Genomic DNA, 57,671 nt, shown 5'->3' on the forward strand with positions numbered 1-57,671 from the left:
GTTAGAAAACTTTTTTTGCTGGAAAATCGGTGAATTTCTTGACTGCAAACATTTATGATATACTCATTGGATTGGAAACCTATTGAAATGTTAAATGGATGAATCATATGGAATGACAGGCAGAGGTGAAATGAACATGTTCGACCCGACGGTTTTTGATAATTTAAAAGTAGCTATGGAAAATGCAGTATATGATCTGGATAATCTGGATTCACGCATTGAAATCACGCAACGGATCGACCGATTGGAAATGTCTGTGATGTCGCGTGAATTCGCTATACAGTTCAGGCTGACGAAACGACCCAGTGTGACGGCGGAAATTCGCTTAAAGGCAGATTTAAACAACTTGGCTGCGGAAATTTTGGAGATTGAAGATCAAGTCCCCGGATGTGTACTTCTGCTCAGCTTCTATATGGAGGTTCGTAAGGTTGAAACACAATGCAGCCAGATTGAAGATATATTGATGCAGATTTGGAAGCCGGATCTTAGGCCGGTCCAAACGCTCAGCTTTGTTCACGGGGAGAAGGCAACTACGTACCAAAACAAGATTGAGCTTCAATTTTCCAGACAAATTAATGAAGATCAGATGGAGGATATCCCGGAGCTGTTGGAGCATATTTTGCTGACGCTTACGGAATTGTACAAGATCTAAAATGTCAGTTGAAAAGGGAAATCAGAATAAAAGGAGTTGAACATATAAAATGAACGAACTTGAATTTTCCCAAGTGTATGCGATTATGGAAGCTTCTTTTCCTGAAACGGAATGCAGAACTTTTGCGTCGCAGAAGGCTCTGCTTACTCATCCTTCTTATCGCATAATCACTGAAAAGAATGAGCAAGGGCATACAATCGCTTTTCTGGCAGGCTGGGAATTTACATATTTTCGGTTTGTAGAGCATATTGCGGTAAACCCGGCTATACGTGGTGGCGGGTTAGGCAAAAAGCTCATGAGCAGATTTATTTCGCAATCCGATAAACTGGTAGTACTGGAGGTTGAGCCACCAGTGGATGAATGGACTCGGAGAAGAATTGGTTTTTATGAACGCTTGGGATTCCATCTCAACGATTTTGAGTATGTACAGCCTCCTTTGAGGGAAGGGCAGGCCGATCTGAGGCTTCAAATTATGAGCTATCCGTATGCGCTAACAGAGCAGGATTTTGCGCCGTTTAGACAAATTTTATATACTGAGGTTTACGGGCTGTAATGAGAGAACATATATATTGGTGTAGGTAAAATATAAAAGGCTCTGCTTTTACCGAATTTTTAAGGGAGCAGAGCCTTTGGCCTCATTGAGATAATGTTACTTATGCTTTGTCCAAACCATTACAAATTCCTTTTCACGGGTTTCTGGATCAACGGATTCCTCTTGAATGATAAATCCATTTTTGGTATAAAAGTTAAATGCCTTCGTGTTGGACTGGTATACTTTCAATTGGATCTGATCATGTTGCTTCTTAATCCAATCTAATAGTAACTTGCCATACCCTTTTCGTTGGGAATCTACTCGTATAAACAAGGCCGCCAAATATTCATCTATCATAGAAACAAAGCCACCAATAGTGTGATCGTCCTGTATAATAACGTAGTGTTGAGCTAGTGGAAGGTATTTGTCTTCCATTTCGTCAACCTGTGATGTCCAATATTGTGGATCAATAAAATGATGGGCCTCTATGGAAGCTTCCAGCCATATAGATGCTAAATCTTTAAACTCTTCCACATTCCCCGGTCGAATAGACATAGAATGACCTCTTTTCCCAGTATGTAATTTGGTTACGATAGTGTGGTGTTTAACATAAAAAAGACCGTCCGTAGACGGTCTTTCTACCCGTAGCGCTTATTTAAAGCATTGATCCGTATCCCGCGCCTCCGTCATCTCTGAGAATTAGAGAATGGCGGACCGGGTAAGGGACACGTTCAACATCTGATTACTAATGTTGACGCACCTCCTTTCCTGATGCGCCTATATTACCATATATGGTAAGAGAAATCCAGTCGTTTTCACATGTTTTGTGGAATTATATATGGAAAATATAACGTAAAAATGGCTTGCTTTTATTCTCTATGGGCGATATAATCTTAATTACGGTGATTATATGTACTAGGCATTATTTATGGACCTGTTACATAGATAAACCATCGGCATGATTACATACTATGCGGTCGTGGCGGAATTGGCAGACGCGCACGGTTCAGGTCCGTGTGGGCTAACCCCCGTGGAGGTTCGAGTCCTCTCGACCGCATCATTAACATAAAAAAGGTTCATCATTGCTCATTGTAGCAATGATGAACCTTTTTTATGTTATCTACAGCGCTGGTAGCAATATCAAAGGGATGAGCGTAGCATTAGTCATTTACCTGAGCGTGTATTTCATCGTGATTCTCGGTGTTTCTTGACATGATAACGGGTGGAGCACCGTTTGCTACAAAACCGCTGTAGTCCGTTTTTAGAATGATCGGAAAATATTTGGATCTGAAACGCAGACTTTAAGTCTTGGTCTTCCGTACAGGGCCAGCTCTCTTCCGAGCGTATGTGAACAGACCGCTAGAATACGGTCGGCCAAGCTGCCTGTGTTTTTATCAGGTGGATTGTACACATAACGAAAGTTGCCGTCTCCCTGTGCATTTAATCGTGGGCGGAGGGGGGACCGTAATTCAAACTTCGTAAGAAATTCTCCCAGTTGCTCATCACTTCCATTCATAATCAAATCACGCAGGCTGTCGCGGTAAGCACGCACGGCTGTTAGCTCCTTCCGAGCTACCGTTTCATCGCATAACACTCCATAACTTTGCAATAGGTCACCAAAGAGATGTTGACTGCTGTATTACGCCCGTAAAAGGTTGAGCCTCAAGCTGATTTGCTATATAGTTATGACTTGGACAACCATTCCATCTATATTAAATGAATGCCAAAGTAGGGGGCCCTTGCAATGATTATTAAACCGAAAATCCGTGGCTTTATCTGTACTACTGCGCATCCAGGAGGATGTGCGGCTCATGTCAATCGTCAAATCGACTATATCAAAGAAAGTCCGTCAATACAAGGAGCCAAAAAGGTGCTTGTGATCGGTGCTTCCACCGGCTATGGACTGGCTTCCCGCATTGCTGCCAGCTTTGGTATGGGAGCTGATACCATAGGTGTATCCTATGAACGCCCCGCTTCAGAAGGACGCACAGCCTCGGCTGGATGGTACAACACTATAGCCTTTGAGAAATCGGCTAGAGCAGCGGGCTACATAGCAGAAAGCATTAATGGAGACGCTTTTTCCCATGAAATCAAGCAGGAGACGTTGAAGCTGGTTAAGGAAAAGCTGGGCAAGGTAGATCTGATTGTGTATAGTGTCGCCTCACCACGACGGACGCATCCCGATACGGGTGAAACCTTCAACTCCGTTCTCAAGCCCATCGGGCAGCCTTTTTCTGATAAAACGGTGAATACCAATACAGGTGTCGTATCGGAGATTACGCTGGAGCCGGCTACGGAAGAGGAAATTGAAAATACGATAACAGTAATGGGGGGCGAAGATTGGTCCTTATGGCTAAAAGCGCTGGAAGAAGCTGATCTGCTGGCGGAAGGGGTAACCACACTGGCTTACTCATATATTGGCCCAGAAATCACGGAGGCTATTTACCGTAAAGGAACCATTGGCAAAGCCAAAAATGATTTGGAGGCCACTGCTCATACCTTAACGAAGCAACTGGAGCGTTATGCTGGAAAAGCCTACGTTTCTGTAAATAAAGCTTTGGTTACACAGTCCAGCTCCGCTATTCCAGTCGTGCCTCTGTATATTTCTTTGCTGTTTAAGGTTATGAAGGAAAAGGGCTTGCATGAGGGCTGCATCGAGCAAGCACAGCGTCTGTTCGGGAAGCTATATAGTGAAGCGACAGTGGAAACCGATGAGGAAGGGCGCATTCGTCTGGACAACTGGGAAATGAGAGCCGATGTGCAGCAGGCTGTCCAAGAGGCTTGGTCCGGGATTACTACAGAAAACGTGTCTGAACGGGGCGACCTCGAACAATATCGTCTGGACTTCCTTCAATTATTTGGATTCGGGTTTGATGAAATTGATTATGATTTGGACGTAAATCCAGATATTCAGTAGCATCGTGGCGGATTGCGAATTGTACGGCAAACATAATAAAAACGGGCACTTACAAGCGAAATAAATGGCTTGTGGTGCCCGTTTTTTTATATCAGGATTTTGCAAAATTCCTCATATGTTAGGCAAATGTATATAAGCTGAACTAAAAAAGGTACATGGGAAACGGAGTAGGCGGAATGGTGCTGTACAAGCGAAGCACCATCCGTCTGCGAAGTGGCACTAAGGTAACTTTTAAGTTCGACTTATATAGTGTTCTTGTTTCAGCAGTTGAAACTATTGGGGATCTGACGTAGATACCGATTTGTAATGAAGCAGACGAAAAACAGCGATGGTAATCATGATCCCGGCAACGCCGAAGACAGATACGGAGGTCAAAGCCTGATAGGCTTGCCAGCCGAATAAAAAAGCAATACCACTGCCAAAGGTTGTGCCTGCCAGTAAACCGAGTGCGCAAGCGATGTCTGTTCTGAATTTCATAAGTATGTTTCCTTTCGGAATCAGGATTTGAAAAGCAACTTGTACTTTTTATCTGGACTTGGACAGGAACTTGTGCGTACAATTAAATAGAAATCGTTTTCAAAGGCAATCTTGTTATCATTATGGATCATTCTTGTGCAAATTATTCCTTTTCAGGAGGTAGATGAAATGAATATGAATGAGCAGATCAAGCAGTGGAACGAAGAGGCACAGGCAAACAACGCCGATCATCCTTACCGAAAGGTCGAATTGTTTATTGAGGTGCGTGATGGGGCGCTTAATGCCGTCGTCCCCTATCTGAAGCAACGGAATTACCGTCATGTGACGCTGGTAGAGGATGAACATACTTCTGCGGCGGCAGGGGAAAAGGTGGCACAACTCATACGTGACGCAGATTTGGTGGTCGATGTGGTCCGGCTGCCTCCCAATGCTGTGGGGGATGTGATTGCAGATGAGGGCTATATCGTAAAGGTGTTGTTGGGCGTGGCAGATGAGAGTCAGGCTGTACTGGCCGTAGGCTCCGGCACTATTCATGATCTGGTTCGCTTCGCATGCTATAAAATGAATCGTCCGTTCCTGTCGGTGCCGACGGCCGCTTCTGTGGATGGATTCACATCGGCAGGCGCGCCGTTGATTGTGGGCGGCAGCAAGCAGACATTCCAGGCAGTTCCACCTGAAGCGATCTTTGCTGACCTGTCCGTACTGGCGAATGCGCCACAAGCGATGACAGCCGCAGGCTTTGGCGATATGCTCGGCAAATTCACCTCATTAGCCGATTGGCATGTGTCCAGGGATTTGGGAGACGAACCCTATTCGCCCCTGGCTAATCGAATCACGGAGGAAGCGCTGCAAGCCTGTGTAGAGCATGTTGATGAGATTGCAGCGGGTAGTCAGGCAGGTGTCGAAGTGCTGATGAACGCGCTGATCGCATCCGGCATTTCCATGCTGATGATTGATCATTCCCGTCCGGCATCGGGTGGAGAGCACCACATTTCTCACCGAATTGAAATGGATTTTATTGCAGAGGGACGCAAGCAAATTTTGCATGGTGCCAAAGTGGGCGTAGCTTCTGCTTTACTGGCGGACTTGTACAGGGATCTGGCTGCTAGCCAAGATGTGGATGCATTTAAGGTATACCGAACCTTGCCAACGTCGGAGCAGATGCGTGCATGGCTGGCTCAGGTAGGTGGCCCGTCCGCGATTGCCGAGCTGGGCGTTACCGAGGAACAGCTTGCACGCGCACTCCGCACAGCTCATACCCTGCGTAATCGCTATACAGGGCTCAAGTATATGAACGATCATCAATTGATTCGTTCATAATATGTACATCTGCACAAGCGGTATTTAGACGGGATTAGCCAAGCACTTGTAACATGGAAGGGATTAGCGAATGGGTTTACGCCTCCGGTAGCTATACAACGATATCCTGCTCCTGTGAGATTTGTATGTACAAATGAACGATATGCTATAATCGTGAAATACAAAAGGGTACACGATATTGCAAGTGACGGAGGAAATTATGGCGCCCAAATATATACAAGTTAAACAGGAAATTTTATCATGGATTCATTCATCCAGGCTGGAGCCTCAAAGCCAGCTTCCATCTGAACATGAAATGTCTGAGCAATTTGCGGTTAGTCGGCAAACCGTGCGTCAGGCGTTAGGCGAGCTGGTACAGGAAGGTTGGCTTTTTCGCATGCAGGGCAAGGGAACCTTTGTTGCCACACGGGACAGCAAGCAGCCCGAGGACCCACGGACCATCGGGGTCGTTACGACCTATATATCCGATTATATTTTTCCCTCGATTGTGCAGGGAATTGAAACCAAATTAAGTCGTCAGGGCTATAAGCTGCTGCTCTCAAGTACAGGCAATGACCCCGAGCAGGAACGGCAGTGTTTGGAAATGCTGTTAAGTCAGCCCTTAAGCGGGATTATTATTGAGCCGACGAAAAGTGGGGAACGCAATCCCAATTTGAATTATTACCTGACCTTGGAAAATCGCCAAATTCCTTATTTAATGATCAATGCCCGGTATGAGGAAATGGATGCGCCATGTCTGCGTGTAGATGATGAGAAGGGTGGATTTTTAGCGGCTGAGCATCTGATTAAGTTGGGACATCGGCGGTTAGCCGGGTTTTTCAAAACAGATGATATGCAGGGAATTCTACGTATGAAGGGATTTGTAGCCGCCCACCGCAAATATGGGGTTACGTTGCATCCGAATGCAGTGACCACCTACCGGACAGAAGAAAAAAATGAGGTTCCGTTACAGCGTGCGTCTGTGCTGCTGAGTATGGAGCCGGGAGAGCGTCCTACCGGATGGGTAACCTATAATGATGAGCTGGCTGTGCGTTTGTTGGACATTGTGCGTTCGGCGGGTCTGAGCATTCCGGATGATTTGTCGCTGGTCGGGTTTGATGACTCTTTTTTGGCAACGGCAACGGAAATCAAGCTAACTACAATCCGACATCCGAAAGAGGAGCTGGGACTTCGTGCTGCTGATACGATACTGTCGATGATCGAAGAAAAGGGCTTTCGCGAAGAGGATCGTCAGTGGATTATTCCGCCTGAGCTGATTATCCGTGAATCTACGGGGCCTATTGCCAGTGATATATAGGAGCCTATAAGTATGGGCGAGTTTTATTAAGACACATGTAAGGACAAGTTGGAAAGAATGTAGTTCTAACACCTAATAGCATATTGGCGTGCTCACTCGCCGTACAGGACAGCCTGTTTTCTGGATTGCAGAAAATAGGCTGTTTTTGCTATGTTTTTTCTGAAAATATAAACAGCTACGTGACGAAAAAACGGATAAAAAAACACTGGCTAAGTTGTACGTACAAGTGTATAATGAAAGCGGAACCAAGGATATGGGGTCATGATGATCCGCTGTAGTTTTCCATTTGAAGCTGGGTTTAGCACTTCCATTGCAGATTTCAGAAATGATAGTAAAAGGAGTGTTTTATACATGTTAGAACAATTGAAACAGGAAGTATGGGAGGCTAATTTGGCTCTTCCCAAGCACGGTCTGGTTACTTTTACGTGGGGAAATGTAAGCGGTATCGACCGTGAGCAGGGGCTGGTTGTAATTAAGCCAAGTGGTGTGGCCTACGAGGAGCTGAAAGCAGAGCAATTGGTCGTACTCAATTTGCAAGGCGATATTGTTGAGGGGGACCTTCGTCCTTCATCGGATACACCTACACATCTGGCGCTGTACCGTGCTTTTCCACAAATCGGCGGTATTGTACACACGCATTCCTCTTGGGCCACAAGCTGGGCGCAGGCAGGACGCGCGATTCCGGCATTAGGGACAACACAGGGTGATTATTTTTATGGAACGATTCCGTGTACTCGTGCGATGACTTCAGAGGAAATTGCCGGAGAGTATGAGCTGGAGACGGGACATGTGATCATTGAGACGTTTCAAGATATTAGTCCGGCGGACATTCCAGGTGTACTCGTTAATCAGCATGCACCGTTCGCCTGGGGGAAAAATGCTGATGATGCTGTTCATAATGCGGTGGTGCTGGAGGAAGTAGCCAAGATGGCGTACCGTTCCTTCGCGTTGAACCCGGAATTAACCTCTATGGATCAGGCGCTTTTGGATAAGCATTTTCTGCGCAAGCATGGAGCGAACGCTTACTACGGTCAAACGAAAAAGGAGGAGACACACAAATGAGCAAGTATACCATTGGTGTCGATTATGGAACAGAGTCCGGGCGTGCGGTCATTGTTGACCTCTCTAACGGAGCTGAAATTGCTACACACGTAACACCTTATCGCCATGGGGTTATTGATGAAGTGCTGCCTGGCAGCGGACGCAAGCTGGAAATGGACTGGGCGCTGGAGCATCCGGCTGACTATATTGAAGTGCTGACGACTTCTGTACCTGCTGTCATGAAGGAGACGGGAATTTCTCCAGATGACATCATCGGGATCGGAATTGATTTTACGGCATGTACGATGCTGCCGATCGACGCGCAAGGACAACCATTGTGTTTTGATGAGAACCTGAAGGATAGCCCGCATAGCTGGGTAAAACTGTGGAAGCACCATGCAGCGCAGGATGAAGCGGATCGTCTGAACGAAATTGCATCACAGCGTGGAGAGGCATTTCAGCCCCGTTATGGTGGTAAAATTTCATCCGAATGGATGATCGCAAAAATTTGGCAAATTCTGAACGAGGCGCCGGATATTTATGATCAGACAGATCGCTTTGTAGAAGCGACCGACTGGGTTATTTCCCAGCTTAGTGGAGAACTGAAACGTAATCAATGTACAGCGGGTTACAAGTCCATTTACCATCATCGTGACGGTTATCCGGACCGCGAGTTTTTCAAAGCGCTCGATCCTCGTCTGGAAAATCTGACAGATACGAAGCTGCGTGGTGAAGTTTATGACTTGGGTAGCCGTGCAGGTGGATTAACAGAGGACATGGCTGCAAAGCTCGGGCTGAATCCGGGAACTGCGGTAGCAGTAGGTAACGTGGATGCACATGCGGCTGTTCCGGCGGTAGGTGTCGTCACACCAGGCAAGCTGGTCATGGCGATGGGAACTTCTATTTGTCATATGCTGCTCGGTGAGGAAGAAAAAGAAGTCGAAGGCATGTGCGGTGTTGTAGAAAACGGAATTATCCCGGGCTATTACGGCTATGAGGCTGGTCAGTCGGCGGTAGGAGATATTTTCGCATGGTTCGTTGAGCATGCGGTTCCCGGTGAGGTGAAGGAGCAGGCTGCGGCAGAAGGCGTGAACGTCCATGTGTGGCTGGAGCGCAAAGCGGCAGCGTACAAACCGGGCGAAACCGGATTGCTTGCGCTGGATTGGTGGAACGGCAACCGTTCTGTGCTGGTAGATACGAACCTGACGGGTCTTATGGTCGGCTATACGCTGCTGACGAAGCCGGAGGAAGTGTATCGTACATTGCTGGAAGCCACAGCGTTCGGTACACGTAAAATCGTCGATGCGTTCCATCACAACGGCGTGCCGGTAGATGTATTGTACGCATGCGGTGGATTGCCGCAGAAAAACCGTCTCTTGATGCAAATTTATGCCGATGTAACCGGACGGGAGATCAAAGTGGCGGCTTCTACTCAAACTCCTGCCCTGGGCGCAGCGATGTTCGCGGCAGTGGCTGCGGGAGCAGAGGCCGGAGGGTATGACGATATCGTCGAAGCAGCGCGCCATATGGCTCGTGTACGGGACGAGAGCTTCAAACCGATCCCAGAGAACGCGGCCGTCTATGATAAGCTGTACGAGGAATACAGCCGTCTTCACGACTACTTTGGACGTGGAGGCAATCCGGTGATGAAGAAGCTGAAGGCGATTAAGGAAGAAGCCGGACGTTCTACACAAGCGGCAAGTACTCATTCTTAAAGAGATAAGATATCTAAAAAAGCACAGTGTGCCGAGAAAACGGCAGACTGTGCTTTCTTTGTTCTTATATTCCGTGATTTGCAGCAAGCGAAAGTCTTATGAAATGAAAGATGGTAATGCGTTCCTTTCATAGACTTTCAGGTAAAGTACAAAAGTTTAGTTTTAACGGACATTCTCACTTTTTCAGCATGGCATCAGCAAACAAAATGGACTTCGGAATACGGAAAAACTGTTCCGCCTGATCCTGGAAGGTTTGAGAAGGAACGGTACCCTGGTGCAACCATTTTCGGAATGTGCCGGGATGAACGCCAATCCAATGACTGACATCGGTCACCGAAATATCATGGACCATACATAGACCCGCCAAAATCCGGTTTTTGACCGGGGAACGAGTCACAGTCCGTTTCATAAAACGGGACGGTGATGGCTGACAGATGAGCGGTGAACGCCGGACAACCTCTTCATTAAACAGAATATGGTGTGGATACCCAAGTGTGTTACACGTTTTTTCCAGATTAGTGTTGCCGGGAATACGGCCCTCATATACCCACGCGCTGACGCTACGTGAGGAAATGGAAAGCTCCTCGGCAAGCTGAGACAGTTTAATGTCATTAGCCATCAAAACGGCTAGCAGAACACGATTGCGCACTTGACAGCGTGTCGGCTTGCGAAAACGTTTGACGCGCACACCTTTTCCCAAATATTTGCGATTGATCAGAGACCACGCCTGAATGGAATGTTTATCTTGTTGTTTAGGCATATATCCTCCGATTTTTTTTAACCACATACTACTATACCCGAAGGGGGCTTTGCAAGTGACTCCCCTCCTGATTTTCTTTTAATCCCATGGGCTTAACCGGTTTATGGAAAATAAGGTCCATTTGACCTATGAAAATGGGGAGTTAAGGGGCCGATATATTGAATTGTGTCTACTTTTATGGAAGCGGAGGGAATATGTTCTTTTTTTATGATTGTAAGGTTTATAAGAGAGAGAAATGGATAGGGGACTCCAAGTGTACCCAACTATATCCTGAATGACAAGAGGAGGTTATCCAGTCAGATGTTTTGTAAAAAGATAATGATATGGTTTCTGACGGCACTTTTGGCAGCAAACACTTTGCTGTGCTTGCCTAGTGTGGCAGGAGCGGAGGAACAAGATTTAAGGGACGGAATGCAACTGGATCAAGCGGATACGGCACAGGAGGAATTTGAGGTTTCTGATGGAACCGTTTCTTTCACCCCGTCTGCTTCTGCGACAAACAGCGTCTATAACGCATTAATGATGAGCTTGGCTGCAACAGTGGAATATACGTCGATCCCTATTAATCCCGGGGAAACGTATGAATTTGAGAATACAGATACGATTAGTAAATCCATATACAGTAACGCGTCCGAATCCAAAGGCATTCTGTATGATAGTGTGAGTTACAAAGAGGACGGAGATATCAGCACTGTCCATATGGATTACGGCATAAGCCCCATTGGTGTTCCTGGGGGAGGTACAGCATTTATTACGAATGCAGGGACAACAACATTAACCGTAAAGATAACGGATGTCTTCACCTACAGCACATCTGAGAGCCCGGCATTGGAACGTGTTACGGTCTCTAAGAATGAGAGTTACCGGATCGTAAATGACGGATGGACTGCCCGCTCGATTCAGCATGATGGTTCAAGTAAGGACAATCGCCGTTTTGATTTTGCCAAATACAAGGCAGATGGAACTTTAGCCGCCTCTGGCCTTAACAGCATTGCTCATCCCTCTTTGGCTGAAGGAGAGGAACTGATCGTTACAGGCGGCACTTCAAATGCTGTGACCTTTGGTTTACCATACGGAAAATACAGTACAGAAAGTACCGGAGAACCTGCTTACGCACGGGTTTCCTTGAACCAAGGAGAAAGCTACCAGTTTATTAATGTTGGAACCAGATTAGATTCAATTGAAAGTGATGGTACACCCAAGGATAAATTGGACTATGTTGTGTATCTGTCCAATGGAACGGAATCCTCGCGTGGCACTGGCACTTCAGCCAAGCCGCAGGTCGGTGTAGACAAATACGCGGTTATTACCCAAGTTACGGCCAATCCGGTTACATACGGCGCACCTTACCGTAACTTTATCGCCCGTCCTGTGGGCGGGGATGCGATCAGCCGTGTCGAGTTTGAGGCAGGCAAGAGCTACATTTTCCATAATAACGGCACGCTGATGAACCCGATCTACAACAACTCCAGAAAGGCAGGAAATTTGTTCGATTATGCTATTTACAAGCCAGATGGAACGGTCAATTCCTACGGTTTTAACAGCCAGGCTGGTCCTATGATTCCAGCTTCAGGCTATGCCATTGTGACTGTGATGGGCCCAGGACCGATTACATTTGATTATACGGACGATTTTTCCTGGGAAACGAGCAAAGATCCTGCCTTTTTACGCGTAACCTTATCGAAGGGTGAAAGTTATGCTTATACGAATATCAGTGATCATTTAAGGAATCTGCACAGCACCGCTCCAACCGTTAAGGGCAAATTTGATGTGGTCCTGTATAAAGCGAACGGTATGGAGGAATCCAGACGCAGTACTGGAAACTCAACCTTTCTGGTTGGTGCAGGCAAAAAGGCCAGCGTGACGGTAACCAGTGACACGCCGATCACCTTTGGTGGTATCTATCGGAGCTTTAAGGCCAGCGAAGATGACAATGGTATCGGCCAAACGACTTTGGAACCGGGGGATTCGTATGTTTTCCGGAATCATGATAGCCAATCGAACTCATTGCGGCGTGATAAAAGTAGCGGGAATGCACGCTTTGATTCTGCAAGCTATCAAGGACTTCGTTTACTTACATCAGATCATTTCAACAATATAGTAGACCCGGAGATTGTCGCGGGCGGTGAAGCAATTGTCACCAATGTATCAGATCGGCCAATCACCTTTAGTTATAGCAGTAAAGTAGAGGCTTTACTCAGCGGGCAGGCGGCATTCCATCGAATTACGCTAAAACGTGGAGAAAGTCGGAGATTTATTAATGTAAGTTCTATAGACAAAGCCCTGGATGTCATTTCTGCCAACGGTATGAAGTGGAGCTATACCAATTACCGTGCAGACGGAACTTTCACTCAAGTGAAGGATACAACGCAATTGCCTCTAGTACAGGCTGGCGGCTACGTGGTGATTACTTCTGTATCGGATATACCGGTTACGTTTGGCGGTCCATTAGGAATATTCGACGTGGATGATGCCCAAGCTCCAGCAGGTCAGGTAACCGTTAATCAAGGAGAGAGCTACGTATTCGTGAATACAGGTACAGAGACTTCTACGCTGACCTCCAATGCTGCAAGCGAAAATCGTCTCTATGACTATGCCATATATGGAGAAGGTACCGGTGTTCATTCCAAGGTGGATGACGCAGGCATGAGTGTTTCGTTGCCTATGATCTTACTTGGGGCTGGAAAAACGCTAGTCGTGACTGTGACTTCACCACAGGCTGTAACTTTTAATTATGGAAATGAGATCAAGGCTGAAGCGGGTACAGAACCGGCGTTATTAAAAACGTCTTTGTCCGGCGGAAAGCAGGAAGTATGGATCAATCGCGGAAGCGAGGCAGCCCCTGTCTTGACGAATGCAAAGACGGCTGGTGGAACGTATCAGTATACCGTTACGGATCAGGCTGGAAAAGTGATTCGTGAACATAAAGAGGCGACAGATAATCTTCAGCAAGTGCCAGGTAAAGCAAACATTCATCTTGCCGTAGCAGCAGCTACTCCTGCTGTTAACTTTGGAGCGCCTTATCGTTTGTTTGCTATGAAAAATAACGATGACAGCAAGCTGGACGAGCTCATTGAACTCATAGAAAAGGAAGCTGACTTTACGGCAGGTCAGCAAGGGAAATATCGATTTACGCCGAAAGAAGACGGAATGTACCGTTTTGCGGTGAAGGAAAAATCTAACGAAGCTGCGCAGCAGCCTATTGTAACCTTGTTTACCGACCCTGATTTTTCGAATCAGCTTGTCTCCTCAACAGAGCAAGCGCAAATATATGGTTGGAATTTCACTGTTTTAGAGTATGAGATGAAGGCAGGACAAACCGTTTATGTGAAGCTGACAGAAACTAATAGTGGCGTATTACAAACCGTAATTAAGGCAGCACATATGGCGCTTGGCAAGGATACTTCATATGAATACGGCAAAGGGAACCGACTGAATAAAGTTATTTTTTCCACCGGAGATCAAATCGAGCTGCATTATGATTTAAACGGAAACGTCAGTATGCGGCTGAAAAAGGTATTTCCTTTTACAAATTAAATAGGGGTGAGCATGTGTTTAAACGTTATATTTGTAGTCTATTATGTGTGGCAATGTTGCTGGGTCCATGGAGTACATGGGCATATGGAGAAGAAGGGAAAGGAGAGGCTGCGGCTTCTCAGGCTTCTTCGTCTTCCACTCCACAGATTATTACCAGAGCATGGCTTGCACAGCAAACAGGCAAGGATCAGGCTTGGGTCAATGCACAGTTATCCAAAGGCTATACTTTATATGATATTTATAAAGCATGGCAAAAAGATGGTGGGGAAAACTCATTACCTGAACAAAGTCCTGCCTTGTGGGTACAGCAAAATGGGCTTGAATTGAGCACAAAAGCGAAGATGGAACCGTCCAAGGAGTCGGCTGAACTCAAGGCAGGTGAAAAGCCCGTTCAGGATGAAGTGGTGAATCCTAAACCGCTGGATAAGGGTGAGGAACCATCGCTGGTCCCTGAGACGACTGAGGTAGGTATACCATCCGTACCCAGTGTACATGATTCCGTATATGCGCCGATTCCAGGAGAAAACGGTCTGATCGGGCAGGATTTACTTAAACAAAGTTTGTTACAGGTATCTGCTACAACAGATGTGTATGCTCCTTTTGATCAGGCGGCGCTTGCACAAAGCAGGTTAAATGATGATGCTTCGCGTTATGGGCTGGATTACGGTGACAACAGTGTATCCACCGCTTCTGGACAGCTTATCGTTCAAAATACAGACTTCGTGCTGCCCGGGTCATTGCCCTTTGCACTGACTCGTGTGTATAACAGTTCATTGGCGAATAACCAGATTGGTGTGCAGCAAAATGAGGGGGTGTACACAAACACAAGTGTCATCCGCGAGGAGGAAGCAGCTTCAAGTCTGGGACGAGGCTGGAAATGGGATCTTCCTCATATGCAGAAACAGGACGGTAAACGGCATTTGTACATGCCGGGAACAGGCTCCTATGAACTGAAAAATGATTTGAAGCTTGAAGGATATGCATACAAAGATCTGAAGATCAGTACAGATCAAAGCGCAAGCGTGCAGGGAATACGAAGTGAATACAAAATATCAGAGCTGAATGGAAACGACTTTTATCTCGATCAGGATGGTTATTTGATATTAATCCAGGATGCGTATAAGAATCGTGTGGAATTGGATTATACAAGTTCTGGTGGAGCTAAGCTCATTCGTTCGATTCGAAACAATGATGGCAGAGAGCTTGACTTCACTTACAATGCCGGACAGCTTGTCGTCAAAGAGCAGGGCACGGACCATCAGTACACCTATCGTCAAAGTGGCGAGGGAAGCAGCAAGGTGCTAACGGAAGTGCTGGATTCCCTGTCACGAAGCACAAGCTATACGTATACCTTCATGGATGCTCCGTTTAATTTGGTAGCAGATAGTGAAGGGAAAACGGGAGCCCTACAGCAAAATGCAACTGCGCTGCTTACCAGAATTGCACGATCGACTTCGTCCATGACAGACATTCGTTACGAAGCCTATAACAAGCAGATAGGCGTATACGGTACACAAGGCGTGTTTAAAGTGATTTCACGCGCAGATGTGTACAGCACAACGGCAGGTAACCGTTTTTTAAATAAAACCGATTTCACCTATTCGGGAGAAGATCTAACCAGCTATGGCAAAAACGCTGAATGGACGGTGGTTGCTACAGGAACACGTACAACAGAAACCTTCCATTTCGCTAAAACCTTTAGAGGAGAGCATGCGCCCGACAAATCGGTTCTTAGCCGCTATGATCAAGAGGGAGATTCCACCGGGTATCATGTAGACTACACGTATAAGGACGCCATGGACTGGAATTTGCCTGCGCAAATGCGAGAGTCCTATACGGAGGGTGGTTCTTCATCAGAACCAGTGACGACCTCCTATGAGTACAATGAATATGGTCTCCCTTTGAAAATATCCCAAAGTACGGGGTCGGAGACGGTTCATACGTATAAAGCCTCAAATGAGCCTTTTTTCTGGGTACAACCTGTTCAGACGGTTAGGAAAATAAGTGAAGGAAAAACCGGAACGACAGTTCGAACCTATAAAGCAGAGGGCACATTGTATGAACTGAAAAACTATGAAGGTACAGAGCAAGGCAAGCTTTTATCACACAGCTATACTTTTTACAATGCAAAAGGGAATGTAAGCGGTCAGAAAGTTCTGATTGACGATAGAAACTATACGGATGTGTCTATTGATTATAAATCATCCTATGGTTCTCAGCTCGCGACAAGGCAGCTTTTGCCTAAAGGTGTTGAGTATACGTATGACTACTATCCAACTGGAGAAATCAAGTCCCAAACCGATGCCAAGCGCAAAACGGAGTCCTATGTGTATGACGCATTGGGGCGTGTAACGAAGGTTACTTATCCGGATGGAACTCAAACCGTTGTGGTGTATAAGGATGATACGAACGATGTCACCGTCACCGGACCGGATGGCGTGAGCGCTGAAAGAATGTATAATCCATTCGGACAAATGCTCCAGCAGCAGGTGGGGGATGCGATTTACGGATATGGTTATGATGATCATGGAGATATGGTAGAAAGCACGGATGCCGAACAAGCAACCACTCACTACGCCTACGATGCTTTTGGACGGCCTGTGAAGACGACCTATGCGGATGGAACAACAGATACCGTGGCGTATCATGCGGTGGAACGTACCGTGACTCAGACGGATGCCTCTGGCTACCGTGTACGTGAAGTATCGGATGCTTTAGGTCGTGTGACTTCCACACAAGAAGCTACAAATGGATCCTTTCAGCCGCTGGAATCTTTAGCTTACAATCATGCGGGTAGGGTCACTAGCCGGACGGACGGTAACGGCCAACGTATGACCTATGATTACGATGCTCTGGGACAAATGACTTCGGTCACAGATCCATCCGGACAGCAGGTTAGCTATATGTATGATCTGGCCGGAAATTTGAAGACCGTTCAGTATCCTGACGGGCAAAAGAATCTGTACTCGTATGATGAGCTGGGCAGACGCATGCTGCTTGAGAAATCCAGTGGAGGAACGACGCTAAATATTTACGATACGGATGGAAATATCACCCGTATGCTGACAGGAAAATCGGAAGCGATCACCTTTCAATATAATACGGACGGGCTGGTTACCGAAGCAGCGGGACCAGATTTTAAAACCAATTACACCTATGACCGTGCGGGACGCAGAACCAGCATGGCAGATGGGCAGGGAACGACCTCTTATGCTTATGATCCAGCAAATGGATCGTTGACCGGACTAAAGTACCCGGATGGTACGCAAATCAGCTATGAGTACAACAAGCAGTCTCGCACAGGCTATGTGCTGACCGATGCTTCTGGAACGTCTATGCAAGTTCAATCGAAACTGGACAGATTGGGCCGAGTGACTCAAATGGACATTAGCAGTGGAGCGGGTGCAGCCAACGTACAGAGTGTGGCAGGAGCGAGTGCTGCTGCGGGCGGATCACTGGATCGCATGACGTTTGAGTATGCTCCTAACGGGCTGCTGAAAGGTCAGTCTTCAAGCCGAGGACTGAATACGCGATTCAGCTATAATGGGCTGGATTTGTCCGGGGTTACGGTCGAGCAAGGCGGTACGGCATTGCACCAATTTGGGTATGAAGCGGGATGCCAATAAAAACATCATCGGACGTACACAAAACGGAACCACAGACCAGTTTGGATATGACCCGTCCAACCGGATTGCCAGCGAAGCCGCAGGTGAGAAGAACAAGACCTACGGCTACGATCCGAGTGGAAACCGAAGCGCGGAAGGCAGCGGCAAAGTGTTCGGTATGGAGAACGCCAGTTATGGCTATGATTCCGTCAGTCGTCTGACAAATGTGAGCGGTGAGGGCAAAGAGGTCGGATACAGCTATAACGGAGACGGGCTGCTGTACGAGCGTACAGAGGGAGGCAAAACGACCCGGTATTACTACGACGAAGAAGCGAAGCTGATGGCGGAAGCTGAGGTCGAAGGTGGAACGGCGAAGATCACGTATGCTTACGTATATGACTTGTCCGGTCAACTGTGGGCGAGACAGGATAAGGCAAATGGGCAGTTGCAATATTATCAGCTGAACGGCCACGGGGATGTAGTGGGCCTGAGTGATAGCTCGGGCAAGGAGCTGAACAGCTACAGCTACGACATTTGGGGCGGCCCGGAGACGGCGAAAGAGACTGTTCCGAACGTGCTGCGTTATGCTGGCGAGTATTGGGATGATACGACTGGACTCCAGTATTTGCGCGCACGTTGGTACGATCCGGGCACAGCGCGTTTTATGGGCGAGGATACGTATCAGGGCGAGATGAGCGATCCGCAGAGCTTGAATTGGTATGCGTATGTGAAGAATAATCCTTTGAGGTTTAGTGATCCTAGTGGACATATGTATACTGAAATAGGTACTAACTATAGTGCAAATGATAGCGCCTCAATTAATAAGTATAAGGCTATTTTTCAACTTGGAGTTGTTCACGGAAATCCACTTATAATGCAAAGTGCACATGATGCTGCTAACTTTGTTAGATTGAAATATCAAACTTATGTAAATCGAACTAACTATTTATCTAAGGTTTACTATCCTATTGTGAATAAGGATCAGTATAATGAATTACTTAAAGGTAGCGCAAATGAGGTTCCTTTTCTAGAAGATCCATTATTCTATTTGTTTGATGGTACATTTACTTTGTCTTATAAAGCTGCAGCCTCTCTTGCAGTTAAGACATTGGGTAAAAAAAGTGTAGAGCAAACTACTACTTATATGCTTAAGATGGATTTACAGTTATTTGCTAAAAAGGGAAAAAAATTTAGAGGGGGAGCAAAGTCAACCCGTGATAATTGGTATGGCTATAATGATAAAGAATTTCAAAAATGGTGGCACAGATCGGGCAAGAAAGAATATGGTGGTAATGATATCGAAGATAGTGCAGAGGCTAAAGCAATATATGAATACTGGATGTCGATTGGTAAGCCAAATGTAAAATAAGGTGGAGACGAAGTGAATAAATTACTTTTAGAAAATGTTATAAATAATGGGGATTTAATGGAAGCGGTGAAGATGATAGAAGAAGTGGGCGAAAAGAGAGATAATGAATTTACATCTATACTGATTAAGCATCTTGGATCAACTGATAGTCCAATATTAAGAAATGCAATCGCTATTGCATTAGCTGATATAAGGAATCAAGAAGCTATTTTGCCACTTATCAATGTACTGAAACACCCAAAAACAGAAGGGAGCAGAGGAACGTTATTGTATGCTTTAGAATCTTTTGATATTGTTCCCCATATTGTTACAATAACAGATTTACTTGATGATAACTTTGAAGTCAGCAGACATTCTTTTCAATTGATAAGTGGCGTGGCTAATAATCTCTCTAGTACACAAAAGGAGATATGTAAACAATTGATAAAAGATAAGATAGCTGATGAGAAAAATAGAAATAATCGCACCTTTTTGTTAGATTCTCTGCATCTTTTTAACTGATTTTTTTCGTGATAGCTTTTTGCGAATAACTAGAAGTCCTATAGATAAAATGCTTTGTAGAGACCACATGTGAAATATTTGCATGTGGTCTCTTTCTATCTCGAAATGGAGCTTTCTCAAAAATGGTGTAGTAGATTCCTTTACGTATGACAATTCGAAACGGATTGTTACTAATGGTCACGGAGTTATAATTGAAATCAGGGATTCATCTGGAGCTTTATGAAATCAATATCAATATGATATTGGGGCAATGAAGAGTTCAAGGAAGAAAAAGTCTACGATCCGATATCAGGCGAATTATGGACGATACAACGGAACTGCAATACCTGCGTACCAGATGGTATGATCCTGATAGTGGAAGGTTTATTAATTAGTATACAAAACTTTCAAGTAATTGGAGATTGTATACTATTCTATCAGGTTCAGAAGGATTAAAAATAGGCGTGTACTCTAGTTACAAAAAAGGCACATTGGAATTCGATATACATTGTGAAAGAGTAGAGATTTTTGGTTCAGAGTAAAGCCAAATTCGCCTTGAGGGATAGATTCCTTCAAGGTTTTTCATTTGCATTGGACTCATTGGGTTATTTTATGCAGATGAATTGAATATGGGAATTTCATAATAGGGAAGTATAAGAGTACAATGGGTACAGCCATAAAGCTGAATTAAATATATTTAAAACTATTGCTGTAGAGTCACGTTTAATTGCAGAGTATAATGCAATTGATGGTGAAGGAGTTCTCTACAATTTGGAAGCAATAAGGAGAATTAAGACCAGGGAATCTCTTTCTTTTATGAAGATAAGAGCAGGTTCGGGAAAAAAAGGAGTTATCTTATCAGAAGAATGTCTTAATGCTGATTCAATAATTATTGTATGACTGTAAAGGGGAGTGGTCTGTTATCGCCACTTAATACTGAGTATAAAATTCATGAAAGGCTTGTTTCATAAGCTCTAGTTCAACTAAAAGAATTTATTAATAGCTTGCATTTTAACTCAGCCAATTTATTCACAACTTTGTAATCTCGGTGGTCGGGGAGATTGCGAGATTGTTGTCGAATTGTTTCACTATATTTACATACTATACTCTGGTAATCTATTAATATATATAGGGGGGAAGGAAAGGCGTTCCGATTCAATCGGTTGAGATGCGTTTATGTTCTATATGTTTAGTGAATGTCTATATTGCCATGTCTATATCGTCATGCCTGTATAACTTCATAGACAAGCTAGAGATAGCTCCCGCACAATATAAAATACAGCACAGGATGGTGTAAGTAATGAAGTTTTTGAAAGTAAAATGGATGGCTGCATGTTTGATGGCAATCTGTTGTTTGGGTCTGTTGGGCATACATACGAATACAGCAAGTGCGCAAGCGAAGGCTCCTTTGCTGGGGGTCAATGATGTATTACTGGATTCGAATACGATTCGGCCAGTGATGGAAAATGACAAGTTGTATGTTCCTATCGTTACATTAGGTCAAAAAATGGGGATTTCCACTTCGGTCAGCGGTCGTACATTGCAGTTGACTGGACATAATCGCAGCTTTACGCTGGATCTGACCAAGGGTGATGTTTTTGAGCGCGGAGGACGTACGATGGTGCCGATTCGCATTTTGGCGGATGCCTTCGGTTTTACCATCACGATACCTTCAAGCAATCTATACCGGATTCAGAACGCGAATGCGAGCTTGTCTGATACACAATTTTTGAACAAATTTGCCGCAGAAATTAAACAGTATGCAGCCGTGAAGCCAGGCAAAGCCGGCAATGCAGGAACTAAGGGGAACACCTCCCCATCGAGCCGTACGATTTATTTGAGCTTCGATGACGGTCCTACGGCACATACCTCACAGCTGTTAGATATCCTGGATAAATATAATGCCAAGGCGACTTTCTTCATGTTGGGACCGGAAATTCGACAACATAGTGCAGTTATGAAGAGAATGGTAGAAGCGGGTCATGGTTTGGGCTTGCACGGGATGACGCATCAGGTGAAGAAAATTTATGCTTCTCCGGCAGCGGCGCTTGCAGAAATGAATCAGGATAATGAGATTTTATTCCAGGCAACAGGGCAACGCACTTCTTTAATTCGCACGCCTTATGGCAGCAAACCGTATTTGAATAAAGCATTCCGTGATCAGCTGACGGGTGCGGGCTATCATATTTGGGATTGGAATGTTGATTCCAACGATTGGCGTTATACCAAAAATCCAGAGCATTTTGAACAGAGCGTTCTGAGTGATATTAGAAGATTGAAAAAACAAGGCAGAACACCTGTCGTTCTTATGCATGATAAGCCATCTACGATCAAGGTTCTTCCACAGATCATGGCAGCTTTGCAGAAAGAAGGCTATTCTTTCGAGCCCTTGAATGGCAATCTGACTCCACTTAATTTTTGGAATGATCATCGTTAATTGAATAGCTGTCAGAAAAACAGGCTACCCTACTTTATTTTTTGAAGAGGGGGGTCTGTTTTTCTATATAAGCGGTAAGCAGAAATCAGGTCTTGGATAAACAAGCGTTACATTGCCCAATAAGGAAGTAAAGACACCTTTAAAACAATTTATTAGTTTTTTCAAGGTGTTTTTTGTTGTGTGTACACAGAAAATCATGAGGTTTGCAGCTTGTTTTATATGAATCTATGATTTCAGTTCCCTCTTCAGGTCATATGACTTTACGGGTTGCCACGTCGCTGCATATATTGCAGTAACTGCCCCGAGAGGAGGAACAGATATGAATATTAACCCCGCTATGTTTAGTATGTTTTGCGCTACCACAGGTGCCATTATTACCTTTGCATTTGGCGGTTGGAATCAGCTTATGGTGCTGTTCACGGTTGCCATGGCTGTTGATTATGTGACTGGGGTTGCCGCAGCGATTAAGACTGGGGAAGGCTTGAGCAGCAAAGCAGGGTTTTGGGGATTGACGAGGAAGGCTTTGATGCTGATGGTGATTTCTTTGGCACATCATGTAGACCTCCTGATGGGCACTGAAATCATGAAAGGGGCGGCGACGTATTTTTATTTATCCAATGAATTAATCTCGATTACGGAAAACTGCTCACGCATGGGCTTGCCGCTCCCACCGAAGCTCAAGAATTTTTTTGCTCTGCTGAAGGACAAGGAGTCTGGCGGGAAAGATGGTGGAAAAGATCGCTAGAATTACGAAGTTTCTTTCCGTATGCGGGACGTTATGATAAAATTTTCAAGAGAACATTTTAAGATAAGGAGCCTATACGTATGATTAAACATATTGTTTTGTTCAAATTGAAAGAACGCTCCCCTGAAAGCATTGAGCATACGGCGTCCGTCTTGCGCAGCATGAATGGCAAAATCAAAGAACTTCTATCACTCGAAGTAGGTACGGATGTGATTCGTTCGGAACGATCTTATGATATTTCCCTTACGGCTGTTGTCGAAACACTGGAGGATCTGCAGACGTATCAGGTACACCCTGTACATCAGGAGATCATTGTACACATGAACGAAGTGAAAGATGTATCGATCGCAGTTGATTATGAAATTTGAAGCGGTTACGGGAGGTGAAGGACCTTGTATTATGTCAATCGGGAGCAAATTGAGCTTCGACTAGGGGCCGTTCCCGACATTGTTGCAGGACTCCGCCGCATAACGGCCGCTTGGAACGGAGATTTGTTGCAGGGGCTGGTGCAGGAGCGCTGCCTACATCTGACGATTGAAACGGTAACGGACGTAGGAAGCTATATCATTGACGGATTTATTATGCGTGATGCCAGCAGCTACGAGGATATTATCGGTATCATTCATGAAGAGGGCGTACTGGATGATACCGTGTTTAATCCGATCATGGAGCTGGTCGCCTTGCGGAAACCCTTGGTGCAGGAATATTTCCATTGGGACCGGACGAGCCTTCATCCGCTCACACCTGAGCTGCCCGAGCTATTGGAGCGTTTTGCATCCAGTGTGCATGACTATTTAAATAAGGAATTGGGTCCGCGGCCCGAGGGAGTGTAAAGGCTAAAGTGACGGATAAGTATATCGTTCCCGAAATGCCCACCAGGCGCATAATTATGACATTGTTGAAAACCAAGGGACCTGTGGGTGTCGGAAGCTTGGCAGCTCAATTGGGCATTACCGAAATGGGGGTGCGCAGGCATCTCAAATTGATGGAGCAGGATGGTCTCATCGTCGCTACCGTAGTGCGGCAGGCGATGGGACGTCCGACGTTTTTGTACAGTCTGAGCGAGCACGGAAGTGAGCAGTTCCCCCGCAATTATGATCATTTGTTGCTGGAACTACTGGGGGAACTGGATGAAGAGCAGGGAATGGAAGCTGTTTACTCTCTGTTTGACGGCAGAAAACGCAAAATGATGAAGCGTTACGCCCCTCAGATAGAGAGCGAGACCACGCTGGCTTCACGTGTGGAAAAGCTTTCCGGCATTCAGAATGCCTCCGGTTATATGGCGGAGTGGCGGGAAGAAGAGGACGGGAGCTACTCTATTGTGGAATACAATTGTCCGATTTCTCAAATCGCAGGCCGTTACCGCAAGGCTTGTGAATGTGAGCAGCAAATGTTCGAGGAGCTGCTTGATGCCGAGGTTGTTCGTGAGGATTGCTTGGCGGATGGAGGACGTTGCTGCTTGTATCGTATCCGGTCCCGAAAAAAGTAGGAGCTTTTATGGTCGTTCGCTGTGTCATGACAAGCTCTCCCTGCTTATAATGCATTAACAGATGGGCATTCGCCCGGGCATAAGGGAGAGATGATGATGAAAGAAAACCACAAAAGCTTTATCCGTGGTGCGGTGGCAGGTAGCATTGCCGGTTCGCTCGCTGCACTGTTGTTTGCCCCCAAATCAGGTCGTGATCTGCGTCAGGACATTACGGATCAGGCACGTCTAGTCAGTGATAAGGGGCAGGAACTGGCCGGGAAAATTACAGATGCCTCTATTGAGTATACCGATAAAATTAAGGATACGGCCTCAGCGGTTATTCATGAAATCGGGCAATTTCGCAAAAAAGGCGGAGTTCTTCCTGAAGTCAGCATTTCATCCGATCCTGTTCAAGAAGATACGAAAAAGGATTCCCTGTAAGCAGCTCTAAATCAATATAATTTAACTGAATATGGATTCGCTTCGAGGCTTCTCCTGTTGGGATGAAGCCTCTTTGTTGATCGCTTTCCCTTTTTCGGGTAATATTTTGGGGTACCTTTTACTCGAATACAACATAAGGTATGTAGCAACGGATAGCTTCCCAAGAGGGAACGACTCATACTTGAACAAAAAAGGAAGCGGTGTGTACGTGCAGCAAGCGATTGCAATATTGGATTCCGGTGTAGGAGGACTGACGGTTGTTAAAGAAGTCATGCGTCAACTTCCAAGGGAAAAAATCATTTATTTTGGAGACACTGCGCGCACCCCGTACGGACCCCGGCCATCGGAAGAGGTAAAGAAATTTACGGAGCAAATGGTTGATTTTCTGATTCAATTTGATCCGAAAGTCATTATAATTGCCTGCAACACGGCAACAGCCGCGGCATTGGACTATATTAGTCAAAAGGTATCCATTCCGGTGATTGGAGTCATCCACCCCGGGGCACGTGCTGCAATTAGCGCAACAGCCACCGGGCATGTCGGGGTGATTGGGACTGTAGGTACAATCCGAAGCGGAGCCTATACGGCTGCGTTGAAGCAACTATCCCCCTATGTAGACGTGGTGAGCCATGCTTGCCCTTCGCTTGTTCCTTTGGTGGAACAGGGATTGTTCCGTTCAGAGACAACATCAGAGGTCGTAGAGGAGACATTGAGACCGATTCAAGCGTACCCGATTGATTGTCTGATTCTGGGTTGTACGCATTATCCTTTTTTGAAGGAAACGATTCAGGAAGTGATGGGCCCCAACGTGAAGCTGATTAGCTCCGCAGACGAAACGGCTCGTGAGACGAGTACGATTTTGTATAACAAGGGCAAGTTGGAAGCCGGGGATGAGACACCAGTGCATCAGCTTTTTTGTTCTGGTGATCCGGAATTGTTCCAGAGCATTGCCGCACAGTGGCTTGGGGAGCAAATTCGTCAAACGCCTGTTGTTTGGCAGGTCACCAATCTCGATTGACGAGACAGCCGATTTTTTGTCATTAGACAAAAGAATCGGCTGTTTTGGTATTCGCTTCATCAAGACACGCCGCGTCTGCATAACATGCAGTAAGACAGATGGAAGGGGCGTAGAAGATGAGGGAATATATCGTACAAAAAGGAGATACTTTGCACCGGGTCGCCTCGGCTTTTAAATTATCGGCAGATACATTGATGGCAGACAATCCATGGACTGCCGCGCAACCCTATCTGGTTTGTGGTCAAGTGCTGTACATTCGTCCGTCAATGGATCGTAAATACGTTATTCAGCCCGGTGAGCATGCAAGACACATTGCCAAGCAGTTTGGTGTGGAACTTGATGAACTGCGGCAGGCTAATCCCGAACTTGCGGAGCATGATTTTGTGGAAGGAAAAACAATGATTATCCCTGAACACCATCAGGATCAGATTATACGTTTGCGCGGGGAGTATGGGTACGAGGACTTGAGAGAAGATCTTGCGGCACTGGCTCAAAGGTATCCGTTTATTGAAGTTGGCAGCATCGGCACCAGTGTTATGGGAAAGGATATTCCCTATGTACGGATTGGACGGGGACCATTGAAAATTCACGCCAATGCCTCCGTACATGCCAATGAATGGCTGACGACACCGTGTTTGCTGCGTTTTGTAGAGCGATATGCGCAAGGAGTCGACAGGATGAATGGAAATGAAGGGGGGGAGCATCATGATGAGCGAGAGGATCAAGGTAATGCTCCTCCATGGATATATGGCGTTTCTCCACAGACTTGGCTAAACTGTACTTCCTTATGGGTAGTGCCCATGGTTAATCCGGACGGGGTTGAGCTGGTTCAACAAGGTGTCCTTCCGTCTCATCCCCTGTATCCTGACTTAAGAAAATGGAATGATGGCCGCGCTGATTATCGTGGATGGAAGGCAAACATTCGCGGTGTGGATCTCAACGATCAGTTTCCGGCGCATTGGGAGGAAGAGGTGCGAAGACGCGGCAAAACTGGCCCGTCCAGTAGGGATTACGCGGGTCCTGCGCCTTTGTCTGAGCCGGAGGCTAAAGCGCTTGTCGATCTGACGGAGCGGGAACGGTTTGATATGGTGTTGTCCATACACAGTCAGGGACAGGAAATCTATTGGAATTACCGGGATTTGGAGCCAAAGGAGAGCCGGGACTGGGCATCACGGCTGGCGGCTGCGACAGGATACCGGGCGGTAAAGCTGGGGGGCAGTGATGCTGGGTATAAGGACTGGTTTATACAGCGCTTTGGCAAACCTGGTTTTACCGTTGAAGTCGGGCTTGGTGTAAATCCGCTGCCTATGCGGGATTACGACGATATTGCGGCAGAGGTGGGCATGTTAATGGCAACGGTACTGTCGTGGTAAAAGGGTCGACCTGAAACGCCATAGTTTATCAGTACGTATTAGGAGGAGCACGTGTTTTTACAAGTGTTCCTCTTATATGTCCCTTCTAATGGGGTATATATACTTAGGAGCATTGGAAATGGAGTGAACAACCTATGAAGTGGAAAAGATTACTGTCTCTCCGTCAATGGTCACATGTGTTTCGTCGCATGCCCCGGTTTATTACGTCGTCGAAAATTCCATTGGGTGAAAAATTGCTTTTTGTCGTCCCTGTACTGCTCTATTGGGTACTGCCGGATGTCATGCCCTTTATGCCCATTGACGACATTGGGGTGACGCTGCTGCTGATGAACTGGTTTGTGACCCGCGCTGAACGAAAATATCCCGATGTGCTTGAGAAGCAGCGCGTACGTGTCCGGTAGGAATATAAGCTTGTGAATTTCGTGATTGCGATTTTTCGCAGTTTTCTTTACAATAGGAATATTGCCTTTCTAGTATAGAGGCTATTTGTAATTTATAGTTGTTGAACTTACCTGTTAAATTGTGTGGCACGGATAATCATGCTCCGTTGGACCACACTTCATTTAATCAATATGAAGGAGATGAAGTTGATGAATTGCAAAATTACTCGCAACGCTGCTAAAGTATTGAAGCTTGAATTGGATAAAGAAGAAAACCAAGGGAAGAGCCTGCGGGTTGTCATTACTCATTCCCATGGAGATCATGCTCATTACGGGCTGGATTTGGACACGCCTAAAGAAACAGATACCGTCGTATCTACAGATAAAGGCATTGATGTTATTTTGGAAAACGGCCAGCCGCTGCTGGATGGCGTGAAAATTGATTACTTGTATTTCCCCGAAGAAGGATTTGTCATTACTAACCCTTCCCAAGGTAATCACGGCGACCACTAAGCCGGAGCACGGAGGGACGACAGATGGCCAATGATATTCGCGTATGTGATGAATGCAATCATATTCGCTTGAAAACAATCTTGCCCAAGTTGCAAAAGATGGCACCGGATGCGGAGATCAAAATCGGTTGCAAGTCGTATTGCGGACCTTGTGGGAAGCGGGCGTTCGTATATGTGAACGGACGCTATATAAGTGCAGCTACAGAAGATGAAGTATTGGAGAAGGCTGCGCGTTTTATAAAATAATTCCAGTACGCAGCATTCACGGCTTTGTATAGTTCCCCTTCTTCTGATCCATGCTAATGGATGCAGACTACTGCCCAGAAGGAGGAGTGACTCATGGCCCAATATGATTCTAATCTGGACAATCACAGTGTCGAGGCCCAAACGCAAAACTCGGTGGACAAGCTTCACCATGCCGTTTCTCAGGCATTGTCACATCCGGCTGAGCAACTGATTGAGCAGGCGAAGCAGTCCCGTACTCATGCGGAGCATGCCATAGAGCAGGCGAAGGACAGCCTTGGCGACGATGCGGTAGAGGTTGCCGAGGAAATGCTTGGTGAAGAGACACAACGGCTGGAGCAGGCCAAAAAAGCATTGCGCCCATAAGCATTCGTAAATGTAAATGAGCGCGGTTTACTAGCTCAAGAATACCAAAAGCCCGATCATCAGCATGTTGCTGCTTGATCGGGCTTTTCTTGTAGGTATTCATCCTTCTGGGAATCCGGGAAGGGTGCTGTGTAAGCAACCTTCCTCAGAAAGTCTATTTGGATGTCGAAGGAGTCGTAGTTACTTCTTTGATTTGTGGTTCCCATTGGCGAATAAGATCATACGTGATCACCTGATCGGAAATGTTCAACCGATTGAGAGCTTCAGTATACCCCGGTCCGCAGGCGTTCACATCCGTAGGCTGGCCTGTGGTAAGGTTGTAACAGGTTCCTTTGGAGAACGTGCCGTCCTCGGATGGAATGTAGTACACACGACCATCAGTGAAGGCACCACTGCGCAGCACGACCATGCGAGGCTTCCCGCTGAACAGGTCATTGCCCATAAAGTGATACGGTTTCGTTGAAATGCCGAGCAGATGCATCACCGACGGTGTCAGATCAAGCTGTCCTGCCGGTTCAGTGTAAGTTCCCGCATGGCTTCCATCGGGAAGATGCACAAGCAGCGGTACCTGATTCATGATTTTCTGCATATCAAGATCTGTGAGTGGTTTACCCAGAAATTTCTCATACAGTGCCTTATCTTTAATAGAATTGTCGTGATCTCCGTAGAACATCAGGATCGTATTATCCCACAATCCGTCTTTCTTCATTTGATCCACCAGTTCACCCAGTGCTTCATCCACATAATGCACGGATTTCAAATAGTCTCCAAACATGGTCCCTTCAAACTCGCCAACATCCAAATCCACAGCGTCAGGGGACAGATTGTAAGGGTGGTGGCTCGAAATTCCGACCATATAAGCGTAGAACGGCTGTTTGACCTCAGTGGTGAGATCATTGAGCGTTTGCCGGAAAAAGGATTTGTCTCCCAGCGACCAGCCAAGCGGCTCGTCTATTTTAAAATCTTTTTTACTGTAGAACTTGTCATAGTTCATCGCCTTATACATCGTGTAGCGATTCCAGAAGCTGCTGTCGTAAACGTGAAATGCATTAGGGCTGTAGCCAGTATCTTTTAGAATAGAAGGCAACGTATCGAATTTATGGTCCGCATAACGGATGAATACCGAGCCTGTAGGGAGCGGATGCAGTGAAGCATGTGTAGTGAAATCCGCGTCTGAAGTACGGCCCTGCGCAGTCTGGTGATAATAATTGTTAAAATACATGCTTTCCTTCGTCAGCTTGTCAAAGTTAGGCGTTATGGCCTGACCGTTGATCTCCTTGCCGATGAAAAAGTTCATATACGCTTCGGCTTGAATGACCATCACATTTTTGCCTTTATACTTGCCTGAAAGGTCATTTTTCACCTGAAGCAGCTTTTGATGCTGATTAAACCATTCCTTATCCTTATCGGACTCAGCCTGAGCCAGCGTAGGCTGGGATCCCAGATGGTCCTGTCCATAGCGGTAAATGTCGTACCCGTGAAATCCGATCAGCCCGGTTACATTGTACAGGGCCATCGACCACCAGTTACCGACGAATATGCCGGTTGCCCACGTGGACGTATAGTATTTAATCGGTCCAAAGGTAAAAATGTAGCCGATCAGGAAGGCCAACGCGCCTTTGGAGAAGCGAAGCAGAAACCTTTTGCTGAATGAACCGCGTGACGTTTCGATGTAAGAATCACTCGTTGTATACCGACGCCGCAAGGAAGCCACGAACATCACATACGGAATGAACAGGATCCAGTCTGCAAAAAAGAAAAGATCCCACCAGTACATCAGAGATATGATACTTCCACCCAGGGAATCAACTTGTCCGGCTTGAAGCAAGACGGGAATCGTAATGAAATCCTGAAAATACCGATAATAAACCATGTCAGAATAAATGAGAGCGGTAAGCAAAATATCGAGCACTACAAGAGCGACCAAGCGTCCGCGCCTTGACAGCCATAAGGTCCAAAAACTCACAAGCAAGAGCGAACCGATAGCGATGACATAATCCAGCGAATTCATGTCAATATTTTGGGCATGCAGGTTATGGTGGATCAGAACGAGCTTGCCAATCATAAGTACAAAAAACAGACCAAACCCGAAATATCGGGACAGCAGCATTTTGCTGAACATGTTTCCAGTGCGATTTGCACCGGCCGTGCGAATAACCAACACTTTACCCCCTTCGGCAGAAATGTTCGGCTAGTATAAACTAAATATTAACGTAATGTTAAAACCGAAATCGCCTTTAATTATTATAGCGCTCATCCCGCGCATTTCAATGATTAAGTAAAGAAAATACAGCATTTTCCTTCCAGTACAACAGGGGAAAGCTACATTTTTATCCTATGAACAGCACAAATCAGGCCAGAAAGGCGAACGGATGGTTCGCTTCCTGGCCTGAGCATCATCTATTTAAGACTGCGACGGCGGAGTATCTTTGCGGCGCGGTGGTAGAGGGCCCAGGTACTGATAGTATTGGCATTCGATCCGGCCATTAAACAGCTTGCGGCGCTTATCGGCTTTACGGCCCCAATAGTGCTCGAATTGCTTGGTGGAGCTGATGGCAAAGAAGGACCATGTCTTCATTTCCGCTGCCGTGCGTGCGATTGACCGGATCAGCTTCTCCACCTCGGTTTCCTCACTCAGTCTCTCACCATAAGGTGGATTGGTAATCATCACACCATATTGGCCTTCAAGTCTGACTTTCGTTACAGGCATCACCTTTAATGAGATATCTTTAGCGAAGCCAGCCGCCTTTACAGCAGCCTCAGCGACTTCGATAGCACCTGGATCAATATCGCTGCCTGCAATCTCGAAAGGAATGTCATCGCGGGTCAAATCCATCGCTTCGTCGCGAGCCTGATCCCATAGCTCGCGACCAATGACAGGCCAGTCTTCCGAGTTAAAGGTACGTCTCAGCCCTGGAGCAATATTCCATGCCTGCATTGCTGCTTCTACCAGCAGAGTACCGGAACCGCAGCACGGGTCATAGAACGGTCGATCCGGGGTCCAGCGGCTAAGCTGAATCAGAGCGGAAGCCATCGTCTCTTTGAGCGGAGCCTCCGTCACGAGCTTGCGATAGCCGCGCTTGTGCAGTCCCGGACCTGTCGTATCAAGCGTTAGCAATGCACGGTCATTTAAGAGAATGACCTCTATAACGTAACGAGGGCCGTCCTCTTCAAACCAATCCATGTGGTAGGTTTCCTTGAGCTTTTCTACAATCGCCTTCTTGACGATTCCCTGACTGGCTGGTACGCTACTAAGCTGTGATTTGTGCGAGCGTCCCTCTACCGGAAATTCACCATCCATAGGAATCCAATCCTCCCATGGCAAAGCTTTGGTGCCCTCGAACAGCTCGTCGAAGGTGGTTGCGGCAAATTCGCCCATTTTAATAAGAACGCGGTCTGATGTGCGCAACCACAGGTTACACCGGCATATATCCATATAATCACCGGAAAAAACGACGCGGCCATTCTCGACGGTCAGGTCCTCGTATCCGAGTTCTCTGAGCTCCCGAGCCACGACGGCTTCAAGTCCCATCGGCGCAGTTGCAATTAGTTGCAGTTGAGTCATTAAACGTATTCACTCCGTCCCCATAATCATATAAGCTTGGTTCAATCCCTATAGTATAGGTCATTGTACACGAAGAGACAAATAATTAAGGCAAATAATTTACGAAGGACACCGCGTCCAACCTGCGTTATGATAAAGCGAGAAGGAGAGATGAAACGTGGAAATTACACCCAATATGACGCCTGAACAATATGTAGACCAACTGGTACAGGAAGATGAAACGCTACGCGGCATCAGGGAGGCCATTGTTGCAGAGGGGATGCCTGAGGTATCGGTGGCTCATCCTTACGGAAAGCTGCTAACCTTTCTAATTGAGGTATCCGGCGCGCAGCAGGTACTGGAGATTGGCGCATTAGGCGGATACAGTGGATTATGCCTGGCCCGTGGATTGGGAGAAAAGGGACGCATTGTGTCATTGGAGCTGAAAGAAGCGTATGCGGCACTGGCACATAGACATATGGAGGAAAACGGCTACGGTGACCGTGTCGAATATCGTCTCGGACCTGCAGCGGACAGCCTGAAGGAGCTTCAGGAAGAGGGGAGGACCTTCGATTTTTTCTTCATCGATGCCGATAAGGAAAATTACCCGGTGTATCTGGAATATGCGATTGCTCTGGCGAATCCAGGTGCCATTATTGCGGGAGATAACTGTTTCCTTCGCGGACGGACGCTCAATACCGACAAGAACGGTCCTGCCGTACAGGCCGTGAGACGCTTTAACGAAACGATAGCTACGGACCCGCGGCTAGTCAGTACGCTTTTACCAGCCTATGACGGATTGGCATTGGCCCGTGTAAAATAGGCTGTAGTGTTACTTATATAGCTATGCAAAAAATAGCTATACAAAAAGAACCTCCTTGTCCACAAAATTGTGGAGCGGAGGTTCTTGTCTGTTCTGGAAGGCTGATCTTACCAGAAGGCTATCTTACCTGAAATCAGGTGCAGGCTTACGATCATAGAGCTTCATACGTACCCAGAATATATTGACGATCAGCAGGACACCTGACATGATGAACAATCCTTCGATGCCGATAAACCCGGACAGTACCCCGCCAATAACAGCGCCCAGCATATTACCAAGCGCCAGCGAGCTGGTATTGAAGCCGAACGAACGGCTTTCCATGCCTTCCGGTGTATACGTGCGAATCAGCGCGTTTACGCTTGGCAGCAGTCCGCCCATAAATATACCCATGAAAAAACGGATCGTGACGAGCTGCCATACCTGATTGACAAAAGCCTGCGGAATGAGCATGAGCGCGGTTCCGAGCAGAGCGATGGTCAAAATGCGGTGCGCCCCGATCTTGTCACTCAATCTTCCAAGCAGCGGCGCAGCGACCATATTGGACACGCCGGTAATGGCTGTAACAAACCCGGCAATGAGCGCAATTCCTTCTGCTGACCCATAGAGCTTTTGCACATATAACGGCAGCAAAGATACCGTACTGATCATGGCAAACTGGAGCAGGAACGTTACGGTGAACAAAGCCGGAAGCTGGGGCGTATGGCTTAGCTCCTTTAATCCGGCAAGAACCGAAATTTGCGGTATGCGTGCGGCTTCGGCTTTGCTGAAATCTTCTTTAACCAGAAACATTGCAATAAGCGAGGCTACAAGAATAAGAGCGCCTGTAATGTAAAAGATCGGTCTGAATCCAACCCAGTCAGCCAAAAAACCGCCCATCAGAGGGCCGAGAATCGTACCCGCCATCTGACCGGATTGCATAATCCCCATAGCGAAACCGGTCCGTTCTTTGGGGGTGGTACCCGACACCAGAGAAATCGAAGCCGGATTGAAGCCCGAAATCGTACCGTTCAGCAGACGAAGCGCCAACAGTTGCCACGGATGGGTGACCAAACCCATGCAGCCGATCACCAGAGCCATACCGAAACCCGAGCGGAGCAGCATTGCTTTGCGCCCATATCGGTCAGCCAGCTTGCCCCATAGAGGCTGGAACATAAATGAAGTCAAAAAGTTTGCGGCAAAAATAACTCCGGCCCACAGCCCGATATCATGTTCTCCCTTCACATGAAGGTCTTGAGCCAGATAGAGGGCGAGGAATGGAGTAATCATCGTAATACCCGCATTGACCAGAAACTGACCGAACCAAAGCACAATGAGATTGACTTTCCACGTCTCCCACGTTTTCAATGTGCTTTCACTTCCTTTCTGTCATTTCTTGCTGATGCAAAACTACTTATTCATGTAGAATCCATGTAGAACTTCCCGGAGCTTTAAAAAAGCCATTTCTCTAGTATAGCACACTTCATTGAAACTTTATCCAAATGTTATGGGTTTGTCATGAGTTGTCCGCCAGCGGCGGTTGTTACGACTCTTGAAAAAGGGCATAATAAAATACAGTAGTTACGATTTGAACTGGAGGCTGAAGTCATGACATACAACGATACCTTTATCCGCGCTTGCCGTAAGCAGGCTGTGGATCATATTCCCGTATGGTACATGCGGCAGGCCGGAAGGTATGATCCTGAATATCGCAAAATTAAAGAGAAATACACGTTGCTTGAAATTTGTCGTCAGCCCGAGCTGGCTGCAGAAGTGACCTTAATGCCCGTGCGCAAGCTCGGGGTAGACGCTGCTATTTTATATTCTGATATTATGAATCCGGTAGCCTCGCTGGGGATTGATTTTGATATTGTCAAAAATATCGGTCCGGTTATTGATAATCCGATCCGGACAGCGGCGGACGTGGACAAGCTGCGCCCGATTGATGTAGAACGAGATTTGGGTCACATTTTGGAAACGATCCGTATTTTGGACCGTGAGCTGGAGGTACCGCTGATTACGTTCGCTGGAGCTCCTTTTACAATTGCGAGTTATTTAATAGAAGGAAGACCGTCCAAAGGATATATCCGCACCAAAGCCATGATGTACGGAGAGCCTGAATTATGGCATCGGCTGATGGATAAGCTTGGAGACATGGTTATTACATACGTGCGTGCCCATATTGCTAATGGCGGTAAGGCATTTCAACTGTTTGATAGCTGGGTAGGGGCGCTTTCGCCTCATGATTTTCAAATGTTTGTGTTGCCGACGATTACACGTATTTTCCATGAGCTGTCCGATCTGGACGTACCGAAAATTTATTTTCCGGGTGTAAGCTCAGGCGAGTTGCTACCGCTGTTGGGCGGGGTAAAAGCCGATGTGATCGGACTGGACTGGCGGGTAAGTATACCTGAAGGACGCCGTCGTTTGGGTAATGGTTTTGGTGTGCAGGGAAATCTGGACCCTTACGTGCTCACAGCGCCGATGGATGTAATCAAACAGTATGCGAAAACGATTGTTGATGAAGGAATTTTGGAGCCGGGATATATTTTTAATCTGGGTCACGGTTTATTTCCAGAAGCTTCGTTAGATAAGCTGAGAGAGCTTACAGAGTATGTGCATGAGTATTCCTGTTCCGTTTTGACAAAAAACGAATCAATCAGAAATTTGAAGAGGTGATGTGCTGATGAAAACCAAAGTGGGTGTACTGGTTATGTCTTACGGGACACCGGAAAGTTTGGATCAAGTGGAGGCCTATTACACACATATTCGTCGTGGTAACGCTCCTTCCCCGGAGCAATTGAAAGAATTAAAGGATCGCTATGAAGCCATTGTGGGCGGTGTATTTCCCCTACGTCAGAATACGGATCGTCAGGTTCAAAATCTGCAAGAAACATTAAATCGGGAAAATCGTAATCCGGATATTGAATTTGTCTGCTATCAGGGACTCAAACATGCCAAGCCGTTCATCGAGGATGGCGTGGAGGCTATGGTGCAAGACGGTATCCGTACAGCGGTAGGTGTCGTGCTGGCTCCGCATTATTCTGTAATGAGTGTAGGCACTTATATTAAGCGTGCACAGGCCAAGGCACAGGAACTGAATCTGGCTATATCGTTTGTGGAAAGCTATCATCTTCATCCAAAGCTGATCAAGACGTTGACCGAGCGTGTAAATGCAAAGCTGACGCTTTTCGAAGAAGCTGGGGCGAATCGGGACGAGGTACGTGTATTGTTCAGTGCGCACAGCTTGCCTGAGCGGATTCTGGCGATGGGTGATCCTTATGTAGAGCAATTGATGGCTACTTCGCAAGCTGTTGCGGACAAGGCAGGAATCACGAACTGGCAGTTTACGTGGCAAAGCGCGGGCCGTACAGCAGAGCCTTGGCTCGGTCCTGACATCCTGGATACCATGCATAGTCTCAAGGAAGAGCAGGTTGAATATGTGCTGGCTGCGCCAGTCGGCTTCGTTTCAGATCATCTAGAGGTACTATACGATCTGGATATTGAGGCGCAGGCTTTGGCGAAGGAACTGGATATGCGTTTCCAGCGGATTGATTCGCTTAACAGTGATCCATTGTATATGGAGACGCTTAGCGATGTCATCATAGACCAATGGAAAAAGGGATGAGGACATTATGGAGCAAAAACTACGCAATATTGTGATTGTAGGCGGAGGATTGACCGGACTCAGCGCAGCTTTTTATACACGTAAAATGTATAAAGAAGCAGGCTACACACCACGAATTACGCTGGTGGAAAAGGCCCCAGTGCTGGGTGGGAAAATCGAAACGTTGCATAAAGACGGGTTTGTGATTGAAAAAGGGCCGGATTCGTTTCTGGCCCGTAAAACGGCTATGATCGAGCTGGCACAAGAGCTGGAGCTGGATCATGAGCTGGTAAGCACGAATCCAGAGGCGAAGAAAACATACATTTTGCATGAAGGTCAGCTTCATCCGATGCCCCCCGGTCTGGTACTGGGAATTCCGACGGAGCTGCAACCATTTCTGCGAAGCGGGCTCATCTCGTTGGGCGGCAAGCTGCGGGCCATGATGGATTTTGTTATTCCGCCTCGGCGCATACCCGGTGATGAAGCCTTGGGTGATTTTATCGAACGCCGACTGGGCAAAGAAGTGCTTGAAAATGTAACCGAGCCGCTGCTGGCTGGCATATATGCTGCCAATATGAAGACGCTGAGCTTGCAGGCGACCTTCCCGCAATTTGCTGAAGTAGAGCAGCAATATGGAAGCCTCATTCACGGGATGATGACCGGAAGAAAGCCAGCCGAGACGCATACAGGCACGAAAAAAAGTGCTTTCCTGACCTTCCGTCAAGGACTGCAAAGTTTGGTACATGCGTTACTGAATGACTTGCATGACTGTGATTTGCGTACAGGTGTTGCTGTTACAGAATTCACAAAGACAGCAGGCGATGAAGGCAGCGTCTATCATGTTGTATTGGATAATGGGGAGACGTTGGATGCGGACGATCTATTTATCACGACTCCGAATTTTGCTGCAGCGCCGCTGTTGCGAGGACATGTGAATGTGGCGGCACTGGAAGCCGTTAATTATGTGTCCGTGGCGAATGTGGTCATGGCCTTTAATAAAAAAGACATTGAGAATGTCTTTGATGGTTCCGGTTTTCTGGTTCCCCGTAAAGAGGGACGCAGTGTGACGGCATGTACGTGGACGTCCGCCAAGTGGTTGCATACCAGTCCGGACGATAAAGTACTGCTGCGCTGCTACGTGGGGCGTGCTGGAGCCGAAGAAACGGTAGAGCTACCCGATGATGAACTGACTGCGCTGGTACGTAAGGATTTGCAGGACATGATGGGGGTTACGGCGACTCCGCTATTTACGGAAATTACCCGTCTTCGCCACTCTATGCCGCAATATCCGGTAGGACACCCCCAGGCTATCGCCGATCTGCGAGAAGAACTGCGTACAACGATGCCGGGAGTGTATGTTTTGGGTGCTGGCTATGATGCCATCGGGTTGCCGGATTGTATCCGCCAAGCCAAGGAATGGGCCTCTGTCGCTGTCCAAGCTGCGGAACGGGAAGCGGTCAAGGTACAGGCATAATTAAATGGTTGGAGCACTTGAATAACGAACCCTTCGCGATCCCAAGCGAGGGGTTCTATTTATACCGAAATTTGATATATAATGGAGAAGGTGTTAAAATCGCCGGATCATTCAAGAATGTAATGCATATGCAACAGCATAGAAGGAGTGAAGAATGTACCCTCCCAGATCACAGAAAAATGAAGGTCGAAAGAAAGCAAGGAAGCGAAAAATAGGCAAGGCTTGGATCATCACGAATCTGGTCCTGCTGCTTATGATCGTAGGTCTTTTCGGATATTATTACATATTTGAACATGGGAAGAGTAGCTCTCTTGCGGAAAACGCCGGACTATTGCAACAGGAGAACAAGGGCAAAACGGATTCAGCGGGTGGAGGACAGTCTTCTAGCCCGATAAGAGAGAACGTTACAGCCGTTTCAAATGAACAACCGGACGACAGCTCCAATGGATATGAGCACGCTGCTGACGATAAGACAGAGCAACCTTCTGATACTGCTACAGTTACAGACAGCCGCCCCGCGACCTCATCTGACACAAATGTTGCCGAAGGCAAATCGTCAGAATCAGGATCATCTTCGGAGAAAGACGGGCAATCACCGGACAGCTCTTCAAATAAGGATGCATCGGACAGTGGGAAATCTACTGACCCCAACGAATCGGAGAAGGGGAGGAAAGCCGCATCGGATGGAACAGCTTCACCGACAGTCACGCTTCATTTTGTAGGGGATGTGCAGTTTTCCGGTAAGGTTGAGCAGCGGTTGGAAAAGAACGGATTTGATTTTCCATATCAATATCTCGGAAATCTGTTTCGCAAGGACGATCTGACGATAGCCAATCTGGAAACGCCGGTTACAACCGCGGGCGTGGGTGCGCTGAATAAAACGTATGTGTATAAGTCTTCTCCCAAGGCGTTGACTGCGTTGGCTGCGGCAGGGATAGACGCTGTAAATTTGGCCAACAATCATATTTTGGATCAGGGCACAGACGGTTTACTGGATACGCTGAAATATTTGAAGGAAAACGATATAGCGTATACCGGAGCCGGGCGTAATGCAAAAGAAGCGTATGCTCCGCACTATTTTGAGCGTAAAGGTATTAAAATCGCATTGCTGGGCGCTACACGGGTTATGCCCGAGGCCAACTGGAATGCAGGCACCAAACAGCCCGGTGTTGCAGGAGCCTACGATTCGACCGCGATTGTGAAGTCGATTCGCGAAGCGCGCAAGCAGGCTGATTTGGTCGTTGTCATTGCGCATTGGGGCAAGGAGCGCGCTACTGCACTGGAGCCTCATCAAACCGAGCTATCGCACGCTTTTATTGATGCAGGGGCAGATCTCGTAATCGGAGGTCACCCGCACGTACTACAGGGCATGGAGCAGTATAAAGGCAAATGGATTGCATACAGCACAGGGAATTTTATTTTTTCTAAATCTACAGTACCAGCCACCTGGGATACAGCGATATTCCAGGCAACCTGTACCCGGGCTAGGGCTTGCAGCATGAAGCTGACTCCTTATCGGGCGGAGCTGGGCCAATCGGTTCCATTGAAGGATGCGGAAGCCAGCAAAATTTTGCAAGGAGTAGCGGCGATGTCACCGGGTAATGTATCAGTAGGCGCAGACGGTACAGTAACCGCCCGATAGTTGTTAAAGGAATCTTTGACTTGAAACAACCTGTGGATGGAGGTCATAACTGGAATGGACAATTTGTGCGTGGCTCACCGCGGTTTTTCAGGAATTGCTCCCGAGAACACGCTGGCGGCTTTTAAGCTTGCAATAGATCAGCCGTTTGTGCGCTGGATTGAGCTGGATGTACAACTGTCGAAGGACGGCGTTCCGGTGGTCATTCATGATTTCACGCTGGAGCGCACGACTAACGGCACAGGTCGGGTGAAGGATATAGACTGGAAAGAGCTGAAACGTCTGGATGCAGGTGGCTGGAAAAGCACGGAATATCAAGGTGAAAGCATTCCTGCTCTCGCACAAGTGCTGGATCTGTGTCGTGGCCGCGTATCGCTCAATATTGAGCTAAAAACCGCAGGAGACATGTATCCGGGGCTGGAGAAGGCCGTACTCCGTGAAATTGTGGCGCGAGATATGGAGAATGAGGTGGTATTGACCTCTTTTGAGCGTTCGGCCTTACGTCGGGCCAAGGAGCTGGCGCCAGTTATCCGTACCGGGCTGATTATTGATGCTCGTCCAGACGATCTGGTAAAGCAGTTGGAAGGGCTACAATGTTCCTTTCTATCTATGGGCTATCCGCGTTTGGATCGAAAGCTGATGAGAGACTTGTCCGGACGCGGTATCACTGTCATGGCATGGACGGTGGATGACCGTAGCATGATGCGGAGAATGGCCTCGTTACATCCTGAATTGATGATTTGTACCAATTGGCCGGATCGCTGGGAGCAGGTTTTTTTGCATTCCAAGCACCGGATGTGGCACTATATACGTAATCTATTTATTAAATAATGGGACTACATACGCGGGAAGGGTGACTGGTCGTAATGAACGTGGAAATTCGTAATGTTTACTGTGTCGGGCGCAATTATAAACTGCACGCCGAGGAACTGGGAAATGAGGTTCCCACAGAGCCGATGATTTTTTTAAAGCCTTCTCATGCGGTAGTACTGCTGGATGGAGCAACACTGGAGCTTCCTAAAGATCAAGGAGACATTCATTACGAGACTGAGCTGGTTGTGGCTGTGGGTCGTAATTACGAACCGGGTATGTCTGCGGAAGCGATTCTGAATGCTTTTGCCTTCGGAATTGATTTTACCCTGCGTGATGTACAAAGCGTTCTTAAGAAAAAGGGTCACCCATGGACGGCGGCTAAAGGGTTTAAATCTTCTGCTCCCGTTACACCGTTCTTGCCTTTAGAGAAACTGGACACGCTGGAGCAGCAGGATTTTTCATTGCTCAAAAATGGACAGGAAGTACAGCGCGGCCATATCAAGGATATGATTTTTTCCATCCAGCATATCATTGATTACATAGGGAGTCATTATGGACTGGGTGAGGGCGATATTATTTTCACAGGTACTCCGGCAGGTGTAGGGCCAACAATGAGTGGAGATCGTTTCGAGCTATTTTGGGGAACTGACCGTCAAGGAAGCTGCACAATCGGTTAAGCTGACGCGTGGATAGTATCAATGAAGATGATTAAAAAGGGAGTTCTTTTGGTAGTTGGGCAGTATGGAGTGATTCTCGTACGCAAGAATGTAAGGGCCGTGTCCTGTGCCATAGCATGGGACGCGGCTTTTATATAAGTGTAGAGCGTTGTACAATAATATACGAACTGAAAAATGAAAAACGAGAGATTCATTTCAAAGTGGGGGTATATCATGGATTGGATCATCGGATTGCTTGGCGCTGCTATAGTGGCGGGGGCTGCTTTTTATAAAAAATCCTTAACCTTATCGGGCTTTGCGGCAGCTGTGCTGATGGGAACCGTGTATTATGGTGCAGGTAACCTGTTTTGGTTCGGGACCTTGCTCCTGTTCTTCATCACATCAACCTTGCTGTCGAGGTTCAAAAAGGAGCGCAAGGCAGAGCTTGAAAAATCGTATGCCAAAACCGGAAACCGGGATGCAGGACAGGTATGGGCCAACGGGGGATTAGGTATGCTGCTGTGCCTGGGATATGCGATCTGGCCTCATGTTGCCTGGCAGTTGGCTTTTGTTGGCGTCATGGCTACGGTCACGTCGGATACGTGGGCAACGGAATTTGGTAGCCTGAGCCGCAAGCCGCCTCGCTCGATACTGAATGGCAAGGTGCTGGCACCCGGAACCTCGGGAGGTGTATCTTCTCTGGGGACGGCTGCGGCTTTGGCTGGGGGCGTGCTGATTGGAACAGGGGCATGGGTCTTTGGATACGCCGCAGGAATGCCGGGCCTGCCACTATGGCTGTGGGCACTGATCGGAGGAATATCTGGCAGCGCGGGGGCTTTTGCCGATTCCTATCTGGGTGCTACGGTGCAAATGATGCGGTTCTGCACGGTTTGTGATCGGGAAGTAGAGGTAGACTCGCATTGTGGACAACCAACGGTTGATGTGCGGGGATGGCGCTGGATGAGCAATGATCGAGTGAACAGCATTAGCTCCATTTTCGGGGGGCTGGTCGCTCTGGCAGGAATTCTGTTTATACTTTAATACAGGGAGGTGCGAAGATGGGCGGTATACATGGAGATAAATATGAAGCTATTTTGGACGCCGCTTATACAATCTTCGGCACCAAAGGCTTTTATGAAAGCAAGATTTCCGAGATTGCAGAGCAGGCGGGTGTTGCCAAAGGCACGGTATATTTGTACTTCAAAAGCAAAGAACAGCTTTTTACAGCGGTTACGCGCAGAGATTGCGAGCAATACCTGGCCGAAATGCAGGGCGCACTGGCTAACCGCGCTTTGGGAGAGGGACTGCTGCGAATGGCAAATCTGCACTTACATTACTACTACAAGCGCAAGCAGCATACCAAGTTGTTTTTTATGACCCCGAACAATGACCCTGATTTAATGGAGTTTATGCGCGGATTTATTCAGGATTATACCGATATGGTCAAAAACAAACTGGCTTTGGAGGGTGTGCAGCAGCCTGAGCTTCATGCGAAGGCTTTCATTGGCATGATGGAGCGCCTCAAAATGGACATTTTACTGGATAAAGATTTCTGTGAATGCGATGTGGATCAGACGGCTGAATTTGCGGCTAACTTGTTTATGTACGGCTGTGAAGCCGGCAGCGGGATACACAGACCGTGATATTGTAAAGCTAGAAACCGTACTGACTTCGTTCAGATCACGGTTTTTTTAATCATTTGGTGTGACTGTGTTAAAATAAACAAGATGCATCACAAAATAGGGGAAGAGTAGGGAATCTGTATGAATATTATGACCGTTGAACATATAACGAAAAGCTATGGCGAAAAAATGTTGTTTGAGGATGCTTCCTTTGGTATGGATGAACGTGACAAAATAGGGGTCGTTGGTGTGAATGGCACTGGTAAATCAACGTTTTTACGCGTGATTTCCGGCTTAGAGCCACCGGATGATGGCAATATTGCGGTCAACAACGGTGTACGCATTCAATATTTGGCGCAAAATCCGGAGTTTGACCCCGAGGTGAAGGTACTCCAACATATTTTCCACGGCAACCAGCCGGAAATGAAGGCGGTGCGCGAATATACGGAAACGATGGAGATGCTGGAGCTGAATCCGGGCAGCGAGGAGCTTCAAAACCGCCTGTTGCGGGCAAGCCAGCAAATGGATACGCTCCAGGCATGGCAGTTGGAGAGTGAAGCCAAAAACATACTGACCCGGCTGGGTATCACGCAGTTTGAGGCACGTATGGGAGTGCTCTCTGGTGGACAGCGTAAACGTGTTGCTTTGGCAGCAGCTTTGATCCAGCCCTGTGAGCTACTTATTCTGGATGAGCCTACCAACCATATTGATAATGAGTCGGTTGAATGGCTGGAGCAGTATTTGCAGAAAAGACGCGGCGCGTTGCTGATGATTACGCATGATCGCTATTTTCTGGATAGAGTGGCAACTGTCATGCTAGAGCTGGATCATGGTCGACTTTTCCGCTATGAGGCCAACTATACCCGTTTTCTGGAGCTAAAGGCAGAACGCGAGGAACGGGAAGCATCTTCCGAGCAAAAACGGCAAAACCTGTTGCGCAATGAACTAGCTTGGATTCGCCGGGGGGCAAAGGCCCGTTCGACCAAGCAGAAAGCGCGTATTGAACGATTTGAACAGCTTAAGGATCAGCAGCCGGAAGCCCGTTCCGGGTCTGTAGACATGTCGGTTGCCTCCACGCGTCTCGGTAAGAAAATACTGGAGCTGGATCACCTGTCCAAATCGGTAGGTTCCCGTAAGCTGATTCAGGATTTGAGCTATATCGCTGTGCCCGGTGACCGGGTTGGGATTGTGGGTCCCAATGGTAGCGGAAAATCGACTCTGCTCCAAATGATTGCACAGCGCGTAGAACCGGATTCAGGCAGTGTGATTGTGGGACCGACTGTGAAGCTCGGTTATTTTACCCAGGAACATCAGGAAATGAACGAATCGCTGCGTGTCATCGAATACATTAAGGAAGAAGCCGAAGTGATCCGGACAGCAGATGGTTCGGCTATTACAGCCGCGCAAATGCTGGAGCGTTTTCTGTTTGCGCCAAGCGCGCAATGGACGGTCATTTCCCGGTTGTCAGGGGGCGAGAAACGGCGCTTGTACCTGCTGCGTGTGCTGATGTCCGCACCGAATGTATTGTTACTGGACGAACCGACGAATGATCTGGATATTCAGACTCTTTCCGTGCTGGAGGACTATCTGGATGAATTTCCGGGTGTTGTTTTTATCGTTTCCCATGACCGGTATTTCCTGGACCGCACGATAGACAAGGTACTGGCATTCGAAGGAGAAGGTCAGGTACGTGTGCATGTGGGCGATTACAGTGAGTATGCAGAATGGATCAGTAAAAATGCTCCATCCGCTGCGAATCCGTCTGTCTCGGCGGGTACTTCTTCTGCTCAGTCTTCCACGTCTAAGTCTGCGGATGCTTCGGATTCAGTCAAGGAGACCACCAAAACCAAGCTTAAATTCACCTTTAAGGAACAGCGGGAATATGAGCAAATTGACGAATTGATCGAACAGGCTGAGGAGAAGTTGGCTAGCATCCAGCGACAGATGGAAGAGTCTTTCAATGATTCCGCACGACTACAGGAGCTTATGGCTGAGCAAACGAAGGCCGAACAGCATTTGGAGCATCAAATGGAGCGCTGGACCTATCTGAACGAGCTGGCCGAGCAAATCGAACAAAGTAAATCTTAAAATACGAAATAAGTATGATGCATGAATCGTTTTTCCGTTGTTACTTAAACAAGCAAGTCTCCGCTAAAGATGGAGACTTGCTTGTTTGTATTTATTCCAGTACATCTGTCGTGGAAATAACTAATGTCCTGACTTTAAAACTCAAAGATACCTAACATTATGCAAATGTATGAATTTATTAATATGTTTTTCATATTAATAAGTAGTTTATTATATATTTCTAATATTAAAATTTGCTTGCTATAATCAAATTTATATGGAAGGGAGGCATTCAAAATGGAATATCGTAAACTTGGAAAAAGCGGCTTGAGGGTAAGCGAGATAGCATTGGGAAACTGGATAACCCATGGTGCACAAGTGGATGACACCACAGCGAAAGCATGTGTCCATGCTGCACTAGATTCAGGGATCACAACGTTTGATACCGCTGATGTTTATTCAGAAACGATGGCGGAAACGGTTTTAGGTCATTCTTTAAAGGGAATACGCCGTGAAAGTATTGAACTATGCACAAAGGTCTTTCATCCAACAGGTATCGGACAGAATGACAAAGGGCTATCCCGCAAGCATATTATGGAGGCCTGCTATGCTTCTCTTCGACGCTTGCAGACGGATTATATTGATGTTTATTATGCCCATCGTTTTGATCCAACCGTATCGCTTGAAGAGACATTTTTGGCATTATCCGACTTGGTTCGTCAGGGGAAGGTTTTGTATGTAGGGGTGAGCGAGTGGACAGCAGACCAGATAAAGCAAGGAGCGGATTTAGCGAGAGAACTAAAGGTCCCCTTCGTGGCAAGTCAACCCCAATATTCCATGCTATGGCGTGTCATTGAAGCTGAAGTGATTCCCGCTTGTGAGCAGGAGGGAATTGGACAGGTCGTTTGGTCACCTCTGGCGCAGGGTATTCTTTCAGGCAAATATGCAGTAGACAAGCCGCTTCCCGAGGGTTCACGTGCTTCTACGACAGCAGGTTCACCATTTTTCGAACGCTTGGCCGGACAATGGTTACGTAAAGAGGTCCTTCAGGCAGTGGAGCAGATCCGGCCGATTGCACAGGAATATGGTTTGACGCTACCGCAGCTTGCAGTAGCATGGGTTTTACAAAACCCGCAAGTGTCCTCAGCTATTATCGGTGCTTCCAAGCCAGATCAGGTTAAGGAGAACGTAAAAGCTGCGGGTGTTCGTCTAAATAAAGAGATTATGAGACAAATGGATAGTATTTTAAACGGTGTTGTTGAACGTGATCCGAGTAAAACAGGTTAAGACTAGGCGCTGACGGTAGTTTACATGTCTAATTACTATTACACGCTGTTTCTTCAACCACCTCCAGAAAATGAGTCAGAACAGCGTCATTCGCATCTGTTTTCCATGCAGCGTAAAGCGGGATGGACGGAGAATCTTCGTGAAAAGAACGAAATACGACATCTCTACGTTGGAAAACAGAAACGGAAGAGGGAACAATGGAGATGCCCATACCAGCAGCTACCAAATTAACGATTGTATACATTTGAACGGCTTCCTGTACGATTTGGGGCTGGAATCCGTGTTGTCCGCAAAAGTCTAATATGAGATCATGAAAAGACGATCCCATATGAGGCGGAGACAGGATAAAAGATTCTTCCGCTAAGGAACGTAAAGACAAGGTTGGATGGTGGGCTAGTGGATGTGTTGCGGGAAGTACGGCGATGAGTGATTCGTTGGTGTAGAGCCGAGAGGTGATATGTATAGATGGATCTGCCCAGCGTAGGAAGCCCGCATGAACATTGCCATCGTGTATGGCTTTCAGTTGTTGGGCAGATGTCATTTCAAACAACGTAAGCTTCACGTCTGGATAACGCTCCCGGAATTTCTTTAAGGCGTTAACCATCAGACTGCCAGATGCCGAATCTACAAAAGCGATGGATAAATGTCCGAATTTCCCCTGACTTGCAAGCTGTGTCATCTTAATGGATTTTTCCAATTGAGAAACCATGTTTCTGGATTCTTCTAAAAAGATCGCTCCTGCTGACGTAAGTCGAACTTGCCTTTTGGTTCGTTCCAAAAGTTTCACGCCAAGCTCATCCTCAAGGCTTTGGATTTGTTGGCTCAAGGGAGGCTGGGTGATATTCAGTTTTTTTGCAGCACGATTAAAATGTAGTTCTTCCGCCACTGCGATAAAGTAACGTAGTTTTTTCAGATCCATAGCTGTGATTTCCTTTCGCTAAGCCACACCGACCTATTCTCCAGTGGAACAGGCCGGTCGTCATCATTCGGATTAAACCGTCACATAAGCCGCAAGCAGACGGGCGGTGTTCACCACGGCCTGCTTGTGCGTACGCTCCATCGCATGGGAAGCGTGTACGCCAGGGCCGATCAGCGCAGCGCGGATATTGTTGCCTGCTTTCAGAGCAGCCGAAGCGTCTGAACCATAGTGCGGATAAATATCAACCGCATACGGGATATTCAGCTCCTTGACCAGCTCAATCAGGCGAGTCGTCATGTCATAATCATAAGGCCCGGAAGAATCTTTGGCACAGATGGATACATCCGTCTCCTTGCAGCTCAGATCCTCGCCTATGCAGCCCATATCGACGGCAATCATCTCGCTGACATCCTCGGGGATGTAAGAAGCCCCGTGACCGACTTCCTCATAGTTGGAAATGATCAGCTTAACGGTATGACGGGGCTTCCAGTCTTCGCGTACAGCGGATTCCAGTAAACCAAACAGTGCAGCCACGCTGGCTTTATCATCCAGATGACGTGACTTGATAAAGCCGCTGGGTGTTACGACCGGACGGGCGTCAAACGAAATAAAATCGCCTACCGCAATGCCGAGCTGAAGTACGTCTTCTTTAGATTCGACAAGCTCGTCGATCCGCACCTCCATATGACTTTCCTTGCGTTCAAAGCCACGTGCATCATCATAGACATGCACAGACGGATGGCTCGACAGAATCGTGCCTGTATATGTTTGTCCGCTTCTGGTATGAATCAGGCAGTATTCGTTCTCGATGCTGTTCATCATATAACCGCCGACAGATATCAGCCGCAAGGTACCGTGACTGGTTATTGAGCGTATCATCGCACCCAATGTATCCACATGCGCGCTCAGCGCAACTGTACGGTCTGTTTGCTGGCCCTCCAGGGTCAAGATGGCACCGCCCTTGGCGTTCCATTCTAAGGGCACCCCAAGGCTTGCGGCTTCCTTACGGATCAGTTCCATCACATGATGTGTGTAGCCGCTGGGACTGGGGGTGTTCAATAGCTGATTCAGAAAGGTCATGATATAATTTTCGTTCAGATGAATCGTCATGTTGTTGCTCCTCCTCATTTGGACAACCGGTCAAGGTCAGAGGACGTTTGCTCTGTATCCTTGTCAGATGTAGACACCGCACTGGACGAACCAGACGTGTTATAGACGGTATCCGCATATGCTTCCACAGCGGGTGTGTGCTCTTCTTGCAGTGTATGAAGCTGGGTGGTCAGACGTTTGATCTCTCTCTGAAGCTTATATTGACGGAAAATACCGAAGGAACCGACGATAAGCCCTCCAAGAAGAGTGCAGCCGAGAATAAGCAAAATCAAAGGGACATTGACCGTACGAAATAGAAGATTTACTTGGACTGAGTTCACGTTAATGACAGCGAATACAGCTGTTAACAAAGCGATAACAAGAGCTGCGATCAGAGACCATTGTGTTTTCAAAATGCCACCTCCTTCCGCTACATTATAAAATCCCTTGCCCGTCATGGACAAGGGATTTATCCGTGCATCGTTTTAATGCTGGATTCTAATCGTGTATGGTTTTACTTTCCGGCGGTCAGCTTTTCCATTTCCGTAATAACTTCCTCGAATACGCTCATCGCTTCGCGGATCGGTTGCGGAGAGGACATATCCACGCCGGCCTTCTTCAAAATATTAATCGAATAATCGCTACCACCGCTCTTCAGGAATCCTAAATAACGGTCAACGGCTGGTTGGCCTTCTTCCAGAATCTGTTTCGAGAAGCTGGTTGCTGCAGAGAAGCCGGTAGCATATTTGTAGACATAAAAGCTGTTATAAAAATGGGGGATACGGGCCCATTCCATTTCAATGTCTTTGTCTACTTTCATACCAGGGCCGTGATATTTCACGTTAAGATCATAGTAAATCTCTGACAAAAGCTGCGGTGTAAGGGATTCTCCCTGTTCTGCACGCTCATGTACGATTTTCTCAAATTCCGCAAACATCGTTTGACGGAATACCGTCGTACGGAATTGGTCCGCATAGTAGGTGAGAAGGTACATTTTCTCTTTTGGATCGGTAGACTTTTTCAGCAAGTAGTCCATCAGCAACGCTTCATTCGTTGTAGATGCTACTTCAGCCAGGAAAATAGTGTACTGGGCATCCCGATATTTCAACGCATTATCCGAGTAATACGAATGCAGCGCGTGTCCCATCTCATGAGCGAGCGTAAACATGCTGTTCAGGTTATCTTTATGGTTCAGCAGCACATAAGGATGAGTACCGTAAGCACCCCAGCTATATGCGCCTGTACGTTTATTTTCATTTTCGTACACATCAATCCAGCGATCATCGTAGCCTTTTTGCAACGAAGCCAGATAGTTCTCGCCCAGCGGCTTTAGACCTTCCTTCGTTTGCTTTTTAGCATCTTCATACGAAATGTCAAGCTTGTATTCGTCCACAAGCGGAGCGAACAGGTCATACATATGAAGCTCATCCACGCCCAGCAGCTTTTTGCGCAGTTTGATATAACGGTGCAGCAAAGGCAAGCTCTCGTGAATGGTATCAATCAGATTGGTGTACACTTCCTTCGGAATATTGTCACCGTATAACGACATTTCCAATACGGAAGGATATTTGCGAACACGGGAATAAAAAACATTTTTGTTCACATTGGCACTTAATGTGGAAGCAATTGTGTTTTTATTCTTGGCATAAGTGTCGTACACCGCTTTAAAAGCACGCTCACGTACTTCCCGGTGCGGACTTTCGAGGAATTGAATATAGCTGCCATGCGTCAGTTCAACCTCTTTGCCGTTCTCGTCCTTTATCTTTGGAAATTTCAGATCCGCATTGTTCAGCATACCAAAAATAGTTTGCGGGGCTTGAGCCAGGTTACCCACCTGAGCCAGCAGGGCTTCTTCCGATTTACCCAAAATATGCGCTTTCTCCCGTTTCATTTCCTGAAGTGTAAAGCGATAATCTGCCAGCTTCGGATCTTTAATCAATGCATCGAGCTGATTGTCGGGCAACGCCAAAATTTCAGGTGTCACGAAAGACAGGGATTCACTGACCTCAACGCCTAATTTCTTGGCTTTTTGCGAAAGGCCCTGATATGTAGGTTCAGCCGTATCCTCGTCATGATGCAGATGGGCGTACACATATACGCGCTCGGTTTTAAGCGATAGTTCATCTTCCAGCTTAAAGCAGTTGACAATCGCTTCGGCTGAATTCAGCTTGCCTTGGAATTGTGTAGCCTTTTTGGCTAGTTGTTTGACTTCTTCGTACTCTTGATCCCATGCTTTATGGTCTGGAAACAGGTCTTCAAGCTTCCAGGTATTTTCCACAGATGCGTCTGCGCGTTTTACGATTTCACTCATGGAGAGCCTCCTCTGATCGAACGAAATGTGGGGTGGGGCTGCGGCGGTACGGGGCGGCTGCCAAAACGAAGAAACCGCCACGCTGACCGTGAGCAGCAGAGCAAGAGGTTTTGTGGCATGCATGTAACGGCATATCCTCCTTATACCATGGCTTGTTATGCCATAGTATGACCTCCTGCGCCCAAAAGTATAATTTTCTTTACCTTGGGTCGGAACCTATATTTAATAAGCTGTATACAATAAGATAAAAGGCAAAGCAAACCATGATAACGGCAGTGAGGGCCATCCACTTTTTGAGAGGAGCCGGTAACGTATCACGTTTCATGATCAGCACTCCGCCCAGCGTAAAGGCCAGAATAATGAAGATGAGAAAGCTGTTGGACACCATGAAGCGCTATACCTGTTTGAAAGCGTTCATGATCCGCTGCCACTCTTCCTCGTTATCTTGAAAGGACTGCTTGGGAAACCGATTTTCAGCCCAATGCATCAGCGCCGGACGGCTCAAAAACGTGTGGGCTTCTTCGCCCCAGTCATCGGATATTTCTCGTAGAACGATGTAACGGCCCTGCACCTCGACAGTCATCATGTTCCAATTGTCTTTTTTGTATATTTCGTGTTTTTTCATCATATGCATGTCTCCGATTTTAAAGATGTTTTGGTTCATGATACCGCAGTTTCCGCCGCAAAAGCAAATCATTCCAGCCTGTAAAAGCCCTCAAAACATCAATTGCATTGTGAAAAAGCATGAAGTATAATATGGATATTCGCCATAGATGGCGGTATTTTTAGGAGGTTGTTCACTTGAAAGGTACAGTAAAATGGTTTAACGCAGAAAAGGGTTATGGCTTTATCCAAGTGGATGGTGGCGAGGACGTATTCGTACATTTCTCCGCAATCCAGGGCGACGGCTTTAAGACTTTGGAAGAAGGTCAAGCGGTTGAATTCGAAATCACTGAAGGTAACCGTGGACCCCAAGCAGCTAACGTAAATAAACTGTAAGTGTAACTGAATTGTAAGAAATGTTCCGTTCATACGGATGTCTTATATATTACGGTTAAACGATGAATTGAGAGCGCAGTTCCTTAAATTTAAGGAACTGCGCTTTTTTGCGTAAAAAAGTTTATGATATGAGAAGGCTGAGCAGGAAAAGGGTATTATACCGTTATGGAAACGAAACATTAGTCATTATTGTAGGAGTTGAGAAGATGAGCGCAGCAGAGGCTAGTCGTAAACCTTCCTTGACCGAGGGTCCAATTACCAAAACACTGTTTTTATTCTCCTTGCCGATGCTGTTCGGAAACGTGATACAGTCACTGAATGGAACGATCAATTCGATCTGGGTGGGCAAGTTTCTGGGCGAGGCCGCATTAACCGCCGCTTCCAACGGAAATATTATTATGTTTTTTCTCATCAGTGCGATCTTTGGCGTCACCATGGCTGCCACTATCATGATCGGACAGAAAATTGGTGCGGGAGACGTGGCTGAAACCAAGCGTGTAATAGGCACAAGTGCAGTCTTTTTTCTTGTACTTGCTCTGGCTGTGGGTATTATCGGATTTTTTGGATCTCCCTGGATTCTTCGTGTGCTGAATACACCTGCTGAATCTGTGGATATGGCAATCACATATACGCGTATTATTTTTGCGGGCATGCCCTTTTTGTACGGTTATAACTATATTATGACCGTGATGAGAGGGGCGGGGGATTCCAAAACACCATTTTATTTTCTACTCGTCTCTGTTGTACTGGATGTGCTGCTCAATCCGCTGCTAATATTTGGATGGGGGCCTATACCCGCGATGGGCATCGGGGGTTCCGCAGCGGCTACGCTGATCGCTCAAGGGGTGAGCTTCGTGCTGATTCTCATTTATCTTTACCGTGTAAAATACTTTTTGCGTATTACATCTTCAGAGCTTCATTTACTGAGATTCGATTGGGAAATTATTTGGACCTTAATCCGTAAGGGAGTGCCTATGGGTCTGCAAATGATTGCTGTTTCCTCCAGTGCAATCGCGTTGATGAACCTGATTAACGGATACGGGACAGTGGCGGCTGCGGCTTATACTGCAGCAAATAACTTGTCCAGCTATGTGCAGATGCCAGCCATGGCACTGGGTGCTGCTGTGTCTTCCTTTGCGGCACAAAATATCGGGGCCGGACGTTGGGATCGGGTGCGCAAGATCACATGGATTGGAATTGTGTACAATTTTGTACTGACCGGTGGATTAGTAGTATTGATTTACATCTTCAACCGGGAGGCCTTGCTGATGTTCCTTCCCTCTAGCGGCGGCGCCTTGGAACTGGGGATGCGGATTAATCTGATTACGTTGTGGTCTTTTGTCATATTCGGTATTACAAATGTCATTACAGGGGTTGTGCGATCTACGGGTTCCGTAATCGTGCCGCTTTTAATTACCATCATTTCATTATGGGGCATTCGTATCCCTCTGGCCTACGCGTTCGTCGATGAGTACGGTCTGGATGCTGTATGGTGGAGCTTTCCTGTCGGTTTTTCCATCTCGGCGGTGGCGGTCATTTTCTATTATGCTTTTGGAAAATGGAAGCAGGCGAGCATGGGGGATGGCTTTCAAGGCGTGAAACAGGTAGAGGATAAGGGATAGGCAGGGCTTTTAACCTATTCTGAAATTAATAAGCTTATCAGGGTAAATTTTGTTTAATTTCAATTTTTGTGTATTTAATCATGACAGGTATAAAGATTTTTTGTGAAAATGGATCGTTTTTCTTAAATATTAAAGAAAAAGTGAGGTTGTTCATTTGTGCTAAAAGGACGATCATATTATAATGAATATGGTTTGGATAGGTATAATTACGTAGACAACAATGTGGAGGCACCGTCATTTGAGTTATGTTGAGCAAGGACGTTATCAAGTTCCGAGAGGCCCCATAGGTCTAATGAGCCGAATGTACAAGCACATTCTCCCTGAAACGAAGCAGGAATTGGGAAATTGGAAACACAAGGCTAAACAGATTCCGGATCCCGAGCTGAGAAGTCAGGCACTTGCAAGCATAGCAGAGAAGACGTTTCACTGTGTAGGTGGGGCGGTTTATGCCGCAGGGAATATGTCTGCCCGGCAGACGTTAATTCCGCTTATTGTGGCGTACCAGACGATTAGCGATTATCTGGACAACCTGTGTGATCGCAGCACGTCCATGGACCCGGATGATTTCAGGCTGTTGCATCAGTCTATGCTGGATGCGGTCAACCCCGCAGCCAAGCCAGTGAATTATTACGCTTTGCGTCGTGAGCAGGAGGATGGCGGTTATTTGACCGGGCTGGTGACAACCTGTCAGTCTTGTGTAAGCAGGCTTCCGGGCTATGAGGCGGCAATGCCTTACGTTCAGGATCTGGCGGGATTATACACGGATTTGCAAGTTTACAAGCATATTAAACCCGAATTGCGCGAACAAGCGCTATTGGATTGGTGGTCGGTTCATAAGGACCGTACACCGGAGTTGCGCTGGAACGAATTTGCTGCGGCTACCGGTTCAACCCTGGGGGTGTTTATGCTGTTTCTTGCTGCTAGCGACCAGCATCTCACGGATGCGGGGGCTGCCTCAATACATGTATCGTATTTTCCACATGTGTGCAGTCTTCATATTTTGCTGGATTATCTAATCGATCAAGACGAAGACCGGAAGGGCGGAGATCTTAACTTCTGCAATTATTATGAAGATACCGACATGATGCTGGACCGGATCGCCTATGTTGTGAATCGGGCACGGGTTGATATTGCAGATGTCCCTGCCAGCTCCTTTCACCGGATGATTATCGAGGGATTGCTGGCGTTATATTTATCCGACCCCAAAGTTAGCGAGCAGCAAGAAGTGCGCGCGGTTTCGAAACGTTTAATGAAAAACAGTCCGCTTATGCGTTTGTTTTTCTTTTTAAACAGTCGATGGATAAGAAGGCTTTTATGAACATTTTGAGGAGGTCATAAATCATGACAGCAGTTAAGAAAATCGCAGTATTAACGAGTGGTGGAGATTCACAGGGGATGAACGCCGCAGTTCGCGCCGTTGTGCGCAGCGGCTTGTATTTTGGACTTGAAGTATTCGGGGTTCAGCGCGGATATCAGGGCCTGCTGAATGATGATATTTTCCCGATGGATCTGAGAAGTGTCGGAGATATTATCCAACGTGGGGGTACTGTACTTCAATCTGCCCGGTGTCTGGAATTTACGACCGAGGAAGGACAGAAGCGAGGCGCTGAAATTTTGCGTAACCGTGGAATTGATGGCTTAGTCGTGATCGGTGGCGATGGTTCCTATCAAGGAGCTAACAAACTGACCAAACAAGGAATTAAAACAATGTGCCTTCCAGGTACGATTGACAATGACATTTCCTTCACTGACTACACGATTGGTTTTGATACGGCGGTTAGTATCGTAGTGGACGCCATCAACAAACTGCGTGATACGATGTCATCCCACGAACGTTCTTCTATCGTAGAAGTTATGGGACGTCATTGCGGCGATATTGCTTTGCATGCAGGTCTGGCTTCCGGCGCAGAAACGATTTTGGTGCCCGAAGTAGAGTTTGACCTGAATGAAGTATCTGATCGGATGAAGCAAAACTTTAAGCACGGCAAACGCCACAGTATCATTATCGTTGCTGAAGGCGCAGGCAAAGGTGAAACCGTAGCACAGGTAATCCAGGAAAACTGTCCGGATTATGAGCCGCGTGTAACGGTGCTTGGACACATCCAACGTGGAGGCACACCAACCGCATTTGACCGTAATCTGGCAAGCCGTTTGGGCGACTTTGCTGTTCGTCAATTGATTGAGGGTGTATCGGACAAGGCTTGCGGAACGATTGATGGCAAGCTGGTAGCCACTGATATTGACAAGGTCGTAAATACGAAAAAAGATTTCAATATGGAGCTTTACGAGCTGGCCTTGCGCTTGTCCCAATAATAATTAGCTGTTGTATGTACCAGATTGATTCACATCTAGGAATTCTTAAACTCATGCGGATGACCCGAGTCATCCGCTTATTTTTTAACATTTAAAGCAGGTCTGGAGAGGATAAATATGTATTTGTTCAAAATCGATGTGGACAGCTCGGAAGGAGCCTTAACCGTTATTCTCGTTGCGGAAAATGAGGAGAAGGCATTTCAGGCGGTGGACCAGCATGTGGAGAGACATTTTCTGTATCCTCCAAAGCTGAACGAAGTAGCTATTGTGGAGAAAAAAAGAATAACTTCGGGTACTGCATATGTCATGGAAACACGCTGATACACGCAAAGGCTAAACAGCCTCTGCGTGTTGTTTTTTTTCGGCAAAACGTCGTTGCACAACCAGCAGGCGGAAGAGAAGGGACACTGCTCCCGCGGCCAAACCTGTAATCAAGCCGATCCAGTAGCCGTAGGGACCAAATGATGTCCAGCGTGCGATAATATATCCTACAGGAAGTCCAATAACCCAATAGGCCAGAAACGTAATCAGAAAGGCCGAATTGACATCCTTATATCCACGCAGTGCTCCTTGAGTAGGTGTAGCGATAGCGTCGGATATTTGAAAGAAGATCGCATAGAGCAGGAAATGTTGCGCTAACTGAATAACCTGTGGATCGGTGGAGTACAGCCTGGCGACCTGTTCGCCCCAGATCACAAGCACAACAGCCGTGATCAATGACAGACCAACCGCACTGCTGATTCCCATTACGCTGTATATTTTTGCATCCCGCGGCCGTCCTGCCCCCACCTCATACCCGACCAGAATCGTGAGCGCCATACAAATACTGAGCGGAATCATATATAGTGTTGTCGCAAAGTTCATAGCGGCCTGATGAGCCGCAATTGTTGCCGTATTATAACTGCTCATGAAAAGGGTAACAGCTGCAAAGACAGCCGTTTCGAAAAAGATCGCAAAGCCGATGGGTACCCCGATTTTGATAAGCTCTTTCCAGGAACTGGTAGCAATGCCGTATATCTTGTTGAAAATCCCGTATTCGGCAAATATCTTTCCCCGATGTGCGGTGATGCCAGCAACAAGCATAACAATCCAGTACGTGGCGGCAGTTGCCACTCCGGAGCCTACACCCCCCAGACGAGGAAAACCCCAGTTTCCATAAATGAGTAAGTAGTTCAACAAGACATTGATGGGCAACGACATCAGCGTGATGGTCATCGTAAACCGGGTTTGTCCCAGTGCATCCATAAAGCTCCGTAGGACCGTATAAGCAAAGAGCGGGGCAATGCCGAAGGCCATCGCACAAAGGTAGTAAAAGGCCACATTATGAACCCTCAACTCCAGATTCATCCCGTGCAGAATGGGCTTAACGAGAAAAATACCTGCAATCAGAACAATCATAGATAGAGTGAGCGAGAGCCATAGCGCCTGAATGACATAGTAAGAAACCTTGTCCTTGCGCTGTGCTCCAACCAATTGGGATACAATAGGGGTGATGGCCATAAGTATTCCGTTGAGGCCTGTTTGTACAGGGGCCCACAGACTCACTCCGATGGCTACACCAGCCAAATCGGCAGAAGAAAAGTGTCCCGACATATTAGTATCAAAAAAAGTCATCGCGGATAGTGCAAGCTGTGTTACCAGAATGGGAAACAAAATGTTAAAAAGCTGCTTCCATTTTTGGCTGTTAGTTAGCGTCAAATGCATGTTTATGTCCTCACCTACTTGGAAGTTATCAACCGTATATATCATAATGTGTCAAGTATTTATTGTAAGGGATGTAGCAGCATTTGAACAGCAACAAAAAAGACTGCACCCATGATCAAACGAATGGGGCAGCCTTGAAAACCTCTAAATGATCTGGTGTATTGCGTAAAAGTAATGATAAGACCGGGATACATGGATTATTTGTACGTTACTCCGCTAGTATAGCGGTTTGTAGCATTCCAGAGTAAATATTCGTCAACCTTCATATCCTTGAGCGCTCGAATTTGATCCTCGACTTGGGTTTTACCATATTTGGCATAATGGCCGCTTCCCAGCCAGCTTGCGGTAAAATCCTGAATCCATGGACGAATGATTGGTTTCAGCTTGCCTGTCGGGTCAAGCTTTTTGTGCGTATCTGCCATCGACCCTTTAATGGTCTGGTACGGATTTTTGTCAGGGTCCTTTACACCGAACCAGCCTGTTGTATAGTGACTTGGATAAACCATAGGAGAAATGACATC

Annotated in this window: 55 protein-coding genes and 1 tRNA gene (1 of these 56 running past the window's edge); 40 read left to right on the top strand and 16 right to left on the bottom strand. The window is 46.9% G+C overall.

Going from position 1 to position 57,671, the window contains the following annotated elements:
- The first annotated feature begins 136 nt into the window (after nt 1-136).
- Together ACWXW9_RS04775 and ACWXW9_RS04780 are read left to right on the top strand one after the other, a co-directional pair.
- Nucleotides 137-652: a hypothetical protein gene (locus tag ACWXW9_RS04775; RefSeq protein WP_494928799.1), complete on the top strand. Its 516-nt coding sequence runs from the start codon at nt 137-139 to the stop codon at nt 650-652.
- Between the two features lie 49 nt (nt 653-701).
- A complete protein-coding gene (locus ACWXW9_RS04780; protein ID WP_494928527.1) occupies nt 702-1,205 on the top strand; it encodes a GNAT family N-acetyltransferase in 504 nt (167 codons plus the stop codon).
- A 96-nt stretch (nt 1,206-1,301) separates the two neighbouring features.
- Here ACWXW9_RS04780 and ACWXW9_RS04785 read toward each other — a convergent pair whose 3' ends face one another.
- The gene (locus ACWXW9_RS04785) at nt 1,302-1,739 is read right to left on the bottom strand and encodes an N-acetyltransferase (RefSeq protein ID WP_494928528.1); all 438 of its coding nucleotides are present in this window, start codon (nt 1,737-1,739) and stop codon (nt 1,302-1,304) included.
- A 418-nt stretch (nt 1,740-2,157) separates the two neighbouring features.
- Between ACWXW9_RS04785 and ACWXW9_RS04790 the strand changes: the two genes are divergently transcribed.
- Nucleotides 2,158-2,241 (top strand) — tRNA-Leu (locus ACWXW9_RS04790).
- 128 nt (nt 2,242-2,369) lie between these two features.
- Here the strand turns inward: ACWXW9_RS04790 and ACWXW9_RS04795 are convergent.
- Together ACWXW9_RS04795 and ACWXW9_RS04800 are read right to left on the bottom strand one after the other, a co-directional pair.
- Nucleotides 2,370-2,471: a CGNR zinc finger domain-containing protein gene (locus ACWXW9_RS04795; RefSeq protein ID WP_494928800.1), complete on the bottom strand. Its 102-nt coding sequence runs from the start codon at nt 2,469-2,471 to the stop codon at nt 2,370-2,372.
- Complete coding sequence (locus tag ACWXW9_RS04800) at nt 2,446-2,736, bottom strand: hypothetical protein (protein WP_494928529.1); 291 nt, start codon at nt 2,734-2,736, stop codon at nt 2,446-2,448. The genes ACWXW9_RS04795 and ACWXW9_RS04800 overlap by 26 nt, the downstream gene beginning before the upstream one ends.
- A 192-nt stretch (nt 2,737-2,928) precedes the next feature.
- Here ACWXW9_RS04800 and fabV point away from each other — a divergent pair, with 192 nt between their 5' ends.
- Nucleotides 2,929-4,101 (top strand): enoyl-ACP reductase FabV, encoded by a 1,173-nt coding sequence (fabV, locus tag ACWXW9_RS04805; protein ID WP_494928530.1) that lies wholly within the window; start codon nt 2,929-2,931, stop codon nt 4,099-4,101.
- A gap of 273 nt (nt 4,102-4,374) precedes the next feature.
- Here the strand turns inward: fabV and ACWXW9_RS04810 are convergent, their stop codons facing one another.
- Entirely contained in the window at nt 4,375-4,578 is a 204-nt protein-coding gene (locus ACWXW9_RS04810; RefSeq protein ID WP_025685103.1) for a hypothetical protein, read from the bottom strand.
- A gap of 168 nt (nt 4,579-4,746) precedes the next feature.
- Between ACWXW9_RS04810 and ACWXW9_RS04815 the strand changes: the two genes are divergently transcribed.
- The 4 genes from ACWXW9_RS04815 to ACWXW9_RS04830 all read left to right on the top strand — a co-directional run bounded on the left by ACWXW9_RS04815 (nt 4,747) and on the right by ACWXW9_RS04830 (nt 9,951).
- The gene (locus ACWXW9_RS04815; RefSeq protein ID WP_494928531.1) at nt 4,747-5,898 is read left to right on the top strand and encodes a sn-glycerol-1-phosphate dehydrogenase; all 1,152 of its coding nucleotides are present in this window, start codon (nt 4,747-4,749) and stop codon (nt 5,896-5,898) included.
- 199 nt (nt 5,899-6,097) lie between these two features.
- A complete protein-coding gene (locus ACWXW9_RS04820) occupies nt 6,098-7,195 on the top strand; it encodes a GntR family transcriptional regulator (RefSeq protein ID WP_494928532.1) in 1,098 nt (365 codons plus the stop codon).
- 351 nt (nt 7,196-7,546) lie between these two features.
- Entirely contained in the window at nt 7,547-8,257 is a 711-nt protein-coding gene (gene araD, locus ACWXW9_RS04825) for an L-ribulose-5-phosphate 4-epimerase (RefSeq protein WP_404520660.1), read from the top strand.
- Nucleotides 8,254-9,951, top strand: a complete 1,698-nt coding sequence (locus ACWXW9_RS04830) for a ribulokinase (protein ID WP_494928533.1) — start codon at nt 8,254-8,256, stop codon at nt 9,949-9,951. The genes araD and ACWXW9_RS04830 overlap by 4 nt, the downstream gene beginning before the upstream one ends.
- Before the next feature lie 175 nt (nt 9,952-10,126).
- Here the strand turns inward: ACWXW9_RS04830 and ACWXW9_RS04835 are convergent, their stop codons facing one another.
- Entirely contained in the window at nt 10,127-10,711 is a 585-nt protein-coding gene (locus ACWXW9_RS04835) for a helix-turn-helix domain-containing protein (RefSeq protein ID WP_013370447.1), read from the bottom strand.
- Between the two features lie 342 nt (nt 10,712-11,053).
- Here ACWXW9_RS04835 and ACWXW9_RS04840 point away from each other — a divergent pair, with 342 nt between their 5' ends.
- The 16 genes from ACWXW9_RS04840 to ACWXW9_RS04915 all read left to right on the top strand — a co-directional run bounded on the left by ACWXW9_RS04840 (nt 11,054) and on the right by ACWXW9_RS04915 (nt 28,685).
- Nucleotides 11,054-14,248 (top strand): hypothetical protein, encoded by a 3,195-nt coding sequence (locus ACWXW9_RS04840; protein WP_494928534.1) that lies wholly within the window; start codon nt 11,054-11,056, stop codon nt 14,246-14,248.
- Nucleotides 14,249-14,262: 14 nt separating this feature from the next.
- Entirely contained in the window at nt 14,263-17,874 is a 3,612-nt protein-coding gene (locus tag ACWXW9_RS04845; RefSeq protein ID WP_494928535.1) for a DUF6531 domain-containing protein, read from the top strand.
- Nucleotides 17,792-19,222, top strand: coding sequence for an RHS repeat domain-containing protein (locus tag ACWXW9_RS04850; RefSeq protein ID WP_494928536.1), 1,431 nt, complete (start codon nt 17,792-17,794; stop codon nt 19,220-19,222). Before ACWXW9_RS04845 ends, ACWXW9_RS04850 begins: the two co-directional genes overlap by 83 nt.
- 12 nt (nt 19,223-19,234) lie before the next feature.
- Nucleotides 19,235-19,723 (top strand): HEAT repeat domain-containing protein, encoded by a 489-nt coding sequence (locus tag ACWXW9_RS04855; RefSeq protein WP_494928537.1) that lies wholly within the window; start codon nt 19,235-19,237, stop codon nt 19,721-19,723.
- Between the two features lie 1,279 nt (nt 19,724-21,002).
- Complete coding sequence (locus ACWXW9_RS04860) at nt 21,003-22,139, top strand: polysaccharide deacetylase family protein (RefSeq protein WP_494928538.1); 1,137 nt, start codon at nt 21,003-21,005, stop codon at nt 22,137-22,139.
- A gap of 319 nt (nt 22,140-22,458) precedes the next feature.
- Entirely contained in the window at nt 22,459-22,884 is a 426-nt protein-coding gene (locus ACWXW9_RS04865) for a phage holin family protein (protein WP_494928539.1), read from the top strand.
- Between the two features lie 80 nt (nt 22,885-22,964).
- On the top strand, nt 22,965-23,252 hold the full coding sequence (locus ACWXW9_RS04870; protein WP_431089590.1) for a Dabb family protein: 288 nt from the start codon (nt 22,965-22,967) through the stop codon (nt 23,250-23,252).
- Between the two features lie 24 nt (nt 23,253-23,276).
- Nucleotides 23,277-23,717, top strand: coding sequence for a DUF86 domain-containing protein (locus ACWXW9_RS04875; RefSeq protein ID WP_494928540.1), 441 nt, complete (start codon nt 23,277-23,279; stop codon nt 23,715-23,717).
- 8 nt (nt 23,718-23,725) lie between these two features.
- On the top strand, nt 23,726-24,373 hold the full coding sequence (locus tag ACWXW9_RS04880) for a helix-turn-helix transcriptional regulator (protein ID WP_494928541.1): 648 nt from the start codon (nt 23,726-23,728) through the stop codon (nt 24,371-24,373).
- A gap of 96 nt (nt 24,374-24,469) precedes the next feature.
- Nucleotides 24,470-24,793 (top strand): YtxH domain-containing protein, encoded by a 324-nt coding sequence (locus tag ACWXW9_RS04885; RefSeq protein WP_494928801.1) that lies wholly within the window; start codon nt 24,470-24,472, stop codon nt 24,791-24,793.
- Between the two features lie 208 nt (nt 24,794-25,001).
- Nucleotides 25,002-25,811 (top strand): glutamate racemase, encoded by an 810-nt coding sequence (gene racE, locus ACWXW9_RS04890; protein WP_025683453.1) that lies wholly within the window; start codon nt 25,002-25,004, stop codon nt 25,809-25,811.
- A 116-nt stretch (nt 25,812-25,927) separates the two neighbouring features.
- Nucleotides 25,928-27,184 carry a M14 family zinc carboxypeptidase gene (locus ACWXW9_RS04895; protein ID WP_494928542.1) on the top strand — a complete coding sequence of 419 codons (1,257 nt, stop codon included), beginning with the start codon at nt 25,928-25,930 and terminating at the stop codon, nt 27,182-27,184.
- A gap of 134 nt (nt 27,185-27,318) precedes the next feature.
- Nucleotides 27,319-27,585 carry a hypothetical protein gene (locus tag ACWXW9_RS04900; RefSeq protein ID WP_134910339.1) on the top strand — a complete coding sequence of 89 codons (267 nt, stop codon included), beginning with the start codon at nt 27,319-27,321 and terminating at the stop codon, nt 27,583-27,585.
- A 189-nt stretch (nt 27,586-27,774) separates the two neighbouring features.
- Nucleotides 27,775-28,077 carry a heme biosynthesis protein HemY gene (locus ACWXW9_RS04905; RefSeq protein ID WP_014280825.1) on the top strand — a complete coding sequence of 101 codons (303 nt, stop codon included), beginning with the start codon at nt 27,775-27,777 and terminating at the stop codon, nt 28,075-28,077.
- A 23-nt stretch (nt 28,078-28,100) separates the two neighbouring features.
- On the top strand, nt 28,101-28,322 hold the full coding sequence (locus ACWXW9_RS04910; protein WP_014280826.1) for a YuzB family protein: 222 nt from the start codon (nt 28,101-28,103) through the stop codon (nt 28,320-28,322).
- Between the two features lie 93 nt (nt 28,323-28,415).
- A complete protein-coding gene (locus tag ACWXW9_RS04915) occupies nt 28,416-28,685 on the top strand; it encodes a hypothetical protein (RefSeq protein ID WP_494928543.1) in 270 nt (89 codons plus the stop codon).
- Nucleotides 28,686-28,839: 154 nt separating this feature from the next.
- On the opposite strand, the gene ACWXW9_RS04920 is transcribed toward ACWXW9_RS04915, so the two are convergent.
- On the bottom strand, nt 28,840-30,849 hold the full coding sequence (locus ACWXW9_RS04920; RefSeq protein ID WP_494928544.1) for an LTA synthase family protein: 2,010 nt from the start codon (nt 30,847-30,849) through the stop codon (nt 28,840-28,842).
- Between the two features lie 240 nt (nt 30,850-31,089).
- Nucleotides 31,090-32,250 (bottom strand): THUMP domain-containing class I SAM-dependent RNA methyltransferase, encoded by a 1,161-nt coding sequence (locus ACWXW9_RS04925; RefSeq protein ID WP_494928545.1) that lies wholly within the window; start codon nt 32,248-32,250, stop codon nt 31,090-31,092.
- Between the two features lie 157 nt (nt 32,251-32,407).
- Between ACWXW9_RS04925 and ACWXW9_RS04930 the strand changes: the two genes are divergently transcribed.
- A complete protein-coding gene (locus ACWXW9_RS04930; protein WP_476127965.1) occupies nt 32,408-33,052 on the top strand; it encodes an O-methyltransferase in 645 nt (214 codons plus the stop codon).
- A gap of 123 nt (nt 33,053-33,175) precedes the next feature.
- Here the strand turns inward: ACWXW9_RS04930 and ACWXW9_RS04935 are convergent, their stop codons facing one another.
- A complete protein-coding gene (locus tag ACWXW9_RS04935) occupies nt 33,176-34,396 on the bottom strand; it encodes an MFS transporter (protein ID WP_149094911.1) in 1,221 nt (406 codons plus the stop codon).
- Nucleotides 34,397-34,636: 240 nt separating this feature from the next.
- Here ACWXW9_RS04935 and hemE point away from each other — a divergent pair, with 240 nt between their 5' ends.
- From hemE to ACWXW9_RS04985, 10 genes are all read left to right on the top strand, one after another.
- On the top strand, nt 34,637-35,707 hold the full coding sequence (hemE, locus tag ACWXW9_RS04940; RefSeq protein ID WP_494928546.1) for a uroporphyrinogen decarboxylase: 1,071 nt from the start codon (nt 34,637-34,639) through the stop codon (nt 35,705-35,707).
- Nucleotides 35,708-35,714: 7 nt separating this feature from the next.
- Nucleotides 35,715-36,656, top strand: a complete 942-nt coding sequence (hemH, locus tag ACWXW9_RS04945; RefSeq protein WP_494928547.1) for a ferrochelatase — start codon at nt 35,715-35,717, stop codon at nt 36,654-36,656.
- Nucleotides 36,657-36,663: 7 nt separating this feature from the next.
- Complete coding sequence (gene hemG / locus ACWXW9_RS04950; RefSeq protein ID WP_494928548.1) at nt 36,664-38,109, top strand: protoporphyrinogen oxidase; 1,446 nt, start codon at nt 36,664-36,666, stop codon at nt 38,107-38,109.
- Nucleotides 38,110-38,263: 154 nt separating this feature from the next.
- Nucleotides 38,264-39,751: a CapA family protein gene (locus ACWXW9_RS04955; RefSeq protein WP_494928549.1), complete on the top strand. Its 1,488-nt coding sequence runs from the start codon at nt 38,264-38,266 to the stop codon at nt 39,749-39,751.
- A gap of 54 nt (nt 39,752-39,805) precedes the next feature.
- Nucleotides 39,806-40,579, top strand: coding sequence for a glycerophosphodiester phosphodiesterase (locus ACWXW9_RS04960; RefSeq protein ID WP_494928550.1), 774 nt, complete (start codon nt 39,806-39,808; stop codon nt 40,577-40,579).
- Between the two features lie 35 nt (nt 40,580-40,614).
- On the top strand, nt 40,615-41,238 hold the full coding sequence (locus ACWXW9_RS04965) for a fumarylacetoacetate hydrolase family protein (protein WP_494928551.1): 624 nt from the start codon (nt 40,615-40,617) through the stop codon (nt 41,236-41,238).
- Between the two features lie 213 nt (nt 41,239-41,451).
- A complete protein-coding gene (locus ACWXW9_RS04970; protein WP_494928552.1) occupies nt 41,452-42,258 on the top strand; it encodes a DUF92 domain-containing protein in 807 nt (268 codons plus the stop codon).
- A gap of 17 nt (nt 42,259-42,275) precedes the next feature.
- Nucleotides 42,276-42,860 carry a TetR/AcrR family transcriptional regulator gene (locus tag ACWXW9_RS04975; RefSeq protein WP_494928553.1) on the top strand — a complete coding sequence of 195 codons (585 nt, stop codon included), beginning with the start codon at nt 42,276-42,278 and terminating at the stop codon, nt 42,858-42,860.
- A gap of 120 nt (nt 42,861-42,980) precedes the next feature.
- Entirely contained in the window at nt 42,981-44,927 is a 1,947-nt protein-coding gene (locus tag ACWXW9_RS04980) for an ABC-F family ATP-binding cassette domain-containing protein (protein WP_494928554.1), read from the top strand.
- A 276-nt stretch (nt 44,928-45,203) separates the two neighbouring features.
- Nucleotides 45,204-46,193 (top strand): aldo/keto reductase family protein, encoded by a 990-nt coding sequence (locus tag ACWXW9_RS04985; protein WP_494928555.1) that lies wholly within the window; start codon nt 45,204-45,206, stop codon nt 46,191-46,193.
- Between the two features lie 28 nt (nt 46,194-46,221).
- On the opposite strand, the gene ACWXW9_RS04990 is transcribed toward ACWXW9_RS04985, so the two are convergent.
- The 6 genes from ACWXW9_RS04990 to ACWXW9_RS05015 all read right to left on the bottom strand — a co-directional run bounded on the left by ACWXW9_RS04990 (nt 46,222) and on the right by ACWXW9_RS05015 (nt 51,140).
- Nucleotides 46,222-47,112 (bottom strand): LysR substrate-binding domain-containing protein, encoded by an 891-nt coding sequence (locus ACWXW9_RS04990; protein ID WP_494928556.1) that lies wholly within the window; start codon nt 47,110-47,112, stop codon nt 46,222-46,224.
- 72 nt (nt 47,113-47,184) lie between these two features.
- Nucleotides 47,185-48,222, bottom strand: coding sequence for a M42 family metallopeptidase (locus ACWXW9_RS04995; RefSeq protein WP_494928557.1), 1,038 nt, complete (start codon nt 48,220-48,222; stop codon nt 47,185-47,187).
- Nucleotides 48,223-48,236: 14 nt separating this feature from the next.
- The gene (locus tag ACWXW9_RS05000) at nt 48,237-48,659 is read right to left on the bottom strand and encodes a LapA family protein (RefSeq protein WP_149094899.1); all 423 of its coding nucleotides are present in this window, start codon (nt 48,657-48,659) and stop codon (nt 48,237-48,239) included.
- 56 nt (nt 48,660-48,715) lie between these two features.
- On the bottom strand, nt 48,716-50,512 hold the full coding sequence (gene pepF, locus ACWXW9_RS05005; RefSeq protein ID WP_494928802.1) for an oligoendopeptidase F: 1,797 nt from the start codon (nt 50,510-50,512) through the stop codon (nt 48,716-48,718).
- A 199-nt stretch (nt 50,513-50,711) separates the two neighbouring features.
- Nucleotides 50,712-50,900, bottom strand: a complete 189-nt coding sequence (locus ACWXW9_RS05010) for a hypothetical protein (RefSeq protein ID WP_025686450.1) — start codon at nt 50,898-50,900, stop codon at nt 50,712-50,714.
- Nucleotides 50,901-50,906: 6 nt separating this feature from the next.
- Nucleotides 50,907-51,140, bottom strand: coding sequence for a hypothetical protein (locus tag ACWXW9_RS05015; protein WP_494928803.1), 234 nt, complete (start codon nt 51,138-51,140; stop codon nt 50,907-50,909).
- 173 nt (nt 51,141-51,313) lie between these two features.
- Between ACWXW9_RS05015 and ACWXW9_RS05020 the strand changes: the two genes are divergently transcribed.
- The 5 genes from ACWXW9_RS05020 to ACWXW9_RS05040 all read left to right on the top strand — a co-directional run bounded on the left by ACWXW9_RS05020 (nt 51,314) and on the right by ACWXW9_RS05040 (nt 55,767).
- Nucleotides 51,314-51,511, top strand: coding sequence for a cold shock domain-containing protein (locus tag ACWXW9_RS05020; RefSeq protein ID WP_010348936.1), 198 nt, complete (start codon nt 51,314-51,316; stop codon nt 51,509-51,511).
- Between the two features lie 206 nt (nt 51,512-51,717).
- Nucleotides 51,718-53,133 (top strand): MATE family efflux transporter, encoded by a 1,416-nt coding sequence (locus ACWXW9_RS05025; protein ID WP_494928558.1) that lies wholly within the window; start codon nt 51,718-51,720, stop codon nt 53,131-53,133.
- 238 nt (nt 53,134-53,371) lie between these two features.
- Complete coding sequence (locus ACWXW9_RS05030; RefSeq protein WP_134910322.1) at nt 53,372-54,451, top strand: tetraprenyl-beta-curcumene synthase family protein; 1,080 nt, start codon at nt 53,372-53,374, stop codon at nt 54,449-54,451.
- A gap of 23 nt (nt 54,452-54,474) precedes the next feature.
- Nucleotides 54,475-55,446, top strand: a complete 972-nt coding sequence (gene pfkA, locus ACWXW9_RS05035) for a 6-phosphofructokinase (protein WP_431089568.1) — start codon at nt 54,475-54,477, stop codon at nt 55,444-55,446.
- A gap of 117 nt (nt 55,447-55,563) precedes the next feature.
- A complete protein-coding gene (locus ACWXW9_RS05040) occupies nt 55,564-55,767 on the top strand; it encodes a DUF3906 family protein (protein ID WP_494928559.1) in 204 nt (67 codons plus the stop codon).
- Nucleotides 55,768-55,779: 12 nt separating this feature from the next.
- On the opposite strand, the gene ACWXW9_RS05045 is transcribed toward ACWXW9_RS05040, so the two are convergent.
- Nucleotides 55,780-57,150 carry an MATE family efflux transporter gene (locus tag ACWXW9_RS05045; protein WP_494928560.1) on the bottom strand — a complete coding sequence of 457 codons (1,371 nt, stop codon included), beginning with the start codon at nt 57,148-57,150 and terminating at the stop codon, nt 55,780-55,782.
- Between the two features lie 197 nt (nt 57,151-57,347).
- Nucleotides 57,348-57,671: the 3' end of a putative glycoside hydrolase gene (locus ACWXW9_RS05050; protein ID WP_494928561.1), read on the bottom strand. 855 nt of this gene lie beyond the right edge of the window; the window shows 324 of its 1,179 coding nt (coding positions 856-1,179); its start codon lies off the right edge, out of view; the stop codon is at nt 57,348-57,350.

This window comes from Paenibacillus sp. LT-B23, from assembly GCF_059417685.1.

What these genes read in the sequence shown, in the direction of transcription:
- ACWXW9_RS04775 (WP_494928799.1), top strand. Translation starts at nt 137, where the DNA reads ATGTTCGACCCGACGGTTTTTGATAATTTAAAAGTAGCTATGGAAAAT.
- ACWXW9_RS04780 (WP_494928527.1), top strand. Translation starts at nt 702, where the DNA reads ATGAACGAACTTGAATTTTCCCAAGTGTATGCGATTATGGAAGCTTCT.
- ACWXW9_RS04785 (WP_494928528.1), bottom strand. Translation starts at nt 1,739, where the DNA reads ATGTCTATTCGACCGGGGAATGTGGAAGAGTTTAAAGATTTAGCATCT.
- fabV (WP_494928530.1), top strand. Translation starts at nt 2,929, where the DNA reads ATGATTATTAAACCGAAAATCCGTGGCTTTATCTGTACTACTGCGCAT.
- ACWXW9_RS04810 (WP_025685103.1), bottom strand. Translation starts at nt 4,578, where the DNA reads ATGAAATTCAGAACAGACATCGCTTGCGCACTCGGTTTACTGGCAGGC.
- ACWXW9_RS04815 (WP_494928531.1), top strand. Translation starts at nt 4,747, where the DNA reads ATGAATATGAATGAGCAGATCAAGCAGTGGAACGAAGAGGCACAGGCA.
- ACWXW9_RS04820 (WP_494928532.1), top strand. Translation starts at nt 6,098, where the DNA reads ATGGCGCCCAAATATATACAAGTTAAACAGGAAATTTTATCATGGATT.
- araD (WP_404520660.1), top strand. Translation starts at nt 7,547, where the DNA reads ATGTTAGAACAATTGAAACAGGAAGTATGGGAGGCTAATTTGGCTCTT.
- ACWXW9_RS04830 (WP_494928533.1), top strand. Translation starts at nt 8,254, where the DNA reads ATGAGCAAGTATACCATTGGTGTCGATTATGGAACAGAGTCCGGGCGT.
- ACWXW9_RS04835 (WP_013370447.1), bottom strand. Translation starts at nt 10,711, where the DNA reads ATGCCTAAACAACAAGATAAACATTCCATTCAGGCGTGGTCTCTGATC.
- ACWXW9_RS04850 (WP_494928536.1), top strand. Translation starts at nt 17,792, where the DNA reads ATGGGCTGGATTTGTCCGGGGTTACGGTCGAGCAAGGCGGTACGGCAT.
- ACWXW9_RS04860 (WP_494928538.1), top strand. Translation starts at nt 21,003, where the DNA reads ATGAAGTTTTTGAAAGTAAAATGGATGGCTGCATGTTTGATGGCAATC.
- ACWXW9_RS04865 (WP_494928539.1), top strand. Translation starts at nt 22,459, where the DNA reads ATGAATATTAACCCCGCTATGTTTAGTATGTTTTGCGCTACCACAGGT.
- ACWXW9_RS04870 (WP_431089590.1), top strand. Translation starts at nt 22,965, where the DNA reads ATGATTAAACATATTGTTTTGTTCAAATTGAAAGAACGCTCCCCTGAA.
- ACWXW9_RS04885 (WP_494928801.1), top strand. Translation starts at nt 24,470, where the DNA reads ATGAAAGAAAACCACAAAAGCTTTATCCGTGGTGCGGTGGCAGGTAGC.
- ACWXW9_RS04895 (WP_494928542.1), top strand. Translation starts at nt 25,928, where the DNA reads ATGAGGGAATATATCGTACAAAAAGGAGATACTTTGCACCGGGTCGCC.
- ACWXW9_RS04900 (WP_134910339.1), top strand. Translation starts at nt 27,319, where the DNA reads ATGAAGTGGAAAAGATTACTGTCTCTCCGTCAATGGTCACATGTGTTT.
- ACWXW9_RS04905 (WP_014280825.1), top strand. Translation starts at nt 27,775, where the DNA reads ATGAATTGCAAAATTACTCGCAACGCTGCTAAAGTATTGAAGCTTGAA.
- ACWXW9_RS04910 (WP_014280826.1), top strand. Translation starts at nt 28,101, where the DNA reads ATGGCCAATGATATTCGCGTATGTGATGAATGCAATCATATTCGCTTG.
- ACWXW9_RS04915 (WP_494928543.1), top strand. Translation starts at nt 28,416, where the DNA reads ATGGCCCAATATGATTCTAATCTGGACAATCACAGTGTCGAGGCCCAA.
- ACWXW9_RS04925 (WP_494928545.1), bottom strand. Translation starts at nt 32,250, where the DNA reads ATGACTCAACTGCAACTAATTGCAACTGCGCCGATGGGACTTGAAGCC.
- hemE (WP_494928546.1), top strand. Translation starts at nt 34,637, where the DNA reads ATGACATACAACGATACCTTTATCCGCGCTTGCCGTAAGCAGGCTGTG.
- hemH (WP_494928547.1), top strand. Translation starts at nt 35,715, where the DNA reads ATGAAAACCAAAGTGGGTGTACTGGTTATGTCTTACGGGACACCGGAA.
- hemG (WP_494928548.1), top strand. Translation starts at nt 36,664, where the DNA reads ATGGAGCAAAAACTACGCAATATTGTGATTGTAGGCGGAGGATTGACC.
- ACWXW9_RS04955 (WP_494928549.1), top strand. Translation starts at nt 38,264, where the DNA reads ATGTACCCTCCCAGATCACAGAAAAATGAAGGTCGAAAGAAAGCAAGG.
- ACWXW9_RS04960 (WP_494928550.1), top strand. Translation starts at nt 39,806, where the DNA reads ATGGACAATTTGTGCGTGGCTCACCGCGGTTTTTCAGGAATTGCTCCC.
- ACWXW9_RS04965 (WP_494928551.1), top strand. Translation starts at nt 40,615, where the DNA reads ATGAACGTGGAAATTCGTAATGTTTACTGTGTCGGGCGCAATTATAAA.
- ACWXW9_RS04970 (WP_494928552.1), top strand. Translation starts at nt 41,452, where the DNA reads ATGGATTGGATCATCGGATTGCTTGGCGCTGCTATAGTGGCGGGGGCT.
- ACWXW9_RS04975 (WP_494928553.1), top strand. Translation starts at nt 42,276, where the DNA reads ATGGGCGGTATACATGGAGATAAATATGAAGCTATTTTGGACGCCGCT.
- ACWXW9_RS04980 (WP_494928554.1), top strand. Translation starts at nt 42,981, where the DNA reads ATGAATATTATGACCGTTGAACATATAACGAAAAGCTATGGCGAAAAA.
- ACWXW9_RS04985 (WP_494928555.1), top strand. Translation starts at nt 45,204, where the DNA reads ATGGAATATCGTAAACTTGGAAAAAGCGGCTTGAGGGTAAGCGAGATA.
- ACWXW9_RS04990 (WP_494928556.1), bottom strand. Translation starts at nt 47,112, where the DNA reads ATGGATCTGAAAAAACTACGTTACTTTATCGCAGTGGCGGAAGAACTA.
- ACWXW9_RS04995 (WP_494928557.1), bottom strand. Translation starts at nt 48,222, where the DNA reads ATGACGATTCATCTGAACGAAAATTATATCATGACCTTTCTGAATCAG.
- ACWXW9_RS05000 (WP_149094899.1), bottom strand. Translation starts at nt 48,659, where the DNA reads ATGACGGGCAAGGGATTTTATAATGTAGCGGAAGGAGGTGGCATTTTG.
- pepF (WP_494928802.1), bottom strand. Translation starts at nt 50,512, where the DNA reads ATGAGTGAAATCGTAAAACGCGCAGACGCATCTGTGGAAAATACCTGG.
- ACWXW9_RS05010 (WP_025686450.1), bottom strand. Translation starts at nt 50,900, where the DNA reads ATGGTGTCCAACAGCTTTCTCATCTTCATTATTCTGGCCTTTACGCTG.
- ACWXW9_RS05015 (WP_494928803.1), bottom strand. Translation starts at nt 51,140, where the DNA reads ATGATGAAAAAACACGAAATATACAAAAAAGACAATTGGAACATGATG.
- ACWXW9_RS05025 (WP_494928558.1), top strand. Translation starts at nt 51,718, where the DNA reads ATGAGCGCAGCAGAGGCTAGTCGTAAACCTTCCTTGACCGAGGGTCCA.
- pfkA (WP_431089568.1), top strand. Translation starts at nt 54,475, where the DNA reads ATGACAGCAGTTAAGAAAATCGCAGTATTAACGAGTGGTGGAGATTCA.
- ACWXW9_RS05040 (WP_494928559.1), top strand. Translation starts at nt 55,564, where the DNA reads ATGTATTTGTTCAAAATCGATGTGGACAGCTCGGAAGGAGCCTTAACC.
- ACWXW9_RS05045 (WP_494928560.1), bottom strand. Translation starts at nt 57,150, where the DNA reads ATGCATTTGACGCTAACTAACAGCCAAAAATGGAAGCAGCTTTTTAAC.